Annotated in this window: 61 protein-coding genes and 1 tRNA gene (1 of these 62 only partly in view); 36 read left to right on the top strand and 26 right to left on the bottom strand. The window is 63.1% G+C overall.

Annotated elements, in window-relative coordinates:
- Positions 1 to 293 carry the start of a sarcosine oxidase subunit beta gene (locus ACO07C_RS22495; RefSeq protein ID WP_421916354.1) on the bottom strand. It extends 961 nt beyond the left edge of the window, so the window shows 293 of its 1254 coding nt (coding positions 1–293); its start codon is at positions 291 to 293; its stop codon lies off the left edge, out of view.
- Between the two features lie 327 nt (positions 294 to 620).
- Between ACO07C_RS22495 and ACO07C_RS22490 the strand changes: the two genes are divergently transcribed.
- The 6 genes from ACO07C_RS22490 (at position 621) to ACO07C_RS22465 (ending at position 5337) form a co-directional block, all read left to right on the top strand.
- Complete coding sequence (locus ACO07C_RS22490) at positions 621 to 1007, top strand: SET domain-containing protein (RefSeq protein ID WP_421916353.1); 387 nt, start codon at positions 621 to 623, stop codon at positions 1005 to 1007.
- Between the two features lie 173 nt (positions 1008 to 1180).
- On the top strand, positions 1181 to 1453 hold the full coding sequence (gene rpsU / locus ACO07C_RS22485; RefSeq protein WP_023675331.1) for a 30S ribosomal protein S21: 273 nt from the start codon (positions 1181 to 1183) through the stop codon (positions 1451 to 1453).
- 191 nt (positions 1454 to 1644) lie between these two features.
- Entirely contained in the window at positions 1645 to 2487 is an 843-nt protein-coding gene (locus ACO07C_RS22480) for a tetratricopeptide repeat protein (protein ID WP_421916352.1), read from the top strand.
- Positions 2488 to 2650: 163 nt separating this feature from the next.
- Positions 2651 to 3127, top strand: a complete 477-nt coding sequence (locus tag ACO07C_RS22475; protein WP_421916351.1) for a DUF992 domain-containing protein — start codon at positions 2651 to 2653, stop codon at positions 3125 to 3127.
- Positions 3128 to 3207: 80 nt separating this feature from the next.
- A complete protein-coding gene (locus ACO07C_RS22470; protein ID WP_421916350.1) occupies positions 3208 to 3690 on the top strand; it encodes a DUF992 domain-containing protein in 483 nt (160 codons plus the stop codon).
- Between the two features lie 210 nt (positions 3691 to 3900).
- Positions 3901 to 5337, top strand: a complete 1437-nt coding sequence (locus ACO07C_RS22465; RefSeq protein WP_421916349.1) for an MFS transporter — start codon at positions 3901 to 3903, stop codon at positions 5335 to 5337.
- Between the two features lie 6 nt (positions 5338 to 5343).
- Here ACO07C_RS22465 and coaBC read toward each other — a convergent pair whose 3' ends face one another.
- The 3 genes from coaBC to ubiE form a co-directional block, all read right to left on the bottom strand.
- Positions 5344 to 6813 carry a bifunctional phosphopantothenoylcysteine decarboxylase/phosphopantothenate--cysteine ligase CoaBC gene (gene coaBC / locus ACO07C_RS22460; protein ID WP_421916348.1) on the bottom strand — a complete coding sequence of 490 codons (1470 nt, stop codon included), beginning with the start codon at positions 6811 to 6813 and terminating at the stop codon, positions 5344 to 5346.
- Positions 6814 to 6893: 80 nt separating this feature from the next.
- Complete coding sequence (gene ubiB, locus ACO07C_RS22455; RefSeq protein ID WP_421916347.1) at positions 6894 to 8468, bottom strand: 2-polyprenylphenol 6-hydroxylase; 1575 nt, start codon at positions 8466 to 8468, stop codon at positions 6894 to 6896.
- 67 nt (positions 8469 to 8535) lie between these two features.
- Positions 8536 to 9312, bottom strand: coding sequence for a bifunctional demethylmenaquinone methyltransferase/2-methoxy-6-polyprenyl-1,4-benzoquinol methylase UbiE (ubiE, locus tag ACO07C_RS22450; protein WP_421916346.1), 777 nt, complete (start codon positions 9310 to 9312; stop codon positions 8536 to 8538).
- A gap of 134 nt (positions 9313 to 9446) precedes the next feature.
- Between ubiE and ACO07C_RS22445 the strand changes: the two genes are divergently transcribed.
- From ACO07C_RS22445 to ACO07C_RS22435, 3 genes are all read left to right on the top strand, one after another.
- Positions 9447 to 10421 carry an adenosine deaminase gene (locus tag ACO07C_RS22445; RefSeq protein ID WP_421916345.1) on the top strand — a complete coding sequence of 325 codons (975 nt, stop codon included), beginning with the start codon at positions 9447 to 9449 and terminating at the stop codon, positions 10419 to 10421.
- Positions 10422 to 10505: 84 nt separating this feature from the next.
- Complete coding sequence (upp, locus tag ACO07C_RS22440) at positions 10506 to 11135, top strand: uracil phosphoribosyltransferase (protein WP_015315749.1); 630 nt, start codon at positions 10506 to 10508, stop codon at positions 11133 to 11135.
- 127 nt (positions 11136 to 11262) lie between these two features.
- Positions 11263 to 11820, top strand: coding sequence for a TIGR02281 family clan AA aspartic protease (locus ACO07C_RS22435; protein WP_421916344.1), 558 nt, complete (start codon positions 11263 to 11265; stop codon positions 11818 to 11820).
- Between the two features lie 9 nt (positions 11821 to 11829).
- Here the strand turns inward: ACO07C_RS22435 and deoA are convergent, their stop codons facing one another.
- The 6 genes from deoA to ACO07C_RS22405 form a co-directional block, all read right to left on the bottom strand.
- Positions 11830 to 13146: a thymidine phosphorylase gene (gene deoA, locus ACO07C_RS22430; RefSeq protein WP_421916343.1), complete on the bottom strand. Its 1317-nt coding sequence runs from the start codon at positions 13144 to 13146 to the stop codon at positions 11830 to 11832.
- A complete protein-coding gene (locus ACO07C_RS22425) occupies positions 13146 to 13952 on the bottom strand; it encodes a purine-nucleoside phosphorylase (RefSeq protein WP_421916341.1) in 807 nt (268 codons plus the stop codon). Before ACO07C_RS22425 ends, deoA begins: the two co-directional genes overlap by 1 nt.
- A gap of 13 nt (positions 13953 to 13965) precedes the next feature.
- Positions 13966 to 14358: a cytidine deaminase gene (cdd, locus tag ACO07C_RS22420; RefSeq protein ID WP_354462416.1), complete on the bottom strand. Its 393-nt coding sequence runs from the start codon at positions 14356 to 14358 to the stop codon at positions 13966 to 13968.
- Between the two features lie 62 nt (positions 14359 to 14420).
- A complete protein-coding gene (locus tag ACO07C_RS22415; protein ID WP_421916340.1) occupies positions 14421 to 15392 on the bottom strand; it encodes an ABC transporter permease in 972 nt (323 codons plus the stop codon).
- Position 15393: 1 nt separating this feature from the next.
- On the bottom strand, positions 15394 to 16533 hold the full coding sequence (locus ACO07C_RS22410; protein WP_421916339.1) for an ABC transporter permease: 1140 nt from the start codon (positions 16531 to 16533) through the stop codon (positions 15394 to 15396).
- Positions 16530 to 18062 (bottom strand): ABC transporter ATP-binding protein, encoded by a 1533-nt coding sequence (locus ACO07C_RS22405; RefSeq protein WP_421916338.1) that lies wholly within the window; start codon positions 18060 to 18062, stop codon positions 16530 to 16532. Before ACO07C_RS22405 ends, ACO07C_RS22410 begins: the two co-directional genes overlap by 4 nt.
- 244 nt (positions 18063 to 18306) lie before the next feature.
- Between ACO07C_RS22405 and ACO07C_RS22400 the strand changes: the two genes are divergently transcribed.
- Positions 18307 to 18516, top strand: a complete 210-nt coding sequence (locus ACO07C_RS22400; RefSeq protein WP_421916337.1) for a SlyX family protein — start codon at positions 18307 to 18309, stop codon at positions 18514 to 18516.
- Positions 18517 to 18540: 24 nt separating this feature from the next.
- Entirely contained in the window at positions 18541 to 18933 is a 393-nt protein-coding gene (locus tag ACO07C_RS22395; protein ID WP_421916336.1) for a hypothetical protein, read from the top strand.
- Here ACO07C_RS22395 and ACO07C_RS22390 read toward each other — a convergent pair.
- The 5 genes from ACO07C_RS22390 to ACO07C_RS22370 all read right to left on the bottom strand — a co-directional run bounded on the left by ACO07C_RS22390 (position 18928) and on the right by ACO07C_RS22370 (position 22583).
- Positions 18928 to 19389, bottom strand: coding sequence for a GNAT family N-acetyltransferase (locus ACO07C_RS22390; RefSeq protein WP_421916335.1), 462 nt, complete (start codon positions 19387 to 19389; stop codon positions 18928 to 18930). The genes ACO07C_RS22395 and ACO07C_RS22390 overlap by 6 nt on opposite strands.
- A 117-nt stretch (positions 19390 to 19506) precedes the next feature.
- Complete coding sequence (locus ACO07C_RS22385) at positions 19507 to 20496, bottom strand: BMP family lipoprotein (RefSeq protein ID WP_421916334.1); 990 nt, start codon at positions 20494 to 20496, stop codon at positions 19507 to 19509.
- A 210-nt stretch (positions 20497 to 20706) separates the two neighbouring features.
- Positions 20707 to 21372 (bottom strand): peptide-methionine (S)-S-oxide reductase MsrA, encoded by a 666-nt coding sequence (gene msrA, locus ACO07C_RS22380; protein ID WP_421916333.1) that lies wholly within the window; start codon positions 21370 to 21372, stop codon positions 20707 to 20709.
- A gap of 53 nt (positions 21373 to 21425) precedes the next feature.
- Positions 21426 to 21752: a hypothetical protein gene (locus ACO07C_RS22375; RefSeq protein WP_421916332.1), complete on the bottom strand. Its 327-nt coding sequence runs from the start codon at positions 21750 to 21752 to the stop codon at positions 21426 to 21428.
- Between the two features lie 111 nt (positions 21753 to 21863).
- The gene (locus tag ACO07C_RS22370) at positions 21864 to 22583 is read right to left on the bottom strand and encodes a hypothetical protein (RefSeq protein ID WP_421916331.1); all 720 of its coding nucleotides are present in this window, start codon (positions 22581 to 22583) and stop codon (positions 21864 to 21866) included.
- Between the two features lie 362 nt (positions 22584 to 22945).
- Here ACO07C_RS22370 and ACO07C_RS22365 point away from each other — a divergent pair.
- Positions 22946 to 23035: transfer RNA gene (locus ACO07C_RS22365), tRNA-Ser, on the top strand.
- Between the two features lie 127 nt (positions 23036 to 23162).
- On the opposite strand, the gene ACO07C_RS22360 is transcribed toward ACO07C_RS22365, so the two are convergent.
- From ACO07C_RS22360 to ACO07C_RS22350, 3 genes are all read right to left on the bottom strand, one after another.
- Complete coding sequence (locus tag ACO07C_RS22360) at positions 23163 to 23423, bottom strand: hypothetical protein (protein ID WP_421916330.1); 261 nt, start codon at positions 23421 to 23423, stop codon at positions 23163 to 23165.
- Between the two features lie 188 nt (positions 23424 to 23611).
- Complete coding sequence (locus ACO07C_RS22355) at positions 23612 to 24367, bottom strand: outer membrane protein (protein WP_421916329.1); 756 nt, start codon at positions 24365 to 24367, stop codon at positions 23612 to 23614.
- A gap of 1497 nt (positions 24368 to 25864) precedes the next feature.
- Positions 25865 to 26302 (bottom strand): hypothetical protein, encoded by a 438-nt coding sequence (locus ACO07C_RS22350; protein WP_421916328.1) that lies wholly within the window; start codon positions 26300 to 26302, stop codon positions 25865 to 25867.
- A 200-nt stretch (positions 26303 to 26502) separates the two neighbouring features.
- On the opposite strand from ACO07C_RS22350, the gene ACO07C_RS22345 reads away from it, so the two are divergent.
- The 8 genes from ACO07C_RS22345 (at position 26503) to ACO07C_RS22310 (ending at position 35501) form a co-directional block, all read left to right on the top strand.
- Positions 26503 to 26820, top strand: a complete 318-nt coding sequence (locus tag ACO07C_RS22345) for a DUF6719 family protein (RefSeq protein WP_421916327.1) — start codon at positions 26503 to 26505, stop codon at positions 26818 to 26820.
- Between the two features lie 490 nt (positions 26821 to 27310).
- A complete protein-coding gene (gene kdpF, locus ACO07C_RS22340; protein ID WP_292584858.1) occupies positions 27311 to 27400 on the top strand; it encodes a K(+)-transporting ATPase subunit F in 90 nt (29 codons plus the stop codon).
- A 27-nt stretch (positions 27401 to 27427) separates the two neighbouring features.
- Complete coding sequence (gene kdpA / locus ACO07C_RS22335) at positions 27428 to 29131, top strand: potassium-transporting ATPase subunit KdpA (protein ID WP_421916326.1); 1704 nt, start codon at positions 27428 to 27430, stop codon at positions 29129 to 29131.
- The gene (locus ACO07C_RS22330; protein WP_421916325.1) at positions 29115 to 29354 is read left to right on the top strand and encodes a hypothetical protein; all 240 of its coding nucleotides are present in this window, start codon (positions 29115 to 29117) and stop codon (positions 29352 to 29354) included. Before kdpA ends, ACO07C_RS22330 begins: the two co-directional genes overlap by 17 nt.
- Positions 29351 to 31444, top strand: a complete 2094-nt coding sequence (gene kdpB / locus ACO07C_RS22325; RefSeq protein WP_421916324.1) for a potassium-transporting ATPase subunit KdpB — start codon at positions 29351 to 29353, stop codon at positions 31442 to 31444. The genes ACO07C_RS22330 and kdpB overlap by 4 nt, the downstream gene beginning before the upstream one ends.
- A 12-nt stretch (positions 31445 to 31456) precedes the next feature.
- Positions 31457 to 32023, top strand: coding sequence for a potassium-transporting ATPase subunit KdpC (gene kdpC / locus ACO07C_RS22320; RefSeq protein WP_421916323.1), 567 nt, complete (start codon positions 31457 to 31459; stop codon positions 32021 to 32023).
- 56 nt (positions 32024 to 32079) lie between these two features.
- Positions 32080 to 34800 carry a DUF4118 domain-containing protein gene (locus ACO07C_RS22315; RefSeq protein ID WP_421916322.1) on the top strand — a complete coding sequence of 907 codons (2721 nt, stop codon included), beginning with the start codon at positions 32080 to 32082 and terminating at the stop codon, positions 34798 to 34800.
- Entirely contained in the window at positions 34797 to 35501 is a 705-nt protein-coding gene (locus ACO07C_RS22310; RefSeq protein WP_421916321.1) for a response regulator transcription factor, read from the top strand. The genes ACO07C_RS22315 and ACO07C_RS22310 overlap by 4 nt, the downstream gene beginning before the upstream one ends.
- A gap of 112 nt (positions 35502 to 35613) precedes the next feature.
- Here ACO07C_RS22310 and ACO07C_RS22305 read toward each other — a convergent pair whose 3' ends face one another.
- Entirely contained in the window at positions 35614 to 36204 is a 591-nt protein-coding gene (locus ACO07C_RS22305) for an invasion associated locus B family protein (RefSeq protein ID WP_421916320.1), read from the bottom strand.
- 36 nt (positions 36205 to 36240) lie between these two features.
- On the bottom strand, positions 36241 to 36672 hold the full coding sequence (locus ACO07C_RS22300) for a hypothetical protein (RefSeq protein WP_421916319.1): 432 nt from the start codon (positions 36670 to 36672) through the stop codon (positions 36241 to 36243).
- 156 nt (positions 36673 to 36828) lie between these two features.
- Between ACO07C_RS22300 and ACO07C_RS22295 the strand changes: the two genes are divergently transcribed.
- The 3 genes from ACO07C_RS22295 (at position 36829) to ACO07C_RS22285 (ending at position 40542) form a co-directional block, all read left to right on the top strand.
- The gene (locus tag ACO07C_RS22295; RefSeq protein WP_421916318.1) at positions 36829 to 37131 is read left to right on the top strand and encodes a hypothetical protein; all 303 of its coding nucleotides are present in this window, start codon (positions 36829 to 36831) and stop codon (positions 37129 to 37131) included.
- 125 nt (positions 37132 to 37256) lie between these two features.
- Positions 37257 to 37748, top strand: coding sequence for an NUDIX hydrolase (locus ACO07C_RS22290; RefSeq protein ID WP_421916317.1), 492 nt, complete (start codon positions 37257 to 37259; stop codon positions 37746 to 37748).
- 322 nt (positions 37749 to 38070) lie between these two features.
- Positions 38071 to 40542, top strand: coding sequence for an EAL domain-containing protein (locus ACO07C_RS22285; protein ID WP_421916316.1), 2472 nt, complete (start codon positions 38071 to 38073; stop codon positions 40540 to 40542).
- 32 nt (positions 40543 to 40574) lie between these two features.
- Here the strand turns inward: ACO07C_RS22285 and ACO07C_RS22280 are convergent, their stop codons facing one another.
- The gene (locus ACO07C_RS22280; RefSeq protein ID WP_421916315.1) at positions 40575 to 41114 is read right to left on the bottom strand and encodes a GNAT family N-acetyltransferase; all 540 of its coding nucleotides are present in this window, start codon (positions 41112 to 41114) and stop codon (positions 40575 to 40577) included.
- A gap of 189 nt (positions 41115 to 41303) precedes the next feature.
- On the opposite strand from ACO07C_RS22280, the gene ACO07C_RS22275 reads away from it, so the two are divergent.
- Complete coding sequence (locus tag ACO07C_RS22275) at positions 41304 to 41759, top strand: DUF2214 family protein (RefSeq protein ID WP_421917585.1); 456 nt, start codon at positions 41304 to 41306, stop codon at positions 41757 to 41759.
- On the opposite strand, the gene nth is transcribed toward ACO07C_RS22275, so the two are convergent.
- On the bottom strand, positions 41753 to 42562 hold the full coding sequence (gene nth / locus ACO07C_RS22270; protein ID WP_421916314.1) for an endonuclease III: 810 nt from the start codon (positions 42560 to 42562) through the stop codon (positions 41753 to 41755). The genes ACO07C_RS22275 and nth overlap by 7 nt on opposite strands.
- A 22-nt stretch (positions 42563 to 42584) precedes the next feature.
- Between nth and ACO07C_RS22265 the strand changes: the two genes are divergently transcribed.
- A complete protein-coding gene (locus tag ACO07C_RS22265) occupies positions 42585 to 43079 on the top strand; it encodes a DUF2244 domain-containing protein (RefSeq protein WP_421916313.1) in 495 nt (164 codons plus the stop codon).
- Between the two features lie 29 nt (positions 43080 to 43108).
- Here the strand turns inward: ACO07C_RS22265 and ACO07C_RS22260 are convergent, their stop codons facing one another.
- Complete coding sequence (locus tag ACO07C_RS22260; RefSeq protein ID WP_421916312.1) at positions 43109 to 43924, bottom strand: class I SAM-dependent methyltransferase; 816 nt, start codon at positions 43922 to 43924, stop codon at positions 43109 to 43111.
- A 212-nt stretch (positions 43925 to 44136) separates the two neighbouring features.
- On the opposite strand from ACO07C_RS22260, the gene ACO07C_RS22255 reads away from it, so the two are divergent.
- From ACO07C_RS22255 to ACO07C_RS22215, 9 genes are all read left to right on the top strand, one after another.
- Positions 44137 to 45015, top strand: coding sequence for a methylated-DNA--[protein]-cysteine S-methyltransferase (locus ACO07C_RS22255; protein ID WP_421916311.1), 879 nt, complete (start codon positions 44137 to 44139; stop codon positions 45013 to 45015).
- A 256-nt stretch (positions 45016 to 45271) separates the two neighbouring features.
- Complete coding sequence (locus tag ACO07C_RS22250) at positions 45272 to 45709, top strand: hypothetical protein (RefSeq protein ID WP_421917584.1); 438 nt, start codon at positions 45272 to 45274, stop codon at positions 45707 to 45709.
- Positions 45710 to 45771: 62 nt separating this feature from the next.
- Positions 45772 to 46119 carry a hypothetical protein gene (locus ACO07C_RS22245; RefSeq protein WP_421917583.1) on the top strand — a complete coding sequence of 116 codons (348 nt, stop codon included), beginning with the start codon at positions 45772 to 45774 and terminating at the stop codon, positions 46117 to 46119.
- Positions 46086 to 46580 (top strand): hypothetical protein, encoded by a 495-nt coding sequence (locus tag ACO07C_RS22240; RefSeq protein ID WP_421916310.1) that lies wholly within the window; start codon positions 46086 to 46088, stop codon positions 46578 to 46580. Before ACO07C_RS22245 ends, ACO07C_RS22240 begins: the two co-directional genes overlap by 34 nt.
- Positions 46552 to 47031, top strand: a complete 480-nt coding sequence (locus tag ACO07C_RS22235) for a hypothetical protein (protein ID WP_421916309.1) — start codon at positions 46552 to 46554, stop codon at positions 47029 to 47031. Before ACO07C_RS22240 ends, ACO07C_RS22235 begins: the two co-directional genes overlap by 29 nt.
- A 105-nt stretch (positions 47032 to 47136) precedes the next feature.
- Positions 47137 to 48045, top strand: a complete 909-nt coding sequence (locus ACO07C_RS22230) for a ribokinase (RefSeq protein WP_421916308.1) — start codon at positions 47137 to 47139, stop codon at positions 48043 to 48045.
- 8 nt (positions 48046 to 48053) lie between these two features.
- The gene (locus ACO07C_RS22225; RefSeq protein ID WP_421916307.1) at positions 48054 to 49502 is read left to right on the top strand and encodes an amidase; all 1449 of its coding nucleotides are present in this window, start codon (positions 48054 to 48056) and stop codon (positions 49500 to 49502) included.
- Between the two features lie 115 nt (positions 49503 to 49617).
- A complete protein-coding gene (locus ACO07C_RS22220; RefSeq protein WP_421916306.1) occupies positions 49618 to 50232 on the top strand; it encodes a LysE family translocator in 615 nt (204 codons plus the stop codon).
- A gap of 63 nt (positions 50233 to 50295) precedes the next feature.
- Positions 50296 to 50619 carry a hypothetical protein gene (locus tag ACO07C_RS22215; protein ID WP_421916305.1) on the top strand — a complete coding sequence of 108 codons (324 nt, stop codon included), beginning with the start codon at positions 50296 to 50298 and terminating at the stop codon, positions 50617 to 50619.
- A gap of 164 nt (positions 50620 to 50783) precedes the next feature.
- On the opposite strand, the gene ACO07C_RS22210 is transcribed toward ACO07C_RS22215, so the two are convergent.
- On the bottom strand, positions 50784 to 51725 hold the full coding sequence (locus ACO07C_RS22210) for a nucleoside hydrolase (RefSeq protein WP_421916304.1): 942 nt from the start codon (positions 51723 to 51725) through the stop codon (positions 50784 to 50786).
- Between the two features lie 264 nt (positions 51726 to 51989).
- Here ACO07C_RS22210 and ACO07C_RS22205 point away from each other — a divergent pair, with 264 nt between their 5' ends.
- Positions 51990 to 52415, top strand: a complete 426-nt coding sequence (locus ACO07C_RS22205) for an Hsp20 family protein (protein ID WP_421916303.1) — start codon at positions 51990 to 51992, stop codon at positions 52413 to 52415.
- Positions 52416 to 52532: 117 nt separating this feature from the next.
- Positions 52533 to 52790, top strand: coding sequence for a DUF1150 family protein (locus tag ACO07C_RS22200; RefSeq protein ID WP_421916302.1), 258 nt, complete (start codon positions 52533 to 52535; stop codon positions 52788 to 52790).
- 119 nt (positions 52791 to 52909) lie between these two features.
- On the opposite strand, the gene ptsN is transcribed toward ACO07C_RS22200, so the two are convergent.
- Both ptsN and hpf read right to left on the bottom strand, forming a co-directional pair.
- Positions 52910 to 53374: a PTS IIA-like nitrogen regulatory protein PtsN gene (gene ptsN, locus ACO07C_RS22195; RefSeq protein ID WP_006200387.1), complete on the bottom strand. Its 465-nt coding sequence runs from the start codon at positions 53372 to 53374 to the stop codon at positions 52910 to 52912.
- 60 nt (positions 53375 to 53434) lie between these two features.
- Positions 53435 to 54025 carry a ribosome hibernation-promoting factor, HPF/YfiA family gene (gene hpf / locus ACO07C_RS22190; protein WP_421916301.1) on the bottom strand — a complete coding sequence of 197 codons (591 nt, stop codon included), beginning with the start codon at positions 54023 to 54025 and terminating at the stop codon, positions 53435 to 53437.
- Between the last annotated feature and the right edge of the window lie 262 nt (positions 54026 to 54287).

The raw sequence follows: 54287 nt of genomic DNA, 5'->3' as shown, positions 1-54287 counted from the left end.
TTCAGTGCGTGGTCGTAGATGCCGGCGCTCTCGTCATAGAGATAGTTGGAGCGGATGATGGTGGTGTTGCGGCCGGTGTTACCGCCGCCGAGCCAGCCCTTTTCCAGCACCGCGACATTGGTGATGCCGTGCACGGTGGCGAGATAGTAAGCGGTGGCCAGGCCATGGCCGCCGGCGCCGACGATGATGACGTCGTATTCCTTCCGGGGCTCCGGCGAGGACCACTGTTCCTCCCAGCCCTTGTGGCCGCGCATGGCCTCGCGGGCGATGGCGAATACCGAATATTTTTTCAACGTCCTGGCCTCGCAACTGGGCGGCAGGGCGTTCACTCGGCCCCGGCGCGCGAGGTGTATCACTAGCGAAACCGCGCTTCCACCCTTGCGCTGTTTGCGACGGCGCTTGCCGTTTTGCGCCGCGACAAAAAACGCCTCGACCAGACTGGCCCGCAATCGAGCACCGCGGCGGGCGTCGCAACCGCTTGGCAGAGCACACATCGAGGCGGCGCGATCGGGATGCGATCCGGTGAAACGGCGAACAATATCGTAAACCGCCCTTGATTTTTCGTCGCGATTTGTCGATTCCGTTTTCCAGGCACTTCTGTTCGAGGAGAGCGAGAAGCCATGATGCTGATCAGGACCTATGTCGCCCAGAGCGCAATCGAGGGTGTCGGCGTGTTCGCGGCCGACCCCATCCGCAAGGGCGCGTCGATCTGGCGGCTTGATCCGGACTTCGACCGGCTGATCCCGATGGACAGATACGAGGCGGCGGAGCCGCATCTGCGCGAACTGCTCGACAGATACGCCTACCCCAGCCCCGACCGCCCCGGCTTCATGGTCTACGAGGTCGACAACGGGCGCTTCATGAACCATGCCGTAAACCCGAACACGGACTTCTCGCAATATGGCGGCGCGACCGCGACGCGCGATATCGCCGCCGGCGAGGAGATAACCTGCGACTACGGTGAGTTCTTCGAGGATTTCGAGAGACTGCATCTGGCCACGGCATAGTCGCCCTGCCGCGCAAACCGGCAGGAATTTGGCCGTCCAAGTTCATTTCGGCTGTGGACAGGGCGTCCCGATTCTGCTATCAGCCGCCCCAATTCGTGGTGTAAAGCGCCGCGGAGGCTAGGCGGCTATGGCCGCTTGCCTGATGATATCAAACCCGAAAGACAGGATTGCCCGTGCAGGTACTCGTCCGCGACAACAATGTTGACCAGGCGCTTCGCGCTCTCAAGAAGAAGATGCAGCGCGAAGGCATTTTCCGCGAAATGAAGATGCGTGGTCACTACGAGAAGCCTTCCGAGAAGCGCGCCCGCGAAAAGGCTGAAGCCGTTCGCCGCGCCCGCAAGCTGGCCCGCAAGCGCGCACAGCGCGAAGGCCTGCTGCCGATGACGCCGCGCCCGGTCGCCGCCGGTGCTGCTGGTGCGGGCGCACCGCGTCCGCCGCGGTTCTGACGCCAATTTTTCGTCCTTTTCGAAGGATACCAAGGGTGGCGCGATGCGGAATCGCCGCCACCTTTTTGTTTAGAGCGACGTGGCCCCATTTGGGCGCACACCATGCGCTCTGACATGTTGCGATAAAATCGAACCGGCCCGGAGGGGGCAGCCGGAGCTGAGCGACGCGGCGTAGCGAGGACAGGGCAGACATGAACGCAATCACCGTAGAGCGCAGGGTCGCATTTCGCGGCTTCGCCCTGACGGCAGTCCTGCTTTCAGGGCTGGCCCTTGCAGCCTGCCAGACGAACAGCCCTAACGGCGAGTTCAACAACATCGACAAGGCGCAAGGCTCCAGCGAGAACATCTCGTCGCTGTCGGCGGTGATCCAGCGCAATCCCAAGGATCCTGAAGGCTACAATGTGCGTGGGTCGGCCTATGGCCGTGGCGGCCAGTACCAGGCGGCGCTGAACGACTTCAACACCGCCATCCAGCTCAACCCGAATTTCTACCAGGCCTATTCGAACCGCGCCCTCATCCAGCGCTTCCTCGGCAATCAGTCCGCCGCGCTCGACGACTACAACAAGTCGATCCAGATCAACGGCAACTACGACGCCGCCTATATCGGCCGCGGCAATCTCTATCGCAAGGCTGGCCGCACCCAGGACGCCTTCAACGATTTCCAGAAGGCGATCCAGCTCGATACGACGGACGCGCGCGCCTATCACAATCGCGGCCTGATCTATCAGAGCCAGGGCCAGCATGCCTACGCCATCGAGGATTTCTCGACCGCCATATCGTTGGCGCCCGACGCCGCCGAGCCATACAACGGCCGCGGCCTGTCCTATCTGGCCACGAACGATGTGGACAACGCTTTCGCCGACTTCAACATGGCCATCAAGCTCGATGCCAGCAACGCGGAGGCATGGGCCAATCAGGCCCTCGTCTACGAGAAGCGCGGCGACAAGGCCAAGGCTGCGAAATCCTATCGCGAGTCCATTCGCCTTGACCCCACCTATCAGCCGGCCAAGGACGGCCTGGCCCGCGTCAGCTGAGCAAAGGCTGGTTGCCGGACGGCGGATCCGGCCGCTGGTCGGACGCAGCTCGGGTCCTGCGATAACGGTGTATTAACTGTTGCCTTGATCACGCCAAGTTTTCGGCGGAACGGTCTGGGGCCTTCGGCCGTTATTCGAAGCAATTTGCGAAAGGACCCTCCACATGATCAATAAACTCGCCTGCGCCGCTGCCCTCGCCACGGCGGTGCTCGCCGCAGCCCCGGCCAGCGCCGGCAAGCTGCAGCTCGGCACGCTCGACTGCACGATCGACGGCGGCGTCGGCTATGTCATCACCTCGAACAAGGGGGTGTCCTGCGTCTTCCGTCCGCATCACGGCGGCCCCTCGGAAGTCTACACCGGTGTTATCTCCAAGCTCGGCGTCGATATCGGCCAGACGCACCAGGGCCAGTTGATATGGGCGGTGCTGGCGGCAACCAAGGACCGCGATGGCGGCGATCTCGCCGGCAACTACTACGGTGTGAACGCCGAGGCCACCGTTGTCACCGGTGGTGGCGCCAATCTGTTGGTCGGCGGCCTGAACAGCGCCTTCATGCTGGAGCCGCTCAGCGTCCAGGCGCAAACCGGCGTCAATCTCGCTGTCGCCGTCACCTCGCTCGAGCTCATCCACTCGTTCAAGTAAGTTTCAACGATATCTCTGTCGCACGGCGCGGAACCGGGTAGGATAACCCTGTTCCGCGCCGAACGATTTGGGGTACCGACATGAAAAAGACGACCGTCGCCGCCGTCATCATCGCCACGGCGTTCTCCGTTCATGCGCATGCCAAGGATCAAGGCGTCGAGCTCGGTGTGCTCGATTGCGCCATCGGTGGCGGCACCGGCTTCATCTTCGGCTCGACCAAGGATCTGAGCTGCACCTTCAATCCCACGGACAAGAGCTTCGCGCCGGAGGCCTATTTCGGCGTCGTCAACAAGTACGGGCTGGACATCGGCACCACCAGGCAGACGGTGATGCAATGGCTGGTGCTGACGCCGATGAAGAACATCTATGCGCCGGGCGCGCTGGCCGGAGACTATGTCGGCGCCAGCGCCGAAGTGACGGCGGCGGTCGGCGCCGGCGCCAATCTCCTGGTCGGCGGCTCGTCGCAGGCCTTCACACTGCAGCCGCTCAGCCTGCAGACGCAGACCGGCGTCAACCTCGCAATAGGCGTCAGTCAGTTCCAGCTGCGCAGCACCGAGAACTGAACTCGCACTGCCCTGAAGATAGCCCCAAAAAATAGTGCTTGAGCTCAACCGCGGTTGAGGTCTTACAGACCTGCCCGACTGGAGCGATGCCGCGGAAGCGCGGATGGAACGTTCCGGCGTTTTGGCGCCGCATGGTCCTGCTGGAAACCGAAGCTGGCTTCTGGTGGCGACCGCCGGCGCCGCGATATGGAAAGTCGGGGGAAATTTGAAATGACTGACATCGGCACGAACCGGGCTGACTGGCGCGCCTTGTGGGCAAGCGGCGACCTGGCACGCTTCTGCTTCATCAGCCTGGGCATATTGCTGCACGCCACCAACGAGACCATGGTGGCGACCGTGATGCCCGCCATGATCGGCGAACTGGCCGGCGTGCAACTGGTCGGCTGGTCGCTGGCGATCTACGAACTTGGCGCCATCGTTGCCGGTGCGGCCGCCGGACGGCTGGTGAGCTATGTGGCGCTACGCACCAACATGGTCGTCGCCGCATTGCTTTACGCGGCCGGCGCCATGATCTGCGCCACGGCGCCGTCCATGCAGCTGTTCCTTGCCGGAAGACTCGTCGAGGGCCTGGGGGGCGGCGCGCTGGTGTCGCTGGCCTTTGTCTCGGTCCAAAGGCTGTTCCCGCGCACCATCTGGCCGCAACTCTTCGGCATCATGTCGGCGATCTGGGGCGTTGCCGCTTTCAGCGGACCGATGCTCGGCGCGATCATGACGGAAGTCCTGTCATGGCGCTGGGCCTTCGGCATCTTCACCTTCGGCGGCGGCGCCATGGCGTCGGCAAGCTTCATCGTGCTCAACACGCCGGAGGCAAGGAAGCCTCAAGCCACGGACGGCAAGGCTCCACCCTTCCCGTTCGCGGCACTCGGCTGCCTTGCCATCAGCGTCGTGCTGATCGCCTCGGCCGGTGTCGACATCGAGCTGCTGCGTTCGTCGCTGCTGATGGCTGTCGGCCTGATCGGCCTCGTGCTGTTCTTCCGCATCGACGCGCTGAAGCCGCTGTCGCGGCTGTTCCCGTCGCAGCTGTTCTCATGGCGCTCGCCGGTCGGTGCCGGCATGACCATGGTCGCGGCCTTTTCCGTGGCGACCTGCTCGTTCGGCGTCTACGGGCCGCTGCTTTTGACCAGCCTGCACGGCATCCCGATCCTGACCACCGGCTATATCATCGCCGCGGAATCGATCGCCTGGTCGATCCTGTCGATCCTCGTCGCCAACGCGCCGCCGCAACGCGAACGTGCGATCATCGTCTGCGGTGCTGTGATGATCGCAGCCGGCATCGCCGGCTTCGCCTACACCGTGCCGGCGGGCTCCATCCCGCTAATCCTGCTCTGCGCCTTGCTGCAGGGTGGCGGCTTCGGCATCGCCTGGCCGTTCCTGACGCGCGTTATCGTCGCATCGGCAAGGGATAGCGAACAGACAATCGCCTCCGCCGCCGTGCCGACCATGCAGCGCATCGGCTATGCGGTTGGCGCGGCGCTGACCGGCATCGTCGCCAACGCCAGCGGTTTTTCAGAAGGCCTCAATCGCGAAGCCGCCGCCAGCGTCGCCTCCTGGCTGTTCCTGGCCTTCCTGCCGCTTGGCATTGTCGGATGCCTGGCCGCGTTGAGGATTTCCTCGGCGACGCTTCGGCCGCGAATGGTGGCAGGCTGAAGGCCGCTAGACGATGATCGTCGTCAGCCGCTCGGCGATCAGACTGGCCAGCCGCGCCGCCACCTCGTCCTTGTTCATCTCCGGCCATTCATCGACACCGGACCTCGACACGATCCGCACCTTGTTGCGGTCGCCACCCATCACCCCGGAGGACCCAACGCCGCTGTCGTGCGACACGTCGTTGGCGACGATGAAATCGGCGCCCTTCTTCCTCAGCTTGGCCTCGGCATTGCCGACAAGATCCTGCGTCTCGGCGGCGAAGCCGACGACAAGTGTCGGCCGCTGCTTGTGATGGCCGACGCCAGCGAGAATGTCGGGATTCTCGACCATCCGCAGTGCCGGTGGTCCCTCGCCCGCCACTTTCTTGATCTTCTCGCCGGCCGAATTCTCCGTGCGCCAGTCGGCAACCGCGGCGACAAACACACCGGCGTCCGCCGGCAGAAGCCGTTCGACCACGTCCTTCATCTCGGCGGCGGTTTCGACATGCACCGTGGTGACACCTGCCGGATCGGCAATGCCGACCGGCCCGGACACCAGACGCACATCGGCGCCGAGACGTGCCAGTGCCGACGCGATCGCATGGCCCTGCTTGCCGGACGAGCGGTTGGCGATATAGCGCACCGGGTCGATGGGCTCATGCGTCGGCCCGGACGTGACGATGATCCTGCGTCCAGACAGCAGCTTGGGCCTGGCGTCGAGCAGCGACTCGACCGCGGCAACGATCTCCAGCGGCTCGGCCATGCGGCCCTCGCCCGCCTCGTTGCTCTCCGCCATTTCGCCCTTTGCGGGTCCGACAAAGGCAATGCCGTCCTTCTGCAGCGTCGCGCGGTTGCGCCGCGTCGCCGGATGCGCCCACATCCTCGGATTCATGGCCGGCGCCATCAGGACCGGCTTGTCGGTGGCGATGAGCACCGTCGAAGCCAGATCGTTGGCATGGCCATTGGCGAGTTTCGCCATCAGGTCGGCGGTCGCCGGTGCAACCACCAGAAGGTCCGCCTCGCGCGACAGGCGGATATGGCCGACATCATGCTCGTCATTGCGGTCGAACAGTTCTGTAAAGACATGATCGGCGGAGAGTGCGCCGACCGACAGTGTGGTGACGAATTCCTGTGCCGCTGATGTCATCACCACTCGCACAGCCGCCCCCCGCTCGCGCATCCGCCGGATGAGATCGAGCGCCTTGTAGGCGGCGATGCCGCCGCCAATGATGAGCAGGATACGCTTGCCGGAGAGGCTGCCGCGCGATGCGATCTTGCCAACTGAAGCAGCAATCGGCGCCGCTGCGTGTGAAACAGTCAGTTCGCGAAGCGTTTTCTCGATCTGTTCGATGCGTCCCACCGAACCGGCCTGCCCTTCGACGGCGGCGCGGATCATCACCCTTGCCTGCTCTTCCATGGAACGATCATTTTCGGCCGCCAACCGGCGCAACAGCTCCTTGACCTCATCGTCGAGGTTACGGATGGTGATACTGGCCATATGATTGCACTCTGCTGAACATTGCCGAGTGCAATGATAGCAATGCAATCAGCTAGCGGCAAGTTGCCGAAATGATCGGTCTAGATGATCTTCCAGGCGATGTAGACCAGCGTCAGCGCGATCACCCACAGCGCCCAGCGTCCGGAGCGGCTGTAACGCGCCTCGGCCTTGCCGATGGCGTGCGCCGTGGTTTCGTCGAAGCGCAGGCCGTGCTCGGCCATCAGGTCGATTTCGCGCGACAGCCGCTCGGTGCGGGCGGCAAGCTCGGGCGCCTGGCGGACAAGCGCCAGCATCGCCTTGGCACCATCGCGCGCGTCGACCAGCAGGCCGCGCGGGCCGAGATTGCCCGCGATCCAGTCGCCGACCACCGGCTCGGCCGTCTTCCACATGTTGAAGGCCGGATCGAGCGTGCGCGCCACGCCTTCGACCACAACCATGGTCTTCTGCAGCAGGATCAGTTCCGGCCGCGTCGCCATGTCGAACAGTTCGGTCACCTCGAACAGCAGCGTCAGGAGCTTGGCCATCGAAATGGTTTCGGCCGGCTGGCCATGGATCGGCTCGCCGATCGCGCGGATCGCCTGCGCGAAGGCCGCGACATTGTGCTGGCGCGGCACATAACCGGCTTCGAAATGCACCTCGGCGACACGCAGATAGTCGCGGGTGATGAAGCCGTAGAGGATCTCGGCGAGGAAACGCCGCTCCTTCTTGCCGAGCCGTCCGGCAATGCCGAGGTCGACGGCGACGATGGTGCCGTTGGCCTCGACGAACAGGTTGCCCGGATGCATGTCGGCGTGGAAGAACCCGTCGCGCAACGTATGGCGCAGGAACGACTGGATCAGGTTGGTGGCGATGGTCTTCAGGTCATGGCCGGCGGCTTCGAGGCCGGCAATGTTGTTCATCTTGACGCCATCGACCCATTCCATGGTCAGCACGTCGCGGCCCGTGCGCTCCCAGTCGACAATGGGCACGCGGAATCCCGGATCGTCCCTGGTGTTCTCGCCGAGCTCCGAAAGCGCCGCCGCCTCCAGCCGCAGATCCATCTCGATCTTGGTGGTCTGGGCCAGGGTTTCCGTGACTTCGACCGGCCGCAGCCGCCGCGAGGACGGGATGTATTTTTCCTGCAGGCGCGCGGCCAGGAAGTAGCTTTCGAGATCGTGGAAGAAGCGGCGGCGCACGCCTGGCCGGATGACCTTCACCGCCACCTTGGTGACGACGCCATCGCGGACGACATCGGCGGCGTGAACCTGGGCAATGGAAGCCGCGGCGACCGGATCGCCGAAATCGACATACAGCTCGCCGATCTTGCGTCCGAGCGAAGCCTCGATGGCTGCCACGGCCTCCGCCTTCGGAAACGTGTGCATCTTGTCCTGCAGCATGGCGAGATCGAGCGCCATGTCGTTGCCGACGACGTCGGGCCTTGTTGCCAGGAACTGGCCAAGCTTTACGTAGGAAGGCCCGAGTCGGACAACGGCCTTGCCCAGCCGGTCGCTGCGCTCATAGGAGAGCGCGCGGCGGCGGGTGAAAAGCCGGGCCACACGCCAGCCGAATTTCGGCAGGCCGGACAGTTCCTCGCCCGGCAACGCCGCGACGACGCCTTCGCGGACAAGCACCCAGCCGGCGCGAGCCAGCCGAAATCCAGCGCTGACGGTGCTCATGACTGGGCTCCCGCCGGTTTCCTGAACCGGCCCGCGGCATACCGCTCACGAGGAATGCAGGACGCCCTCAAAGCTTCCAGCCCGAATGAAGTGCCGCGATGCCGCCGGAATAATTGCGGAAAGACACGCGGTCGAAGCCGGCGCGGGAAATCATCGCCGCGAAATTCTTCTGGTTGGGAAACTTGGCGATCGACTCGACGAGATAGGAATAAGGCTCGCTATCGCCGGTGACCATCTTGCCGATCCTGGGAATGGCATTGAACGACCAGGCTTCATAGGCCTTGTCGAGCAGCGGCATCTCGACCTCGGAGAATTCGAGGCACAACAGGCGCCCGCCGGGCTTCAGCACGCGGAAAGCCTCGGCAAGCGCCACGTCGATGCGCGGCACGTTGCGAATGCCGAATGCGATCGTATAGGCATCGAACGTGGCGTCCGGGAATGGCAGCTCCTCGGCATTGGCCTCGACGAAATCGGTATTGCCCGACATGCCTTTCTTTTCAGCCCGGTCGCGGCCGACGGCCAGCATCGAGCCATTGATGTCGAGCACGGTGGCGTGGGCATGGCCCTGGCTTGCCTCGACGATGCGGAAGGCAATATCGCCCGTGCCGCCGGCGACATCGAGCACGCGCCAGCCTGCCCGCTTCGGCGGGTTGAGCCATGCCACCATGGAGTCCTTCCACACACGGTGCAGGCCCGCCGACATCAGGTCGTTCATCAGGTCGTAGCGGTTCGCAACCTTGTGGAAAACATCGTTGACCAGGGTCTGCTTGTCGCCAGCCCCTACACGCTTGAAACCATAGGAGGTTTCCATGCCGCCAGCGGCCGTGGTTCTCTCAACTGACATTTTTCGATCCGTCATAAAATCGGCGGGACCATAGCCGATCACCAGTGCGGGCGCTATTGTTTAAGGCGCGGTGTTCGGCCGCGCTTCCAGGCGGTGGGCTTATGGAACCTGGACCGGACAGACGGGAAGATTGAATGCCTTTGAAAGCGGAACTGCACTGCCACATCGAAGGGGCGGCGGCGCCAGAGCTCGTCATCAGTCAAGCGCTGAAATACGGCAAGGACACCTCGCCCTATATCCAGAACGGCTCGTTCGTCTGGCATGATTTCACCTCCTTCCTTGCTGCTTATGACTTTTCCGCCGACCTGTTCCGCACGGAGGAAGACTATGCGCGGCTGGCCGACCATTACCTGACCAGCCTTGCCCGCGACGGGGCCATCTACTCCGAAGTCTTCACCTCGCCGGACCATGCGAAGAAAGCGGGGCTGTCGCCCAAGGCCTATACGGACGCGCTCGGCGAGGGCATGGCGCGGGCCAAGGCCAAGACCGGCATCGAAGGCCGCATGATCGTCACCGGCGTGCGCCATGTCGGCGTGGAATCGATCGAGCAGGCGGCCCGCTTCGCGGCGCGCTGCGGCCATCCGCTGGTGACCGGCTTCGGCGTCGCCGGCGACGAGCGGATGGGAGATTTCGAGGATTACGTGCGCGCCTTCGAGATCGCGCGCGAGGCCGGCCTGGGCATCACCATCCATGCCGGCGAACTGATGGGCTGGGAGAGCGTCCAGGCGGCGCTCGACCATATCCGTCCCTCGCGCATCGGCCATGGCGTGCGCGCCATCGAGAACCCCGACCTTGTCCGGCGTATCGCCGACGAAGGCGTCGTGCTGGAATGCTGCCCCGGCTCCAACATCGCGCTAAAGGTCTTCGACAGCTTCGCCGACCACCCTTTTCCCGCGCTGCAGGCGGCCGGCTGCAAGGTGACGCTCAATTCCGACGACCCGCCCTATTTCTGGACGTCGCTCAAACGCGAATACGACATCGCCTCGGAGCATTTCTCGATGAACGACAAGGCGCTCACCGCCGTCACCAGGACAGCCATCGAGGCCGCCTTTGTCGACCGCAAGACCAAAGCGGCGCTGCTTGCCCGCCTCAACGGCGCCGCACGCTGAAATCTGTGGTCCGGCGGCCACGGGCGGTTCCTTGGCCGGCGCATAGTCGCTAGGGTCTCTTCAAGGATAGATCAGGAGAGTACCATGAAGGGCGTCACCGTCGTCGACCATCCGCTTGTCCAGCACAAGCTGACCATAATGCGGAAAAAGGAAACCTCCACCGCCGGCTTCCGGCGGCTGCTGCGCGAGATTTCGCTGCTGCTGGGCTACGAGGTCACACGCAACCTCGAACTCACCACGACCACCATCGAGACGCCGATGGAAACGATGGAAGCGCCGACACTGGAGGGCAAGAAGCTGGTCTTCGCTTCCGTGCTGCGCGCCGGCAACGGCTTGCTCGAAGGCCTGCTCGACCTGGTGCCGGCGGCTCGCGTCGCCCATGTCGGCCTCTACCGCGATCACGAAACGTTGGAAGCAGTCGAGTATTTTTTCAAGGCGCCGAGCGATCTCGCCGACCGCCTGGTGATCGTCGTCGATCCGATGCTGGCCACCGCCAATTCGGCGATCGCGGCGATCGACAAGCTCAAGGAACGCGGCGCCACCAACATCCGCTTCCTCTGCCTGCTGGCGGCACCGGAAGGCATCGAACGCTTCACCAAGGCGCATCCGGACGTTCCGGTCTTCACCGCCTCGATCGACCGCCAGCTCAACGAGAAGGGCTATATTATGCCCGGCCTCGGCGATGCCGGCGACCGCATGTACGGGACGAAATAGCTGCAGTCGAAGCCGCTGAACGCCCACCACGTTTACCGGTTGTTTACGCAAAGGCGCGGTTTCGGCGCGCGTTAAAGCGCCAAACACCATGTCCGGATTAAGGATCAGCCTCCGAAAGGTTGACCTCATGCTGCGTACATTTCTCATCTTTGGCGCGTCCGCCGGAATAGCCGCATCGATCCCGATGATCTATCAGTCGAATTCCCAGGCTATCGACGGCCTGCTGAAATCGACGGTCGCCGCAAGGCCAGCCACGGACGCGCAACCGGAACTGGCAGCCATGCCGGACAAGCCGGCGATCGTGCAGCCATTCGGCCGCAAGTTCGTGGTCGAAGCGGATGCGCGCGGGCACTTCACCTCACAGTTCAAGCTCAACGGCCGTCAGGTCGATGGCATGATCGACACCGGCGCGACGCTGGTCGCCATCAACACGTCGACGGCGCGCAGGATCGGCCTGTCGCTGAATCCGTCCGACTTCACGCATGAGGTCAACACTGCCAACGGCACGATCAAGGCCGCCGTCGTGACGGTCGACCGGCTCCAGATCGGCAACATCCAGCTTAATGACGTCCAGACGGTCGTGCTCGATGACAAGGCGCTTCAAACCAATCTCATCGGCATGAGTTTTCTGACACGGCTCCAGAAATACCAGGTCGAAAACGGCGCGTTGCTGCTTGTTCAGTAGTGCAAGAAATCAGCGCGGCAGGATCCGCCGGATGACCGCCTTGTCGGCGCCCGGTTTTGAAGCCCCGACAGTATAGGCTGACCGTACAGCCGAAGCCGCCGCCTCGGCATCCGGGGCCGTGCGGGCATGGATCAGCGCCAGCGCCTCGCCAGCCCGCACCTCCGCGCCGATCGGCAACAGGCGGGTGATGCCGACGCCGTGGTCTATCCTGTCATCCGGCCGCGTGCGCCCACCGCCAAGTCCAACCACGGCAAGCCCGATGTCGCGGGTCGCGATGCCCGTGACGAAGCCGTCCGCGGACGCCTCCACCGCGAATTCCGTGGCTGCCTTCGGCAGATACTTCTCCGGCTTCTCGACGAAGTCGGTGGGACCGCCAAGTGCCGCCACCATACGGGCGAAGACAGCCGCGGCACTGCCGCTGGCCAGCGTCTCGATGGCGCGCCGCATGCCGTCCTGGTTGGAAGACACGATCCCGGCCGATTGCAGCATCTCGGCCGCCAGCGCCAGCGTCACATCCTCCAGCCGGCGGTCGCGGAAACGGCCGGTGAGGAAATCCACGGCGTTACGCACCTCGACGGCGTTGCCGGCCGCCGACGCCAGCGGCTCGTTCATCCCGGTCACCAATGCCGAGGCGCTGAGCCCGGCGCCGTTGGCGACCTCCACCAGGCTATTGGCGAGTGCCGTTGCATCGCGCGACTTTTCCATGAAGGCGCCATTGCCGACCTTCACATCGAGCACCAGCGATTGCAGGCCGGCCGCCAGCTTCTTCGACAGGATCGAGGCCGTGATCAGCGGTATGGATTCGACTGTTCCCGTCACATCGCGGATCGCATAGAGCCTGCGGTCGGCGGGCGCCAGATCCGCGGTCTGGCCGATGATGGCGCAGCCGGTTTCCAGCACCGCCTTGCGGAACAGGGCAATATCCGGCTGGCTGGTGTAGCCGGGGATGGAATCCATCTTGTCCAGCGTGCCGCCAGTATGGCCAAGACCCCTGCCGGAAATCATCGGCACATAGGCACCGCAAGCCGCCACGATCGGCGCCAGCATCAGCGAGACGTTGTCGCCGACACCGCCGGTCGAATGCTTGTCGGTGACGGGACCCGGCAGATCGGACCAGTCGAGCACGTCACCGGAATCGCGCATCGCCAGCGTCAGCGCCACCGCCTCGTCGCGGCTCATGCCGTTGAAGAAGACCGCCATGGCGAAAGCGCCGACCTGGCCATCCGAGACGGTGCCGTCCGTCACCCCTTTGATGAGGGACGTGATGTCCTGCACCGACAGCTTCTGGCCATCGCGCTTGCGGCGGATGATTTCCTGCGGAAGCATCAGCTCTCCGGCAGCCCGTCGCGGAACAGGCGCTGGAGAATGGTCGCCAGTCGCGCGCCGCCGACCGGCGCCATGTCCTTGGTTTCCTGATGCGAAAGCTCCGCCCCGGTCATGCCGGCGGCAAGATTGGTGATGACCGAGCAGGCGGCGACGCGCAGGCCGAGGAAGCGGGCGAGGATGACCTCCGGCACGGTCGACATTCCCACCGCATTGGCGCCCATGGCGCGCGCCATGCGGATTTCGGCCGGGGTCTCGAAGCAAGGCCCGGAGAACCACATGTAGACGCCCCGGTGAAGCGGCGTGCCGGTCGCCTTCGCCGCGCGCTCGATCGCCTTGCGGATGCCGGCATCATAGGCCTCTGTCAGGCCGACGAAACGGCGGTCGCTTGGCTCGCCGATCAGTGGGTTGGTGCCTGAGAAATTGATATGGTCGGTGATCAGCATCACCGAGCCCGGCCCCATGTCGGAATCGACCGAACCGGCGGCATTGGTGAGGATCAGCTTGGTGATGCCGATGCCGGCGAGCACTTCCAGCACCGGCCGCATCGCGGCGGCAACGCCATGTTCGTAATAGTGGGCGCGGCCGGAAAGCATCAGCACCGGCACGCCGGCAAACAGCCCCGCCACCACTTCGCCGGCATGGCCGGTGACGCCACTGCGTGGAAAACCCGGCAGATCGGCATATGAGATGCGGACCGGGTTCTCGATCTGGTCGACCAGCCCGCCCAGGCCGGAGCCCAGCACAAGCGCTGTGGCCGGCGCCAATCCGTCCAGCCTTTCGACGAGATGATCGAGTGCCTCTTTCATTTCAGCCAGATCTTCATTTCAAAATGTCGCCCTGGAAACCGTAGGGCAGCATCTGGCCCATGGTCACGGTTTCGACCACCCCGCCATTGTCGCAGAGATAGAGCTTTGTTTCCGGCCGGCAGAATTCGGCAAGCCGCTGCCGGCAGCCGCCGCAGGGCGAGCATTTTGCCATGCGCTCGGCGACAACGGCGATCTCGGTGATCTTGCCGCCGCCGCCCATGATATAGTGGCCGAGCGCCGTGGTTTCGGCGCACCAGCCTTCCGGATAGGACGCGACCTCGATGTTGGCGCCGGCAAAGACGCGCCCGTCCTCGGTGCGAAGCGCGGCGCCCACGGGGAATTTCGAATAGGGCGCATAGGCCTTGGCCATGGCGGTCCTGGCCGCTTCGAACAGATCATGGGACATTCAGTTGTTCTCCATCATGATCGTGTCGGAAAACCGGCCAATGCCGTGCTTCAGGGCCATGCTCAGCGTTCCTTGACATAGGGCACGCCGCCGGCACGCGGCGGAATGGCCTTGCCGATGAAGCCGGCGAGCAGGATGACGGTGAGGATATAGGGCAGCGCCTGCATGAACTGCGCCGGGACCTTTCCGATGAGGGGCAGCGGCGAGCCCTGGAGGCGGATGGAGGCGGCGTCGAGGAAGCCAAACAGCAGGCAGGCGAACATGGCGTTGACCGGCTTCCACTTGGCGAAGATCAGCGCCGCCAGTGCGATATAGCCCTTGCCGGCGGTCATGTCCTTCACGAAGCCGCCATTCTGCGCCATCGACAGATAAGCGCCGGCCAAGCCGGTGAGAACGCCCGTGCAGATCAATGCGCGGTAGCGCAGCCATGCGACCGAGATGCCGGCCGTATCCACCGCCGCCGGGTTCTCGCCCACGGCGCGCAACCGCAGGCCGAAGCGAGTGCGAAACAGCACCCACCAGGTGAACGGCACCATCAGGAAGGCTAGGTAGACCAGCGCCGAATGGCCCGACAGAAGCTCCGAATAGATCTGCCCGAGGATCGGCACGTCCTTGACGGCGTCGGCTCCGGGCAAGGTGATCGGCGAGAAGCGCTCGCCCGCGCCCAGCGCCGGTGTGCGCCCGCCCTGCTGGAACCAGGCCTGGCCCAGAATGATGGTCGATCCGGCGGCGATGAAGTTGATCGCGACGCCGGAAACGATCTGGTTGCCGCGATGGGTAATCGAGGCGAAGCCGTGCACCATGGCGAAGGCAACGGAGACCAGGATGGCCATGCCGAGGCCGATGAAGGCCGAGTGGAAGACCGCGGCGGCGGCCGCGCCGGCAAAGGCGCCGACCAGCATCTTGCCCTCGAGCCCGATGTCGAAAATGCCGGCCCGTTCCGAATAGAGACCGGCCAGGCACGCGAGCAGCAAGGGCACCGACAGGCGGATGGTCGAATCCAGCGTCTGGATTACGGCGTTGAAGATGTCCATCTCAGGCACCCTTCCCTTTGACGGCTTCCATGCCGACCGCCCTTGGGCTGAACGATGCGAACACCGACTGGATGTAGGGCCGGAACATGTGTTCGAGCGCACCGGCAAACAGGATGACCAGACCCTGGATGATGACGATCATGTCGCGGCTGATGGCCGGCATCTCGAAGGCGAGCTCGGCGCCGCCCTGGTAGAGCATGCCGAACAGGATCGCCGCCAGCACGATGCCGACAGGGTGCAGGCGGCCCATCAGCGCCACCGCGATGCCGACGAAGCCGGCGCCCGAGACAAAGTCGATCGCGACATTGTGCTGGTCGCCCATTGTCGGGTTCAGCGCCATCATGCCGGCCAGCGCGCCGGAGATCATCATGGCTGTGATGATGATGCGGGTTTCCGAAATGCCGGCATAGCGCGCCGCCTTCGGGCTGTGTCCGTAGGTGCGCATCTCGTAGCCGAGCTTGGTGCGCCAGATCAGCACCCAGACCAGGAAGGCCATGACCAGCGCCAGCAGGAAGCAGATGTTGAGCGGCGCCGAGCGGATCTTGGCGCCGAACAGTTCGATGATCCAGTTGAGCTTCGGAAGCTCGGCGCCGCCGAGGAAGTTGCGCGTCTGCGGTGCCTGCGATCCCGCCGGTTTCAACACCCCGACCAGAAGGTAGACCATGATGGAGGCGGCGATGAAATTGAACATGATCGTCGTGATGACGATGTGCGAGCCGCGCTTGGCCTGCAGATAGGCGGGGATGAGCGCCCACAGCGCGCCGACGGCTGCCGAGGCCAGGATGGCCAGCGGAAACAGCAGCCACCACGGCAGTACGCTGTCGAAGCTGAGGCAGACGACCGCGATGCCGAGGCCGGCCAGATAGGCCTGCCCCTCGGTGCCGATGTTGAACAGGCTGCAATGGGCGGCTACCGCCACGGAAAGCCCGGTGAAGATGAAGGTTGTCGCGTAGAAGAGCGTGAAGGCGATGCCCGTGCCCTTGCCGAAGGCGCCTTCGACCAGGATGACGGCGGCACGGAAGGGATTTTCTCCGACCAGAAGCACCACGAAGCCGGCGACGACGAAGGCGACGAACAGGTTGATCAGCGGGATGAGCCCGTAATCGGCCCAGGCCGGCAGCTTGGCGTAGGGTGTGCTCATTGCGCTGCCTCCTGATGTTCGACGCCGGCCATCAGCAGCCCGAGCTCGCCTTCGGTCGCATCGCCGCCGCGCTCGCCGACGATGCGGCCGGCAAACATCACCAGGATGCGGTCCGAGAGCGAACGGATCTCGTCCAGTTCGACCGACACCACCAGCACGGCCTTGCCTTGGTCGCGCATGGCGATGAGGCGCTTGTGGATGAATTCGATGGCGCCGACATCGACGCCGCGTGTCGGCTGGCCGACGATCAGCACGCCGGGGTCCTGCTCGATTTCCCGCGCCAGCACGATCTTCTGCTGGTTGCCGCCGGAGAAATTGGCTGTCTTCAGGCGCGGATTGCCGGGACGGATGTCGTATTTCTCGATCTTGTCCTTGGCATCGGCCATGATGGCGTCGATGTTGAGGAACGGCCCCTTCAGATAGCGCGGGTCGTCATGATAGCCGAGGATCGAATTCTCGTTCTCCTCGAAGGCCAGCACCAGCCCGACATGATGCCGATCCTCCGGCACATGGGCCAGACCCCGGTCGCGCAGTTCCCCGGGGTCGGCGGCACCCGTGAGGTCGATCGGCTTGCCGTCCAGCATGACCGAGCCCGACACCGCGCGCCTGATCCCGGAGATCGCCTCGAGCAGTTCGGATTGCCCGTTGCCGGCGACGCCGGCGATGCCGACGATCTCGCCGGCCCGCACGTCGAAGGAGATGTCGTCGACCATGGTGACGCCGCGAGAATCCTTCACCGTCAGGTTCTTGACCGCGAGCTTGACGCCGCCGGCGGCGGCCTCGCCCTTTTCGACCCTGAGCAGCACGCGCCGCCCGACCATCAGCTCGGCCAGTTCCTCGACGGTCGTCTTCTTCGTTTCGCGCGTCGCCACCATCGTGCCCTGGCGCATCACCGAAACCGTGTCGGTGATGGCCATGATCTCGCGCAGCTTGTGGGTGATCAGCACCACCGTCTTGCCCTGCTCCTTCAGCTGCTTGAGGATGCGGAACAGATGGTCGGCCTCTGCCGGCGTCAGAACGCCTGTCGGCTCATCGAGGATGAGGATTTCGGCGCCTCGATAGAGCGCCTTGAGAATTTCGACGCGCTGCTGCAGGCCGACGGGCAATTCCTCGATGATCGCATCGGGGTCGACTTCCAGCCCGTATTCGCGCTCCAGCCGCTCCAGTTCGGAGCGCGCCTTGGCGATGCTCTTGTTGAGCAGCGCATCGCTCTCGGCGCCGAGGATGATGTTTTCCAGCACCGAGAAATTGTCGACCAGCATGAAATGCTGATGCACCATTCCGATGCCCTGCGCGATCGCGTCATTGGGTGTCTTGATCGAGGCCGGCTTGCCGCCAACGCGGATCTCGCCGCTGTCGGCCTGGTAGAAGCCATAGAGGATCGACATCAGCGTCGACTTGCCGGCGCCGTTCTCGCCGACAATGCCGTGGATGGTGCCACGGGCGATCTCCAGGTTGATGTCGCGGTTGGCGCGCACGGCGCCAAAACTCTTGTTGATGCCGATCAGCTCGATTGCGGCTTGCGCCATGCAGCCTGTCCCACTCTTATTTTTTTATCGCTTGGTCAAAACGCCTAGCATGACGCTCCGCCCGTGCCAATTGGCCGGAGCCGCTGCACTCTCGACAAATCCCTGCGCGCTTGTCAATTTCGAACGTGGCCGAAGCCTTCACATTCGCTAATGTGCGAATTCGAAATTCGCTCGCCGAGCCACGCGGCGGATGGGATTTGGATGGCCGCCCGCGACGGGAATGGCGAAGGATTGGGGTTTGAGAATGACCATGCCCGACGACCGGCTGATGACGCTGGAAATCCGCGCCGCCGAGCAGGAGAAGACCATCGAGGAATTGTCCGGCCAGATCGCCGAGCAGTGGCGGGTGATCGAACGCATGCAGCGCAAGCTCGACGCGCTGGCCGACCGGTTCCTGGCGCTGGAGGAGCAGGCGGCGCCCGACGTGCCGATAACCAAGCCGCCGCATTGGTGAGCACGACCAGGGAGCGCAACGCCAATGGCCAGTGACGCCGATCGCATGGCACGCGCCGGGGACTATGTGCTCGGCCTGATGGACGACAGGGAACGGCAACGCGCCGAGCGCGACCTGGAGGTCGATCCCGCCTTCCGCGACGCGGTCGTGCGGCTTGCGGAACGCATGCATGTCTTCGATCGCTCCAGCCCATCCGACGTCGAGGAACATTGGACGCGGGTCGCACAGCGCATCGCCGAGATGCCGCAGATGCGGGTTATTGGGCTGGATACGGATGGGCTGAAACGGCCGATCCACGGCCGGACCCGATCAACTTACGAAATGAGCCTGCACGTCTTCGGGGGCCGGCGTAAGCTGCTGACGGCGCTCGCCCTCGTCGCGGCCTTTGTGCTCGGCTATATCGCCAGGGGATCATGAGCCCAGCCGACGCGACATCAGCACCATCGTTTCGCCGTCCTGGCTGAAGACCTCGACCGTGTCCCATCCAAGCCGGCCGTAAAAATTACGCGCTTCCCACGTGTAGAGGTGGACTGTCTCCACGCCCATCGATAGCGCATGGGCTTCGATCGCCCTGACCAGCGCGACGCCGATCCCTCGGCCCCGATATCCCTTTTCGACAACAAGCCCGGCAAGCCACGGCGTCACGTCATGCGCTGGCTCCAACTCGTGGCGGACCATAAGGCAGGTGCCAACCAGCACATCGCCGATCCGCGCCACATAGCCCGCCTCGAACCCGTCTCCGGCAAGCAATTGGCGAAGCGCGGCCGCATCGTCTTCAAGGGTTCTTCCGGTTCCTTCGAAAAAGGCGGACAGGCGCAACTTCGCGACCGCGACGACATCAAGCTCGGTCATGGCTTCGATTGTCAGTTGCATTGCGGTCCTTGATGCTTGTGCTTCGGGAATTGGTGAAGGCCTTGCCGAATCCGGTAAAACAAAACCGCCGGGCTTTCGCCCGGCGGTTTGTAAATCATGACTTTCTGTCGGCGCCGATCAATACGGGCAGGCGTTGTCAGCCGTGTAGTCGTGCACCTTGATCGTGCCGGCGATGATGTCGGCCTTGGCCTTCTCGACGGCGGCCTTCATGGCGTCGGTCACCAGCGCCTTGTTGTTGTCGTCCATGGCGTAGTCGACGCCGCCTTCCTTGAGGCCGAGATTCTCGACGCCGCCCTTGAAGGTGCCGTTCTTGCCGTCCATGAAGGCGGTGTAGACGGCAACGTCGACGCGCTTCATCATCGAGGTCAGTACCTTGCCGGGCTGCAGGCCGTTCTGGTTGGAATCGACGCCGATGCCAAGCTTGCCCGCGTCAGCGGCCGCCTGCAGCACGCCCACGCCGGTGCCGCCGGCGGCGGCATAGACCACGTCGGAGCCCTGGTCGATCTGCGTCTTGGCGATCTCGCCGCCCTTGGACGGGTCATTCCACGCGGCCGGCGTGTCGCCGGTCATGTTCTGGATGACTTCGGTCGCGCCTGCCGATTTCGCGCCGCCGACATAGCCGCATTCGAACTTGCGGATCAGCGGGATGTCCATGCCGCCGACGAAGGAGACCTTCTTCGACTTCGATGCCATAGCCGCCATGATGCCGACGAGGTACGAGCCTTCGTTTTCCTTGAACACCAGCGAGCGGACATTGGGCAGGTCGACGGCATCGTCGATGATGGCGAATTTCAGATCGGGATATTCGGTCGCGACCTTCTTCAGCGCATCCTCCCAGGCAAAGCCGGCCATGACGATCGGGTTGTGGCCGTCCTCGGCGAAGCGGCGCAGCGCCTGCTCGCGCTGCGAGGCGTTGGACACCTCGAACTCGACATAGGGCGTGCCGGTTTCGGCCTTGAACTTCTCGGCGCCGTGATAGGCCGCCTCGTTGAAGGATTTGTCGAACTTGCCGCCGAGATCATAGAGGATGGCCGGCTGGACATCCGCGGCAAATGCCGGAAGAACCATTGCGGTTGCGGCCAGGAGGCCGAGAACGATACGTTTCATGTGATCCACACCCTGTCGGTTATTTTTCCGTTACGCGCCGCCGCCCGCCCGGTTCACCGGCAGGCAAGCGACGTCAGGCAGGAGTGTATTTCCCTCCCGCTCACGGCCAATCTGGCACGGCCCGAAACAAAATTCACGCGGAATTTTGACCTTTTGGAAAAGCATGGCACGACAGGCTGGCGCCACGGTTAATTCCTGCCGTCGCAGGCTTCAGGCGGAGATGGCGGAGGGAATGGCGCAGGCGACGCCCGTGCCCCTAAGGTTGCAATAGCCATTGGGGTTCTTCGACAGATATTGCTGGTGGTCCTGCTCGGCGAAGTAGAACACCGGCGCCGGCGCGATCTCGGTGGTGATCTTGCCATGCCCCGCGCCCCGCAGCGACACTTCATAGGCGTCGCGCGATGCGATCGCCGCCTGATATTGCCGGTCGCCGGACGTATAGATCGCCGAGCGATAGGTGGTGCCGACATCGTTGCCCTGGCGCATGCCTTGCGTCGGATCGTGGCTTTCCCAGAACAGCTTCAGCAGTTCCGCATAGGACACCACCTTGGGATCGAAGACGATGAGCACGATCTCGGTATGGCCGGTAAGGCCGGTGCAGGTCTCCTGGTAGGTCGGGTTTGGCGTGGCGCCGCCGGCGAAGCCCACCGCCGTGACCCATACGCCCTCGATCTGCCAGAACAGCCGCTCCGCGCCCCAGAAGCAGCCGAGCCCGAACATCGCCGTTTCCAGCCCTTCGGGATAAGGGCCTTTCAGCGGCCGCTTCGACACATGGTGCCTGGACGCCGTCGCTATCGCCTTGGCGCGGCCCGGCAGCGCCTCGGAAGGCTTCGGCAAATTGAGCTTCTTGTTCAGCATGTCGCTGAGAAAGAACATGCAGGGTCTCCCTTATCTTCGTGCCGGGACGCCGGTGGCGGAGCGACGACGGATCATGAAGTCGGAGCGAACTGCCCCTTGGGCCGCTCGCGCCGGTAGCCGATGGCGTAGAGAAGGAAGGCAAACCCCGCGAACACCGCGAAGCCGGGCTGGTTGAGCACCCAGGCGATGGCGCCGTCCCACACCAGCGGGTTGGTCTTGGCGCGCACGAACGTCTCGAACGCGCTTCGGGTGTCGGGCGAGACGGCGAGCCAGCTCGTATTGAGCGGGGTCATGACCAACGCCGACGCAGCGACGGAGCGCGTCGTGTCGAGCACGGCCATGATCACGGAAACGGCGAGCGCCACCATGGCTGCAAGACGGAAAACGAAGCGGATCATCCAGACCTTTCCCCCCGGGGATCTCACCGGGCTTTCAGGCCCTGTTTCGAAAACCAGACATAGTGCGCGCGTGCTTCGTCCGCAATCACGACACATGAATTTGAGGCAGGGCTAGGTTGCCGGCCTCCTCTTTCGCCGGTTGACGCGCCAGACGGCGAAAACCCCGCCGACAATCGCGCCCAGAACCAGCCCGCCAAGCCCGATGAACAAGGCAAAATAGCCACAGGAACCCTCGAAGCAGCTCATGCTGGTGGCGTCGGCGATCAGCGAGCCGGCGGCAAACCCGGCAACGGCTCCGATCGCCGCGCCAAGGATGATCCCGAGGATGGCGGCGACCACCGACAGCAGCACCGGCGGTCTTTCGGTTTCCGCACCGGAATAGACCAGCTCGGCGCCCGAGCCGCGGCGCAGAAGGTAGATGCAGAGCAACCCGACGGCGATCTCGATGGCGGTGATGACCAGCCCCCTCCCCGAGAAGACGAAATGCGGCATGGTCAGCACATAGGCCTGCCGCGCCAGCAGCCACACGATGGTGACGGCCTGCCAGATGGTGAAATGGCGGGGGAAACGCGCGGAACGGCCAAAGGCGAGCCCCAACAGGTACAGCCCCCACAGGATGGTGACGATGTTGGCGATGAGGCCGCTGTAGATCAGGTAGAAGACGTTGTCCGGCAGATCATAGGCGCCGAACATCGGCCAGAAGGAAACCAGGCCGTAGACCGCCCACGCCATGACGAAGACGAGCCAACCCGGCGGCACATAGGAAAGGCCGCTGTCCTGGGAAAGCCCGCCGCCTGGCGGCCTTGCCGGCTTTTGGTTGGTCGTTGTCATCCCAGGTCAAGTCCGCTTCGCGGTGCAGTCGACAGCCGGCCCGGCATGAAGTCAAGAACGGCGGCCCCGGGGGGCTCCGCCTGTGCACATCATTCGCCATCCACGGCAAAGGAAGCGCGGTAAAAACGGCATTGCAAAACCATCCGCGGCGAACAAAGCAGAACGAGTGCCATTATGGCTTGGCATTCGGCGCGGGATCGACTAGATGAGCCCCGCACCTGTTGCTTTGACGGCTCAGATGCTGGGGAAGAGATGCTCGTTGGTTGACGGCATCTTCGCTGCGGATTTCCGCAACGCCTGCCCGAGGGAGATGCATCTCCCCAACCCGCGCGGCGAAACCGGCCGGCGCGAAATGCAAGGACGGAGAGGTGGCCGAGTGGTTGAAGGCGCACGCCTGGAAAGTGTGTTTACGGGAGACCGTAACGCGGGTTCGAATCCCGCTCTCTCCGCCAAAGTCTCTCCCTAGCTAGCTGAAAATCCTTTATGATTTTCCGCCGGCACTAGCCTTCCCCACTTCCTTGCTCATTTGACGTTTTGGAAGGAGCGCCTGCTGCCCCTCCAATCCGATCGCGGTCTATATCACGGCACTATTTCGAATTGCGTCGCCCAGTCGTCGATCAGATCGAAGATCGGGCTGAAGTCGAAATACCGCTCGTCCAGCTTACGGGCGAGCTCGGCATCGCCGGCATCGCTGATAGCGGCGAGGATACTTTCAAGGCTGACGACACCGAACGGTAGCGCATTGCCGCCGGCCGACCCCAAATGTCGTCGGTAGGCTTCAATGGTCGCCGCCATTTCACCGTCATTCCTGACTACGAAGGCCTGGCAGAGGGAGCGCAATCGCGGCTGGAAACCGACGCTCGAGCGGAAGACCGGAACCGGCTTGACGGAACATTAGCTGTCTCTAAAAGTTTGTGCTTGCGGCGGGTGCCCTCTATCGCCTGCTGAGGATCGGCTGACAGCCTGATCGGCCCGCGTTCTCCGCCAGAGGCGCGGGCTTTTCTATAGGCAATTACGCTTCTGCGCGGTTAGAACTTATAGTTCAAGCCAACGCGAACAATATCGGAAACGATGTCGTGCTTGTATTGAAGGGCGGCGGCCCCGACGGAGGTTGCCACAGTCTGCTCGACGTTTCCGAAATCCGCATGCAAATACTCGGCTTTTGCAGTCCAGTGGTCCGCAAACGCGTACTCGGCTCCTAGACCAACTACCCAGCCGGCTTTGGTCTCGCTGAGGCTGCCGCTCCTCACCTGAGTCCCGTTGAAGAAACCGTTGGAGTCGGCAATATCGAAGCCGCCAATTGCCAAGCCGCCCGTGCCGAATACCAGCAAACGGTCAAAGGCATAGCCGAGCCTAGGGCGCACGGTTGCCACGAAGCGTGGCTTGATCTGGTCAGCGACAAAATCACCAGTAAGAAAGCCTGGAGGCTGCAACAGGATCGTGCGCGATGCATCACCGGTCGTCGCGCTGATGTCAGCTTCTAGACCAATAACAAGATTGCTAACCTGCCAATTGTAGCCGGCCTGAATTCCGCCGATGAAGCCGCTGGGGGAAAGTTTACCTGCGCTACGCGTTGAAGGGTCGACACTGAACGCACCCGCATTGGCAGTGCTAGTCGAGATACTGTCGCGCACCCAATAGCCTCCGGCGGTTGCCCCGAAATAGGCGCCGGACCAGTTGTAGGTCGAAGCTACTGGCAGCGGCTCTACGTTTACGGCATCGGCGGCAAAGGCGCCCCCAGACAACGCCAACAGTGCGGCGGTCGCAAGCAGAATAGATTTCATGACAAGCACCTTGAACTGGAGGGAGAGTATTAGTTTCCTCTAACGCAGAAACCTACCGTCCGCCTTTTGCGCTAGGCAATTAATTGCTTGTGTTGCGGTATAGCAACACAAGACGCGTGGCAGCCACCCCTGCCTCAGCAGCTCGATTATTTCGCCCGGCGCGGATTGCTCGTCCGCAACCGGCCGCCAGGACGCGCGAGGCGCTTCCCCGGTGAGGCAGTGGGTCAGGGGAACGCTCGCTGGCGGGGCTATGCTCGGGGCCAGGCAGGAAGCCCGCCACCATGAGGCAGCGGGTCAATGTCGCCAACCTTGGCAAGTTCAATGGAGACTGCCTCATCCTCGTCGTGCGCGAGCTGCGTTAGCACGCGGTGCGCTAAGGTTGGAGATCCACAAGATCCCTCGCGATTGAGAGACCCCGCTTGTCTTGCGCGCGCAGAAGCTGGGCGTCATTTCCGGGCCAATCTCTCGGGCATTCCGATATCAGTCTCTATGCCTAGAACTTGGACTGCCCAATCTCTCATTTCAGGCGAAGCATCGCCGGATTTTAGAATCGAAACAGCCAGAGCACCCATATCGGCAGGCGGTTTTTGGCTGGTGACCAAGTAGGTGAAGTACCCAACGACGACGGCACAACAGATTGATATGATCGGCGGTAGGAACTGTATTGCTTTAGAGGCTACCGGCCACGGTCGCCAAGTTGCACTGATTTCCGAGGATGCCTCGTCAATAAGGTCAGCCATTGCACTGTCCTCAATTTGAATATCATGCCGTCTGGTAACTTCCGCTTTATTAGTTAAAATGCGGATAAACCAGTCTTGGCCCTGCATCCCGGCGGGGATTGGCAGGTGCGAGAAGGCCGCGCCGGAGGTAAGGCGCAGCGGTCCGCGCTGGCCGTGGCCGGGACTGGCGGTCGCCGCCAACTGCTGGAAAATACCGCGATCGCGGGCTGGGCCTTCGCTTCCGTCTGGCTGGAGCCTTCTTGACTGGATGTACCATTCTGGGACGCGGGGCTTGGCATTTGAATTGCCTACCTCATCTATTGCCAAGAGGGTTGTTGCGGGAGGGTGTCATGAGTTTGGAAGAAGTATTTGCTTTCGGTAAACCGAACCGGGTCCCTGGAAGCGCCAGCGTCAGCAGGCTGACAGGCGGGTCGGGGCCTTTCAACGTTACGGTCTGTGCCGCGGCTCTTCTTTACGTCCTCATCGTGGTGTTGACGATTTTCTGACATCGGCCGCAGCCGGCGTGATCGCATGAGCGGCTTTCGATCCTGGCTTGCTCGCGCGACGTCATCCACGGACTGGGATTCAATGTGAGGCTTTGCGCTTGAGCGCATCAAGCTCTCCCAGAAGATGCCAGTCGAGCACGATCGTCATTGCCCTTTGCTGTCCCCTGGGGTGCCCACAGCACCAACAGCCCGCTGCCTCGCCCCCTATCAAGGCAGCGGACTGGCTTGGCAATGCGAGTCCACCGGTCATTCGCAAAGCGCCGCCGCCAGCTCTAAGCCGCTGACGCCCCTTTTGCCGTCACCGCGCGGTGGATCTCTTCGGTCAGGTCATTGTTGACCTTGATGAGCCGGTGCAGCTCGTCCTGGATCTTCAGGAGCGCCTCGGCGTCCCTGTAGGTCTGCAGCGCCTGCTTGTCCGAGGCCGCGGCCGAAACCTTCTGGCCCACCATGATCACCGACAGCAGCACCAGTTGCAGGAATGTCTGGGCGATCCAGGCAATCAGCGTCGCCACCCCGCCCTGGACGGCGGCGGGCAAGCTGACAAGGGCGATAGCCGCGAAGGCATAGGCACACCACATCGTGCCGACGGTGTTGGTGATGACGAGAGCTATCCGCCCGTTCAGGCCCACCTGTTCATGCTTGGTCAGGTGCGGCCCCATCTTCTCGCGTTCCTTGAGCCGCGGATTGGGAATGTGTTCGATTGTCTTCATTGTTGAGCCCTCATTGCAGGAGTGAGCAGTCCGCGGTTGGACAATGGCGTGACGCACAGTGGTGGCAGGTGCGAACCAACGCCAGCGGATTCTAATTATAACTGTCGCTAATATTTTCTCGGCACCATCCGGAGAAGTTGCCCGGCCCCGGCTCACCCATGTGATCCGCACCGGTCGAGATAACGTGTCCCACCGGACGCATGGCCTCTGTTGTGCCTCGCTCGGGGTCGGTGCTAGCGTGGCGCCTGCAACCAGCGGGTGAGGGTTCGATGCGAAGAATAGTTGGAACGTTTTTGATTGGCATGATTGGCGTCGCACAGGCCTATGCCGGCGCACAGATACTGCGCCATGAGCCGGCCAGCGGCAAGATTCGCGCCGGCCAGACAGTGCTTGTCGACGACGGCAGCTGCCCCAAGGGACAGGTCATGGAGGTCAAGGCGGGCAGCAATCGAAGCGTAAGCACCGGCGCGAGACTGAGCGGGTCGAAACGCACCCATCGCTGCATCCCGCATCCCTGAGCGGCCCGCCGCGCAAAGAAAGCGCGCCTGACGGCTCATCGTCTTCGCAGCCCGACAAACAGCTGCATTCCGAGGCAGGCCGCCATCGGCGGATTGGCGAACGCAGCTGGTGAATCTTTATTGCCGTCATCGCGCGGCTCTGTCGGCCACGCGAAGCCGGCAACATGACCATCCTGCCCCCCGATCAGCCCCAAGGGCTGGGTCAAAATCTATATAAAATTCCTATTTCTTTCCGCGCCGCCCCGTCTCGAACCTTTATGGCGATCGGGTCCATATACCTCTTGAGAAATTTTTCGGGTGCCGCGCCATTTGGAAATGGAACGGTCCGTCTTCACGGTATTGCGCGCTTCACGACCAAGGGCGCAAAGTACAAGCGGAAATAAGGAACAGCGTGATGGACATCATTCTTGTCGGGCTGGGGCTTTTGTTTTTTGCCCTGTCCCTCGTCTACGTCAAAGTCTGCGACAGAATCTAGGCAAAGGATCAAACCATGCTTATCGACTATATTCTCGGTGGCGGCGTGACGTTGTTCCTGCTTGCCTACCTGACATATGCCCTCGTTCGCCCAGAACGTTTCTGATCGCCGCAGGCACGGAAAGCCAAACCCATGACACTCTTCGGATGGATACAGATCCTCGTCTATTGCGGGATCATCATTTTGCTCGTGAAGCCGCTCGGCGGCTACATGTACCGCGTCTTCAACGGCGAGCGCACGCTTCTGTCGCCGGTTTTCGGTCCCCTCGAGCGCGGGCTTTACCGCATCTGCGGAACCAGCGACCGCGAGGAACAGCATTGGACCACCTATGCCGTGGCCATGCTGCTGTTCAACCTGGCCGGCTTCCTGCTGCTCTACGTCCTGCCGCGTGTCCAAGGGCTGTTGCCCTACAATCCGGCGGGCATGACCGCCATCACGCCCGACCTCGCCTTCAACACCGCCGTCAGCTTCGTCACCAACACCAACTGGCAGAACTATGGCGGCGAGAGCACGATGTCCTACTTCGTGCAGATGGTCGGCCTCACCGTGCAGAACTTCCTGTCGGCGGCCACCGGCATCGCCATCGCCATGGCGCTGATCCGCGGCTTCGCCCGCGCCTCGGGCAAGTCGATCGGCAATTTCTGGGTCGATATGACCCGCGCCACGCTCTATTTGCTCCTGCCGCTCTGCATCGTGCTGACGCTGGTCTATGTATGGCTCGGCATGCCCCAGACCTTCGGTCCGTATGTCAGCGCCACGACGCTTGAGGGCGCGCAGCAGACGATCGCGGTTGGTCCCGTCGCCACGCAGATCGCCATCAAGATGCTGGGCACCAATGGCGGCGGTTTCTTCAACGCCAACGCCGCGCACCCCTTCGAGAACCCCGACGCGATCTCCAACCTTATCCAGATGGTGACGATCTTCGCCATCGGCGCGGCGCTGACCAATGTCTTCGGCCGCATGATCGGCAACCAGCGCCAGGGCTGGGCGATCCTGTCGGCCATGGGCGTCCTGTTCATCGCCGGCGTCGTCGTCTGCTACTGGGCGGAAGCCGCTGGCAACCCGCTGGTCCACGCTCTGGGCATCGACGGCGGCAACATGGAGGGCAAGGAAAGCCGCTTCGGCATCGCGCTCTCGGCCCTCTTTGCGGTTATCACCACGGCCGCGTCCTGCGGCGCCGTCAACGCCATGCATGGCTCCTTCACCGCGCTCGGCGGCATGATCCCGCTGATCAACATGCAGCTTGGCGAGGTCATCGTCGGCGGCGTCGGCGCCGGTCTCTACGGCATCCTGATGTTCATCGTCGTCGCCGTCTTCGTCGCCGGGCTGATGGTCGGTCGCACGCCCGAATATCTCGGCAAGAAGATCGAGGCCAAGGAGGTTAAGATGGCCATGCTCGCCATCCTGTGCCTGCCGCTGGCGATGCTGATCTTCACGGCCATCGCCGTGGTGTTGCCAAGCGGCGTCGCCGCCATGGGCAATGGCGGTCCGCACGGCTTCTCCGAGGTCCTCTATGCCTACACCTCGGCCGCCGCGAACAACGGCTCGGCCTTTGGCGGCCTCAGCGGCAACACCCCTTGGTACAACATCACGCTGGGCATCGGCATGCTGATGGGCCGCTTCCTGGTCATCATCCCGGCGCTCGCCATCGCGGGCTCGCTGGCGGCGAAGAAGACTGTCCCGGCGTCGGCCGGCACCTTCCCGACGGACGGCCCGCTTTTCGTCGGACTGCTGGTGGGCGTCATCGTGATCGTCGGTGGCCTGACCTTCTTCCCGGCATTGGCCGTCGGACCGATCGTCGAACATCTGGCGATGATCCATGGACAGACGTTCTGAGACAGTCATGGCCTGGTTCAACCGCACGCGTCGCAAGGACCGGCCCCGGGCCGGCAATGAGGGGGAGGCAACTCCCCCTCCCTTCCCGACCGTGTCCACATTCCTCGGCATCGCGGCAGTCATGATCGTGATCTGGCTGCTGGCCTACGGGCCGCCGCACTTCCTTTCGGCATCCGATCGATCGGCGCCGTCCAACACCATCGGCACTGGAGCCAACAAATGAGCCAGTCTAAATCCGCGAGCATCATGGATGCCCGCATCCTGTGGCCCGCCATCGGCGGCGCATTCAGGAAACTCGATCCGCGCACCCTGATCAGGAACCCGGTGATGTTCGTCGTCGCCGTCGTGTCGGCGCTGACCACCGTGCTGTTCATCAGGGATCTCATCACCGGCGGCGGCGATTTCAAATTCACGCTGCAGATCATCATCTGGCTGTGGTTCACGGTGCTGTTCGCGAATTTCGCCGAAGCGGTCGCCGAAGGCCGCGGCAAGGCGCAGGCCGATTCGCTCCGCAAGGCGCGCACCGAGACCCAGGCCAAGCTGCTGACCGGCGAGGACCGCACCAAGTTCAAGCTGGTGCCGGGCACCAGCCTGAAGGTCGGCGACGCCGTGCTGGTCGAAGCTGGCGACATCATCCCGTCGGACGGCGAAGTGGTCGAGGGCGTCGCTTCGGTCAACGAAGCCGCCATCACCGGCGAGTCCGCCCCCGTGATCCGTGAATCCGGCGGCGACCGTTCGGCGGTCACCGGCGGCACGCAGGTGCTCTCCGACTGGATCCGCGTGCGCATCACCGCCGCTTCCGGCCACACCTTCCTCGACCGCATGATCTCGCTGGTCGAGGGCGCCGAGCGCCAGAAGACACCCAATGAGATCGCGCTCAACATCCTGCTCGTCGGCATGACGCTGATCTTCGTGCTGGCCACGGCAACGATCCCGAGCTTCGCCTCCTATTCGGGCGGCTATATTTCGGTGACCGTGCTTGTCGCCCTCTTCGTCACCCTGATCCCGACCACGATCGGCGCCCTGCTGTCGGCCATCGGAATCGCCGGCATGGACCGCCTGGTGCGCTTCAACGTGCTGGCCATGTCGGGCCGCGCCGTCGAGGCCGCTGGCGACGTCGACACGCTGCTGCTCGACAAGACGGGCACGATCACGCTTGGCAACCGCCAGGCGACCGAGTTCCGCCCGGTCAAGGGCGTCACCGAGCAGGAACTGGCCGATGCGGCCCAGCTCGCCTCGCTGGCCGACGAGACGCCGGAGGGCCGCTCGATCGTCGTGCTGGCGAAAGAGAAATACGCCATCCGTGCCCGCGACATGGCAACGCTGCATGCCACCTTCGTTCCCTTCACCGCGCAGACCCGCATGAGCGGCGTCGACATCGATGGCTCGTCGGTGCGCAAGGGCGCGGTCGATTCGGTGCTCGCCCATGTCAACCAGTCGGCCGCCGCCTCTCATGGCGCACGTCCGAGCAGCGATGCCGTCCGCGACCTCCAGGCAATCGCCGACGAGATCGCCAAGTCCGGCGGCACGCCGCTGGCGGTCGAGCGCGACGGGCGCCTGCTCGGCGTCATCCACCTCAAGGACATCGTCAAGGGCGGCATCAAGGAACGCTTCACCGAACTGCGCCGCATGGGCATCCGCACGGTGATGATCACTGGCGACAATCCGATGACGGCGGCGGCGATCGCCGCGGAAGCCGGCGTCGACGACTTCCTCGCCCAGGCGACGCCGGAGGACAAGCTTAAACTGATCCGCGACGAACAGGCCAAGGGCAAGCTGGTCGCCATGTGCGGCGACGGCACCAATGACGCGCCCGCCCTTGCCCAGGCCGATGTCGGCGTCGCCATGAACACCGGTACGGTCGCCGCGCGCGAGGCTGGCAACATGATCGACCTCGACAGCGATCCGACCAAGCTCATCGAGATCGTGGAAATCGGCAAGGCGCTGCTGATGACGCGCGGTTCGCTGACGACATTCTCCATCGCCAACGACGTGGCCAAGTATTTCGCCATCATCCCCGCGATGTTCGCCGTCTTCTACATCGCGCCGGGCCAGACCACCGGCCCGTTGCAGGCGCTGAATATCATGCATCTGGCAACGCCGCAGAGCGCCATCCTGTCGGCCATCATCTTCAACGCGCTGATCATCATCGCGCTGATCCCGCTGTCGCTGAAAGGCGTCAAGTACCGCGCGATCGGCGCCGGCGCGCTGCTCAGCCGCAACCTCCTGGTCTACGGCCTCGGTGGCATCATCGTTCCGTTCGTCGGCATCAAGCTGATCGACATGATCGTCACCGCTGTCGGTCTCGCATAAGGAACCACGTCCATGCTCAAGCAGATACGACCCGCGATCATCATGATCCTCTTCTTCACCGCCCTCACCGGCCTGGCCTATCCCGTGGGTATGACCGGCATCGCCCAGGCCCTGTTTCCCAACCGGGCCAATGGCAGCCTGATCGAGAAGGACGGCAAGGTCATCGGCTCCGAACTGATCGGCCAGGCCTTCGCCAGCGACAAGTACTTCCACGGCCGGCCTTCGGCGGCGGGCAACAACGGCTACGATGCCGCCAACTCCGGCGGTACGAATCTCGGGCCCACCAACCCGAAGCTGATCGATCGCATCAAGGGCGACGCCGAGAAGCTGAAGGCGGAAAATCCGAACCAGCCGGTGCCGATGGAGCTTGTCACCACATCCGGCAGCGGCCTTGACCCGGATGTAAGCCCCGAGGCCGCCTACTTCCAGGTCCCTCGGGTCGCCAAGGCCAGGGGCCTCGATGAAGCCAAGGTCAAGGCGCTGGTCGACAGCCATGTCGAGGGCCGCGAACTCGGCTTCATGGGCGAGCCGGTCGTCAATGTGCTGGCGCTCAACCTCGCGCTGGACGCGGCGAAATGATGAATGGTGCTGCCGGGGATCGACAGTGTCCCCGGCGCCATTCATGATCGATTCTGATGCCGGACGACAGAAGCAACGAAACCAGGCCCTCCCCAGACGCGCTGCTTGATCATGCGGAGCGCGAGGGGCGCGGCCGCCTGAGGATATTCCTGGGCGCGGCGCCTGGCGTCGGCAAGACCTATGAGATGCTGATGTCGGGCCGCGCCAGGCTGGCCGACGGCGTGGACGTCGTGATCGGCATTGTCGAGACACACGGCCGCAAGGAAACGCTGGCGCTGGTCGAGGGCTATGAGGTCATCCCGCGCCGCCACATCGACTACAAGGGGCGCGCCCTCGACGAGATGGACATCGACGCCATCATCGCCCGCCGCCCGGCGCTGGTTCTCGTCGACGAACTTGCCCATACCAACGCTCCCGGCAGCCGCCACCCCAAGCGCTATCTCGATGTCCAGGAAATCCTGACACAGGGCATCGACGTCTACACGACGCTGAACATCCAGCATGTCGAAAGCCTGAACGATGTCGTCGCGCAGATCACGCGCGTCAGGGTTCGCGAGACGGTTCCCGATTCGATCATCGACCAGGCCGACGACGTCGAGATCATCGATCTTACGCCCGACGACCTGATCAAGCGGCTGGAAGAGGGAAAAGTCTATTTTCCCAACACAGCCCAGCGCGCCATCGAAAACTATTTCTCGCCCGGCAATCTGACAGCACTCCGCGAACTGGCGCTGCGCCGCACGGCCCAGCGCGTCGACGACCAGTTGCTGATCCATATGCAGGCCCACGCCATTCCCGGACCGTGGGCGGCCGGCGAAAGGGTCCTGGTCTGCGTCGACGCGCGTCCTGGCGGCGCGGCGCGCATACGTTATGCGCGCAGGCTGGCCGACCGGCTCCGCGCCCCCTGGACGGCGCTTCACGTCGATAGCCCCCGTTCGGCCGGCATGTCCGAGGAGGACAAGGACCAGCTGGCGACGCTCCTGCGCCTTGCCGAGCAGCTCGGCGCCGAGGTGACGACCATTCCCGGTCAGAACGTGGCGCAGGACATCGTTCGCCATGCGACGGCGAACAACTTCACCCATATCGTGGTCGGCCGGCCGACCCGGTCGCGCTGGAGGGAATTGATCGAGGGCTCGCTCACCTATGATCTCATCCGCAATGCCGGCGACATCAGCGTCCATGTCATTTCGGGAAACGAGCCGAACAGCGAGGCGACGTCGAGGAGCGTCAGGACGGCGCACGAGCAGAAGCAGTTCCAGATCTGGCCCTATCTGCTGGCCACCGGCTATGTCACCGGTTCGCTCGCCTTCGCGGCTGTCCTCGACCAGTTCCTCGACGTGCGCAATCTCGCGATCATCTTTCTCATCGCGGTGCTGGCATCGGCGGTCACCGGCGGACTCTGGCCGGCGCTCTACGCCTGTCTCGTCAGCGCCCTTGCCTTCAACTATTTCTTCCTGGAGCCGCGCTACACGCTGACGATCAGGGATCCGGAGAGCATCGTTGCGCTTGGCGTGTTCCTGGTTGTCGCCGTCATCGCCAGCAATTTGACAGCGCGTGTGCAGCGTCAGGCGGTCGCCGCCCGCGCCAGGGCGCGGGCCACGGAGGATATCTACCTCTTTTCAAAGAAGCTTGCCGGCGCCGGCACGCTGGACGACGTTCTCTGGGCCACCGCCTTCCAGATCGCCTCCATGCTGAAGCTTCGGGTCGTGCTGCTGCTGCCGGAAGACGGGACGATCACAGTCAAGGCCGGCTATCCGCCGGACGACACGCTGGCCGAGGCCGATATCGCGGCCGCCCGCTGGGCCTGGGAGCACAACCGTGCCGCGGGGCGCGGCGCCGACACGCTTCCCGGCGCCAAGCGCCTCTATCTCCCCTTGCGCACGGGGCGAACGGCGATCGGTGTCGTCGGTCTCGACAATGACAAGCAGGGCCCGCTGCTGACGCCCGAGCAACAGCGCCTGCTCGATGCGCTCGCCGATCAGGCGGCGGTCGCCATCGAGCGCATCCAGCTGGTGGCCGATGTCGACCGTGCCAAGCTCGCGGCCGAGGCCGACCGGCTGCGTTCGGCGCTGCTCACCTCCATCTCCCACGACCTGAAGACACCGCTCGCAGCCATCATGGGCGCGGCCGGGACACTCAGGGAATTCGCACCGGCGCTTCCCGAACAGGACCGGGCGGAGCTGCTGTCGACCGTGCTCGACGAGTCCGAACGGCTGAACCGCTTCATCGCCAATCTGCTCGACATGACCAAGATCGAATCCGGCGCCATGGAGCCCAACTATGCCCTCCACTATGTCGGCGACATCGTTGGCTCGGCCTTGCGACGGGCGAGGAAAATCATCGGCGAGCACAAGATCGAAGTGGACATCCCCCAGGATCTGCCGATGTTGCGGCTGGACCCTGTGCTGTTTGAACAGGTGCTGTTCAATCTCCTCGACAATGCGGCAAAATACGCGCCGCCGGCCTCGACGATCCGGCTGCAGGGGTGGAGCGACAATGGTTCGATCCTGCTGCAGATCATGGATGAAGGGCCAGGCATCCCGCCCGGCGATCTGGAGCGCATCTTCGACTCGTTCTACCGGGTGCGCAAACGCGACCAGGTCCGCGCCGGCACGGGCCTCGGCCTGTCGATCTGCCGCGGCTTCATCGAGGCAATGGGGGGGACGATCGCGGCGGCAAACCGGACCGACCGTCCCGGCGCGGTCTTCACCATACGAATGCCCAAACCGACGGGACTGCCCGATATCGTTGAACCCAACGCGGACGACCTGGCATGACAAATTCGAACGTCAAGATATTGGTGGTCGATGACGAACCGCCGATCCGCAAGCTGCTTCGCGTCGGCCTCGGCAGCCAGGGCTATGCCATCAGCGAGGCCCCCAACGCCAAGACCGCGATCGAACTCGTCGATGCGGAAAAGCCGGACCTGATCCTGCTCGATCTCGGCCTGCCCGGCATGGGCGGCCACGACCTGTTGCGCAAATGGCGCGACGACGGTCTCGACGTTCCCGTGGTGATCCTGTCCAGCCGCACCGACGAAGCCGGCATCGTCAAGGCACTTGAACTCGGCGCGGACGACTACGTCACAAAACCATTCGGGATGAACGAGCTTGTCGCCCGCATCCGCGTGGCGCTCCGTCACCGGCTGCAGCAGCAGGGCGAGAAACCTGTCTTCCAGACCGGCGACCTGTCGGTCGACCTGGTGAAGCGTATCGTCAGGGTCGAGGGCAAGGAGGTAAAACTCTCGCCGAAGGAATACGACATCCTGCGCATCCTCGTGCAGCATGCGGGCAAGGTTCTCACCCATCATTTCCTGCTGAAGCAGGTCTGGGGCGATACGACCGACGTGCAGTATCTGCGGGTCTATGTGCGGCAGCTGCGCCAGAAGATCGAGAAGACGCCGGACCAACCGCGCTACATCACCACCGAGACCGGGGTTGGCTATCGCCTGCGCGAGGTGGACGGGAACGGAGCATGATCCCGATAGGCGGGTTGGGTCCGATCCTAAGGGCGCGACCGGTATTCTGAAAGGTCACGCCAAGAGTATGAGCGGCATCCGCCGCTCACCATGCACCGTCACGATGTGATACTCAGTTGGCCGAGAGTTCCGCGGTCCGGGCAAGGGCGCCGCCGAAGCCGGCGAGCGAGATCGAAAAGCTGATCGGCTGCCCGGTGTCGGCCGCGGTGGCATCGACCTTCAGCGTCGTGCCGCTCGAAAGCATCGGCGTGATGTCGGCATCGAACGCCACCGGCACCAGGCAACCGACCGCCTGGCAGGTGTTGAAGGCAAGCGTGCCGTCGAGCTTCTTGTCGTCGATCTCGAGGGCGACGCCCTTGGCCAGCGCCAGGCCGAATGGCAGCGCAAGCGTTCCGCTCGCATCCTCGCCGGTCTTCGTCGTCAGCTCGATCGCCAGCAGACGCTGGTTGGTCTGCTTGTTGAACTGCTGGTGAGACAGGCTGCACACCTTGTTCGTCCCGGCGATCTGGCAATTGACCGTCCAGTCGCCATGGGTTTCGGACAGCGCGGAAGCGCCGCCGGGCAGTTGCGGCGCCTTGGCCGCGTCGGTGGCCGCAGCCGCTGCCCTGTCCGTCTTGGTTTGCGCCGCCTCGGATACGGACGGCAAAGAGAGAGCGCACAACGCCCCCAGTGCAGCTGCGAAATAGACTTGCTTGCGACCCATGAAAACCCCTTTTTGCCAACGTTCGCCTCAAGTCAGCTAGAAGCTGACCTTGAAGGATGCGCTGACCGCATTCTGTTTTACAGTTTCCCCGAAGGCGCCATTATACCGGACGGACATGCCGACGCCAGTCACGCCATTGAGCTCAAGCCCGGCGCCGACCCGATAGAGGGGCGAATCGACGGCTTCCGTCAAGTGCAGAGCGGGATTGCCAGGCAGATTCTGCGCCGCCGCGAAGCGTCCTTCGATCTCCCACTCCTTGTTGGAGAACTCCACACCCGCCTTGCCATAGATGCGAATGCTGGCGATGTTGCTAAGTGCAATGTCAGTACCGATCTCGAACCCGGGGTCGCCGAATAGTACATGTTGGCACTGCCATCGAAATTGAATGCGGCGACCGAGCCCGTCTCCTTGCCGGAAACCCGAAGCCTGGGAACACTGACCAAAACATCGGGGGTTGGTAGTCGTCATATGACGACGGTCTTGCGATCCCTGGCGCATATTTCGGAGAATGAGACATTAGACTCCGGCGAGCCGAAATCCTTGACTCTGTTGCTTTCACCCATGGCGCCGCCGGACAAACACCCTATATCAGGGGGGAGGCCTGTTTTGTGCGGGAGTGAATCAATGTCACCGCTTCGCCCATCCACCATCCTGATGTCGGCAATGCTCGCGGCAGCCTTGCTGCCGATCGGGGGGTCGCAAGCCCTTGCCCAGTTGAACTCGGCCAGCAGCAACGCGCTGATCCAGCAAAACCAGCTGCAGACGCTGCAAAACAGCCTGCAGAGGCAGCAGTTCCAGCAACAGCAGCAGCAGTACCGTGCCCAGGACCGCGTGATCGTTCAGCAGCCGACGCCGGTGGTGCCTCAAGCCAGGCCGAGCTGCCAGACGTCGATCATTGGTACGACCGCCGTCAACAATTGCCGCTGACAAGCCGGCGCTTTCCGTTTATTTAGCCGACTTACGTGCATGCACTGCTGTGCACGTCGACGGCAGTTTTGGTTTTGCAACGGTGCCACTTCGCGCTATGGGCACCGCTGGACTGGATTCTTGACATGGCAGCCACAAAAAAGAAGGCCGTACGCAAGGCGTTGAAGGGCGAGAGGATTCGTCAGGTCGCGGCTATTCCCTTCCGGCTGAACGCAAAGGGCGAGATCGAGGTAATGCTTGTGACGTCGCGCACGACCAAGCGCTTCATCGTGCCCAAGGGCTGGCCGATGAAGGGCAAAAGCGGGCGCAAGGCGGCCATGATCGAGGCGCGGGAAGAAGCCGGCGTGCTCGGCAAGACGCTGAAGGATCCGGCCGGGACCTACACCTACTGGAAGCGGCTGGCGACCCGCTTTGTCCGGGTTGATGTCATCGTCTACATGCTGGCCGTGACGGAGGAGATGGCAAATTGGCAGGAAGGCAAGAGGCGGCAACGGGCCTGGCTGGCGCCTGCCGACGCCGCGCTTCTTATCGACGAGCCGGATCTGTCGACACTGGTGCGCACGCTGCGTGTTCCCGCGACCACTCCCGCCGGTGAGAGCCAGGACCAGCCGGCCTGATCAGCCATGGCGCTTCATAAGGGCGTAACGCCGCGGAAGCGCCAGAAATCAAGCGCTTGACTATCCCAATGCGACCGTTTCCTTGCTGGAACCGTGGTTGTTCCCTTACGTAAACTTGAGCTGTTGATGTCGCCAAGTTTTCCTGAACGGCTCCTGGCGAATTTATTAGCTGTTAAGGCCGATTTGCTAATCGCATTGCTGTCGTCGAGGAAAAGGCGACACTATAAAAAGGGGCAATTGCCTGGCCACGCCGTATCAGCGGGCAGGCAAGATTTTACGGGGTCGTCGCAATTTTCATGGCCGTTCGATGAAACTGTCATCGATGAACGCCAGCCCTCGTCTTCTCGGGCTCGTCTGGCCGTTCATTGTGGTTGTTCTCGTTCAGGCCCTGGTTGCCAGTCTCAGCCTCTATACCCTGTCGGCGGTGCGCGCCTATGTTGGCGGCGAGAGCCACTGGTCGAAGGGGCAGAAGCACGCCATCTATTTTCTGAGCCTCTATGCAGATACCGGCAACCAGAACTTCTTCGATGAATTCCGCGCAGCCATCGCCGTACCGCTGGCCGATCGTGCGGCGCGGCTTGCCCTGGAGCAGCCCGAACCCGACACGGACGCCGCGCGCGCCGGCTTCCTCCAAGGCGGAAACCATCCAGATGATGTGACAGGCATGATCTGGCTGTTCCAGAATTTCCGGAGCGTCAGCTACCTCGACACCGCCATCCGCCGATGGACTGCCGCCGACGCCATGATCCTGGTCATCGACCGGCTGGGCGAGACGATGCATCGCAGATACCGTGAAGGACCCGCATCAGCCGAACAGATCGCCAGCTGGAAAGCGGAAATCCATCGGCTCGATTACCAGATCGGACCGCTCTCGAAGGCATTCTCAGACAGCCTCGGCGAGGGATCGCGCTTCATCACGTTCGCGCTCACATTCGCCAATCTCCTCACCGCCGCGTTGCTCATCCTGCTTGCCGTATGGCGGACGCGGAAGCTTCTGGGGCAGAGGCAGGCTTTTCAGAACGCACTCAACGCCGAACGCGAGCGCGCTCAGATCACGCTGGCCTCCATCGGCCAGGCGGTTATCAGCACCGGACCGGATGGGCGGCTGGACTACATGAATGCCGTCGCCGAAAGGTTGCTGGCATGTCCGCTTGGCGCGGCCAGGGGCAAGCCGATCGCGTCGCTCTTCCGGCTGATCGACAAGGAGACGGGCGTCGAGGAGCCCCGGATCATAGAACGCCTGCTGGCCGCTGAACCACGTCGGTCCAATGTCCGTCCCCAATTGCTGCGGCGTCTGGACGGGTCCTTCGTTTCCGTCGCGCTGACCGGCGCGCCGCTTCTGGTTTCCGGCCAGGTCGTCGGCGCCGTGCTGGCATTCCACGACATGACACGCGAGCAGGACTATATCGAAAGGCTGTCGTGGCAGGCATCGCATGACGCGCTGACCGGACTTTCCAATCGCCGCGACTTCGAAAGCCGGCTGGAAAGGACAATCGCGGAACTGCCCGAAAAGGCTGTCCAGCATGCGCTGATGTATCTCGATCTCGACCAGTTCAAGCTCGTCAACGATACATGCGGCCATGCCGCGGGCGACCAGTTGCTGCGCCAGATTTCCCTGATGCTGGCCGCTGAATTGCGGCCAGGCGATATTTTCGCCCGGCTGGGCGGCGATGAGTTTGGCGTGCTCCTCGTCGATTGTGACGCCGAGCGTGCCGCCAGCACCGCCGAGCGGCTCCGCGTCATCGTCCAGGACCTGCACTTCACCTGGCAAGGCAGGCCCTTCAGCACCAGCGTCAGCATCGGCATGGTTCAGATCACCAGCACCGAAGTCACGATGGAGGAGGTCCTGCGGGCCGCCGACGTCGCCTGCTACATGGCCAAGGAAAAAGGGCGCAACCGCGTTCAGCTCCACAGCGACGGCGACATGGCCTTGCAGGAACGCTTCGGCGAGATGGCCTGGGTTCAGCGCCTGCACGTGGCGCTTGAGGAAAACCGCTTCCGCCTCTACGCCCAGGAGATCAGGCCACTCGACGACGAAGCCGCGGAAGCGGGCGCGCATGTGGAAGTCTTGCTGCGGCTGACCGATGAGGACGGAGGTGTCGTCAGCCCCGGCAATTTCATCCCCGCGGCCGAGCGTTATGGCCTCATGCCGTCCATCGACCGCTGGGTGATCAGCAACACGTTCCGGGTTCTTTCCGCGCGGCTCGCCGATCCGCAAAAGGCCCCCATCGCCACCTGTGCGATCAATCTTTCCGGCGCCACCTTCGGCGACGAGACGTTTCTCGGCTTCCTGCGCGAACAGTTCCTCGCCTACGCCATTCCGCCGCGCATGATCTGCCTGGAAATCACCGAAACCAGCGCCATCGCCAACCTTGCCGATGCCATGCGCTTCATAGCCGACCTTCGTGGGCTGGGCTGTCGGTTCGCGCTTGACGATTTCGGCTCCGGCATGTCGTCCTTCGCCTATCTGAAGCACCTGCCTGTGGACTACCTCAAGATCGACGGCAGCTTCGTCAAGGACATGCTGGAAGACCGCATCGACCGCGCCATGGTCGAGATGATCCATCACATCGGCAAGGTGATGGGCAAGCGCACCATCGCCGAATTCGTCGAAAACGACGGCATCATCGCGGCCCTGAAGTCGATCGGCGTCGACTACGCCCAAGGCTATGGCATTGCCAGGCCGCAGTCCTTCGATGCTTCGACGTCGTTCCTCGGCAATCACGCGGTATCGGTGTCAGACGACGCCGACCCATGGGCCGATCTGGCGCGCAAGCTGCGCAAGGCCAGCTGAAAAGGTCTTCTCCTCGTCAACTCGGCGCCCTGTCAGGGCTGCCGCTCCAGAAGGACCGTTGCATTGTCGTGGTAGGTGGTCCGCAACGCTTTCTTGTAGCCGCACTTCGCCGCGACATTCAGTGAGCCGGTGTTTTCCGGATCGATGATGCAGACGGTTTTTGCCCTGTCGAATTCAACATCGCCCCAGGCAAGAACCCTTGTCACGACTTCACTGGCCAACCCTTGGCCATGCATGCCGGGAGCGAGTGCCCAGCCCGCTTCCGGAATGCCCTCGATCGACGGCACGATGTCGCGCTTCAGGTCATGGAAGCCGGCTTCGCCGATAAAGCGGCCAGTCGCCTTTTCCTCGATCGCCCAGAAGCCGTAGCCCAAAAAGGACCACAGGCCTGAATGCCGCAGGAAGCGCATCCAGCTCTCTTCGCGCGTGCGCGGCTTGCCGCCGATGAAGCGGGTGACGATGGGATCGGCCCACATCGCGGCGTAGGCGTCGAAATCCGACAGCCTGTGCGCACGAAGGATGGTGCGCTCCGTCTCTATGACTGGAGCCGACCTTGTCTGAACAGGGATCATGAAATGCCTCTCTTGCGATACCGCGCGGATAACAAAGCTGTGCGGCGACGCAAGGTCCAACAAGGCGGATATCGCCTGCCCAGAACCGCCACTGGCCTGTGGTATTTTTCTCGACGGTGCTGGTTTTTGGCGAGAGGCTGAGGCACCGTGCCCCACGGCGACACGCGCCGCTCGACCGAGGGGAAGACCATGGAAACCACCGATCTCGTGCTGGCCATCCTGCATCACCTGCTGGTGTTTTCCCTGGCGGGCATCATCGGCGCCGAGTTTGTCCTGATCCGGGGCGAATTGCCCGCGGCGACCATCCGGCGCCTTGTCGGCATCGATCGCCACTACGGCATCCTTGCCGGGCTGATCATCATCGTCGGCATCGGCCGGGTCATCCATGGGCTGAAGGGCTGGGAATTCTACGTGCACAACTGGGTGTTCTGGGCGAAAATGGCAGCCTTCGCCGTCGTTGGCTTGCTGTCGATCCTGCCGACCATCCGCTTCATCTCATGGAACAAGCAGGCAGGCGCCAATCCCTCGTTCCTGGTGCCGCCAGCCGAACTCGCGTCGGTCAAGACCCACATCCGCGCCGAGGCTGTCGTCTTCCTGCTGATTCCAGTGTTCGCGGCGGCAATGGCGCGCGGCTACGGTTATTGAGCCGCGCTTTCGATCGCGGTCTCCGGAGGGCTGATAGGCACCAATGGAGCTGGAATGCTGGTTGTTTTTTCCTTGGCCTTGCAGATATCGGCGATGACGCAGGCCGGGCAATCCGGCTTGCGCGCCTTGCACACATAGCGGCCATGCAGGATCAGCCAATGATGCGCATGGCGCATGTATTCGTCAGGGATGATCCGAAGCAGTTCCTGCTCGACCTGCTCTGGCGTCTTGCCGGGCGCCAGCCCGATCCGGTTGCCGATGCGCAGGATGTGCGTGTCGACAGCCATCGTGTGCTGGCCGAAGGCCATGTTGAGCACGACATTGGCGGTCTTGCGCCCGACCCCCGGCAGCTTGACCAGTTCATCGCGATCATCGGGGACCTCGCCATCGTGATCGCGGATCAGCGCTTCCGACAGCGCGATGACGTTCTTGGCCTTGTTGCGCCAGAGCCCGATGGTGCGGATGTGCTCACCCACCTTGGCCTCGCCCAGCGCCAGCATCTTGCGCGGCGTGTCGGCAATGCTGAACAGCGCCCGCGTCGCCTTGTTGACGCCCGCGTCGGTCGCCTGCGCCGACAGCACGACGGCCACCAGCAGCGTGAAGGCGTTGACATGTTCGAGTTCGCCCTTGGGCTCGGGCCGCTGGACGGAAAAGCGCCTGAATATCTCATGCACTTCGGCCGGGCTGTAGAGCGAGCGGCGCCTGGCGGAACGGATGCTCGATCCGGCCTTGGATCCGCTGCGGCGGCCGGTCGAAAGTTCATTTTTGGCTGTGGAGGATTTTTTGGACTTGGGGCTGGCCATTTCCTTCCTATAATATCCAGCCATGAGCGATACAAACGCTTCGTTCGAGGCCGACGAGCCATTTTTCCACGCCTTGCTGACACCGCATCGGTCGCTGGGCCGGACAGGCTTTGCGGTGCTGATGGGCACTTTGCTCTTCGGCTGGGTGGTCACCGGCGCCTTCTTCCTGTCGCGCGGTGCCTGGCCGGTGTTCGGCTTCTTCGGCCTCGACGTGATCGCCGTCTACATCGCCTTTCGCGCCAACTACCGCGCCGCGCGCGCCCGCGAGGAAGTTTCGGTATCGCGCACCAGCCTCGACATCCGCAAGACGGCTCCGTCCGGCAAGTCGGAAGCCCACCACTTCAACCCGTTCTGGACGCGCTTTTCCGTCGCCCGCCACGCCGAGATCGGCATCACCCGGATGACCGTCGAAGCGCAGGGGCAGAACGTTCCCATCGGCGGCTTCCTCAATCCCGAAGACCGCGAGAGTTTTGCCAAGGCCTTTTCACGGGCGCTGGCGACCGCCAAGACGCGCTAGAATCAATTCCAGTACAGGGATAGAGCACTTCAGAACCGGTAGCGCAGAAGCCTGCCGACCTTGCGCAGCGCTGGAATGTGCCTCCAAAGACGGATGAACAGCCTTGCGGACCAGCGCATGCGGATGGCGTGCTCAGGCTTGTAGGCCGGTATCTCCTCGACGAACAGCAGCTTCGGAATGGCTCGCTCCAGTTCGTGCGGATCCTCGATGGCCCAATGGACCTCGGCGCCCGTCGCCTTCACGGACGGATTGAGGCGAAGCAGTTTCAGGCCGAAGCCGCTGTAGGCGTCGAACATAAGCTCGCCGCTGGCGAGATGCGAGACAAGCCGCGCAAACAGGCGAGGCCCCTGGTCGGCGGGGAGATAGGGCGTCAGCCCTTCGGCGACCACCACTGTCGGACGATTGCGGGGCACATCGGCCAGCCAGGCCGGTTCGGTCACCGAGGAAGCGACCAGATGGTATCGGTCGCGAGACGGGTAGAGCTTGCGTCTGAGCTCGATGACTTCCGGATAATCGACGTCGAACCAATCCACGCCTGGTGGCGGGTCGATACGGAAGATGCGCGTGTCGAGCCCGCAACCGAGATGCAGCACCATGGCGTCGGGATTTCTGGCGAGAAAGTCCTCAACGCGGAGGTCCAGCGTCTTTGCCCGGATCGCCAGGCCAACGCCGAGATTGTCGTCGACCTTCAGCCTCGCGAAGTCATAGGCGATCTTGCGCACCGCCTCGTCGGCAAAATGATCGCCGAGCAGCGAATCCGGCAACCGGCTCTCCAGCGCCTTGCCGTAGAGCGTCATCAGCATGGTCTCCTTTGCCCCGGTGAGATCTACTTTCTCGCCAGCCATTAGCGACACCTCGCAAAAGCACGATCCCGAAAAATGGCGCCGGCTTCGGAAAAGATCGCGCTCGAACACGGAGATAAAGCCCATCCCTGTTCCATTGGCACGGAACAGGGATGGGAATTCCGTGACTATCTGGGCTTCCGCACCGGCAAGGCAAGTTTCGGGTGGCGATCGCCGCCCCAGGAGGCGATATTCCAGCTCAAGGAGACAGTTCGATGAGCATCCAGACCGCAGTCCTCAAGAAGGACATCACGCCGCAAGGCAGCGACTACGAAATCGTACGCCGCGCCATCGAGAAGATCAGCCTCGACTATCGCGACCAGCCGTCGCTGGAAGAACTGGCCGAGGAGGTTGGCGAAACTCCCACCGGCCTGCAGAAGCTGTTTACCCGCTGGGCCGGCCTGTCGCCAAAAGCCTTTCTTCAGGCCGTGACGCTCGACCACGCGCGCAAGCTGCTTGATTCGGGCATGCCGCTGCTCGAAACATCCTTCGAACTGGGGATGTCGGGTCCAGGCCGGCTGCACGACCTGTTCGTCACCCATGAAGCAATGTCGCCCGGCGACTACAAGACGCGCGGCGCCGGGCTCACCATCCGCTACGGCTACCACCCCTCGCCCTTCGGCACCGCCCTGATCATGGCTACCGATCGCGGGCTTGCCGGCCTCGCCTTCAGCGACCCTGGCGAGGAACGTTCGTCGTTCGCCGACATGTCCAGCCGCTGGCCGAACGCCGTCTATCTCGAGGACATGGCCGCGACCGGACCCTATGCCGCCCGCATTTTCGACTCCACGCTCTGGCGCCCCGACCAGCCGTTGCACGTCGTCATGATCGGCACCGACTTCCAGGTCCGCGTCTGGGAGGCATTGCTCAAGATCCCGATGGGCAAGGCGCGCACCTATTCGTCGATCGCCGCCAGTATCGGCGCGCCGTCCGCCAGCCGTGCCGTGGGCGCGGCGAACGGCGCCAATCCGATCTCCTTCGTGGTTCCCTGCCATCGTGCCATCGGCAAGTCCGGAGATCTCACCGGCTATCACTGGGGCCTGACCCGCAAGCGCGCCATCCTTGGCTGGGAGGCAGGACAGGTTTCGTCTTGAAATATCAGTAGCTGGAGCTGATCTTGCGAAGTGCCATATGTTTTATGAATTGCAAGTATTAGATCTATCATGATCCAGTTTTATCAATCGATACAACCGAAGACAACCTGCGGTTTCTGAAGTACTATTTGCGGGAATTATTTTAGTTAACTCTAAATTAACCATGATAAAGCGATGATGACCCCACATTAATTCAGGCATTCCTGGTTGGTAGGAGGTCATGGTGAGATTCATTCGCGCTGCGCTCGGTGCGGTTATGCTGGTCGCCTGTCTCGACCAGTCCGCACTGGCCACGACGCAAAATGTCATTTTCAACGGCACGATCACCGCCACCTGTACGCTCCTGATCGGGACGAACGGCACGATGACGGTCAGTCCCGACCTCCAGACATTGAGCTCGCACAACAGCGGTGGCTCGGCTGGAACCGTCACCCTCACCACGACCGGGGGCGTGGCGCTCAGCGTCGATCCGGTCACCACCACCACCGTGCCGACGGCCGACACCACCTCGACAACCTGGACACCGACTTTTTCGTCCAGCGGCGCGCACACCATCGCGGAAACAGGCACGGCCACCAACCTGACCGTTCCCGGTGCCTCGCTGGTCTCGGTCAATCTCGCTGGCACCAAGACCGGCAGCAACCGTTTCGCCTCGGGTACCTATCAGGCAACCGTCACATTGCGCTGCGAATAGCCCCTCGGGAGGATATTTTGAGACAAGCTCTGAACCTGGCGACCGCCCTTGCCGTCGGCCTGATGCCTGCCGCCGCCCTGGCCCAATCGATGTCGCCGATGCGGGGCGAGGTCAACAGCTTCACCGAAGCCTTCGCGGTCCGGGTCTTCCCCGCCAACCCCTACAACCAGAAGATAAAGATCGAGGTCCACGTCTACGATCAGGATTTTCAGCCAGTGGACGCCAGGATATCCCCTTCTGTCTTCCAGCTCGGCGCCCAGGCTTCCCGCCCGGTCCTTGTGGTCGTGCCGTTCGACGGCGCGGCGGAGCGTAAAGTGCGTATCTGTACCGAAAGCATCCCTTTTCCCAATGAGCACACGCAGATAAGGGCCCAGATATGCGGAAAATTCTTTGGACATCGCAAGTCCTGACGCTCGCGCTCACGATTGCCGCGGCAGGCACGGCTCCCACCCAGGCCCAGGAACAGATCTACAACCTCAACCAGAACGAAAACGGCTTCAATTTGCCCGGTGTCACCTTGCCCCAGGGCCAGGATGAGGTCCACGCGGCCGACGGCACCACCTGCCGCTCGGCGGTGTCCGGCAGCGGCGCCTATCTCGACCTCGGTGTTATCAGAGGCAACAACCAGACGGACAATGGCGTCGCCACCTATGGCCGCGTGGTGATCCCGATCGGCCGGCAACCGAAGCGCCTCGACTGCAGCCGGCTTTACGAACTCGAAGTGCAGCGTCTCGAAATGGAACTCAAGCTGATGAAGATGGGCGTCAGTGTCGATGGCGCGACGGCGGTTGCCGCCGCCCCCACGGCGCAATCAGCCAATTGGGCGGACCAAGGTTGGAACAATGGCAAGAAAAAGAAGAAGAAGAAATGACCTCGTCCTTCTCGCCGCCGTCGTGCTGGCCTCCAGCCAACCGGCGCCGGCGGCGATAGTCGGCACCTGCACCATCATGGTCGGCGCATCGGGAACGATGACCGCGAACCCTACTATAGGCATATTGGGATCGACGCAGGCAGGCGGCCAGAGTGCTGGCGCCACCATCACGGCAAGCTCGCTGCTGTGCTCCCTGCTCAACCTGCTGGACTGCTATTCGGTCTCGGCTCAGGCGCCTGCAGCATTCACCTCATCGCCGAGCGGCGGTGGCACCAATGTTAGCTTCGCCACGGCCTATCGCCTCGACGCTGGTGCCAGCACGGCAGGCAGCGTGCCGCAAAAGCTCACCAACGGAACTCATACGGTTCAGGTCGACCTCACCGCCACCAAATCGAGCGGCATTTTCCCGGCCGGCAGCTATCAGGGCATGGTCACCGTTTTGTGCGAATGAATGAAATCCTGCCATGACGCGGCAAATCGTACTGGACCATTCGCGTGGTCTGGCAAGCCGCCGCCTTCCAGAGTAGCTTCCCGCGCATTCAGCAGGAGGCCTTACTTGATTATCGTTGTCGGCTCGATCAACCTCGACCTCATCGCCAATGTCGACCGGCTCCCCGGCCCCGGGGAAACGGTTGGCGGCTCCGGCTTCACAACCGCGCCCGGCGGCAAGGGCGCCAACCAGGCGCTGGCCGCCGCACGGGCCGGCGCCGAGGTGCGCATGGTCGGCGCGGTCGGCAAGGACAGTTTCGCCAACGAGGCGCTGGCGCTGCTGCGCGACGGAAAGATCGATCTGTCCGGCGTCGGCGAATCGTTTGCCTCGACCGGAACGGCGCTGATCATGGTCGGCGGCGATGGCGAGAACATGATCGCCGTGGTGCCGGGGGCCAATGACTCCGTTGTTGCGGGTGACCTTTCCAAGGCTTTCCTGAAAAAAGGCGATGTCGTGCTGCTTCAGCACGAAATCCCCTTGCAGACCGTTGATGCGGCGCTCGACGCCGCAAGGGCGGCAGGTGCGATCACCGTGCTCAATACAGCGCCTTTTCGCGGCGAGGCGGCCGCCTTCCTCGGCAAGGCCGACTATGTGGTCGCCAACGAGACCGAGTTCGATCTCTACGTGGAAGCGCTGTCGTTGAGCGGCCGCGACCGCACCGCGCGAATGCGCGACTTTGCCGGCAAAACCGGCCGCACCATCGTCGTCACGCTCGGCGGCGACGGCGTGATGGCCGCGACACCGGCTGATGTCCTTGCGGTGCCTGCCATGAAGATCACTCCGGTCGACACGGTCGGCGCTGGCGATACGTTCTGCGGCTACTTCGCCGCTGGCCTGTCCTCCGGCCTGCCGCTGGAGCAAGCACTGGCACGCGCCGGAGCCGCCGGCTCGCTCGCCTGCCTCAAGCCGGGCGCCCAACCGGCGATCCCCTTGGCCAGGGACGTCGACGCGGCGTTGCTGAAGTCCAACGGCTGAGACAAGCGATGCGTCCCCAGACAAAACATGATCTTCCCGCTGCCGGCCACATCTGCCGCCTGTCCGCCGTGGAGTTGGCCGACAGGATCAGGCGAAAGGACCTTTCCGTTCGCGAGGTGGTGACGGCATTCCTCGACCGGATCGAGACGGTGAACCCACGGGTCAACGCCATCGTCTCGCTGCGCGACCGCGCCGATATCCTGCATGAGGCCGAGAAGGCCGATGCCCATCTGGCGCGGGCAGGCGATACCGGCCCCCTGTTCGGCCTGCCGATCGCCATCAAGGATCTTGCCTCGACCGCGGGCCTCAGGACATCCTTCGGCTCGCCGATCTTCGCCGATTTCGTGCCGCAAGAGGATGATTTCTTCGTCGAGCGTATTCGTGAGGCCGGCGCCATCATCATTGGCAAGACCAACGTTCCCGAGTTCGGCCTTGGGTCCAACACCTACAACAACGTATTCGGCCCGACGCTCAACGCCTTCGATCCGGCCCTGACCGCCGGCGGCTCCAGCGGCGGCGCCGCCGTGGCGCTGGCGCTCGACATGGTGCCCCTGGCCGATGGCAGCGATTTCGGCGGCTCGCTGCGCAATCCGGCGGCCTGGAACAATGTCTACGGCTTCCGCCCGTCGCAGGGGCTTGTGCCGGGCGGACCGGACGTCGAGGTCTTCCATGCCCAGATGGGCGTCGAAGGGCCAATGGGCCGCAACGTCGCCGACATGGCGCTGCTGCTCGATGTACAGGCCGGTTATCATCCGCACGCACCCTTGTCCTATGAGAAGCCGGCTTCGTTCCTCGAAGGCCTGGGAACCACGGCGACCGGCGGTCGCATCGCCTGGCTCGGCGACCTCGGCGGCCATCTGCCGGTCGAACCCGGCATCCTCGACCTGTGCGAGGCGGCGCTCGGACGGTTCGGCGATGCATCTTTCGTGACGGAGCCCTTGCTGCCGGATTTCGATTTCGAAGCGCTGTGGCAGGCCTTCGTGACGCTGCGCCAGGCCAGCAGCGGCTGTGCTCTCAAGACCCACTATGACGATCCCGCCAAGCGCGTCCTGCTGAAGCCGGAAGCGATATGGGAAGTGGAGAACGCGATGCGGCTGACCGCGCCGCAAATCCGTGCCGCCTCGGTTGTGCGCACCTCCTGGCACCGCACGCTGCTGTCGATCTTCGACCGCTATGATCTGGTCGCGCTGCCGACCGCGCAGGTCTTTCCTTTCAATGTCGACATGCCCTGGCCGCGCGAGGTCGCCGGACGCGCCATGGACAGCTATCATCGCTGGATGCAGGTTTCCGCATTCGCCACGCTGGGCGGCTGCCCGGCGGCCAACGTTCCCGTTGGGTTCGACGACAGGGGCCGGCCAATGGGCATGCAGCTGATCGGACGGCCGCGCGGCGACCTCGCGGTGCTGAAGGCGGCGGCAGCCTATGAGGCGACGCTGCCTTGGCAGGCAGGTGCCTGAATGGCGTGATTCGAGGTCTCCCGGTGCGTGACGCCGCGGCTTGCACCGGAATCGCGGCCATGCATTGATTGAGGTTGGCCGCATCGCCCCTGGCGGCATTGTGTGAGGAAAACCCATGTCGCTGGAACTCTACGCCGCCTATGTTCTCGCTTGCATCGTCATCATCCTGGTGCCCGGCCCAACGGTCACGCTGATCATCGCCAACAGCATCCGTCATGGAGCCCGCGCCGGCCTCGCCAATGTCGCCGGCACGCAGGCCGGGCTTGCCGTCATGATCGCCATTGTCGGCATCGGCCTCAACACGCTGATCGCCGGCATGGGCCATTGGTTCGAATGGGTCAGGCTGATCGGCGCCGCCTACCTGATCTGGATGGGCGTGCAGATGTTCCGTTCCAAGGGCACGCTGAACGCGGACGGCACGGCCAGGAAACCTCGTGGAGGCTTCTTCCTCCAAGGCCTGCTGGTGGCGCTGAGCAATCCCAAGACGCTGGTGTTCTTCGGCGCCTTCTTCCCGCAGTTCATCGCGCCGCGGGGCAACTACACGCTGCAGATCGTGGTGATGGGCCTGACCGCCATGATCTTCGCCGCCATGTCGGATTCGACCTACGCGCTGGCCGCCAGCCGTGCTGGGCGCCTGCTCTCGGCCAGCCGAATCAAGCTCATGACCAGGATCAGCGGCAGCTTCCTGGTCGGCGGCGGCCTGTGGCTGGCGTTTTCGAAGGCCAAGTAATGCCACCAATGGCTGATTGAAAGTCTGTTTTCCCGCAGCTACATGAATCGGTATTGAGGATTCATGTCTGTATCGTCCACTTTTGAAGGTTTGAAGAGGAACGCGCCTGGCGTGGTCCTCTTTGGCGGCTTATTTGCGATTATGGTCTTGTTGGCCCAGAACAAGTGGACCCGTGACGCAATCCCGATCCGGTCGATTGACGCGGTCGACGCCACGATCGAAGGTGTTTACTGGGACAAGACCAGTATGTCCCACTACGGAGTGTTCCTGGAGAACAAGGTTCTTGTTTTCGTGGACGATGACAAACCGCGCCTGATCGGCTCCCGTGTCAGACTTGAGCGCGTCACGCGCGACAACGGCTTCGTCTTCTACCGGTTTGCGGAATGAATGGCAGCTGGCGCATCTTCCCTCGCCCCGTTTACGGGGAGAGGGTGGTCGCGAAGCGACCGGGTGAGGGGCAGCGCCGAGGGCGCAAGCAGAATCTCAACGTTTGTGCCGCCCCTCATCCGCCTGCCGGTAGCTTCTCCCCGTAAACGGGGAGAAGGGAGCTTTCAAAGCCGCCCCAGCCTCTCCACCAGCAGGGCGAAGAAACCGTCATGGTCAATGTCGCGCATCACCATGGCGTTCTTTTGCCGCTTGGTTACGCCCCACCAGTCGATCACGGTCATGCCCATGGTGAGCTCCGACGCGGTCTCGATGCTGACGTTGCAGTGGCGGCCCTTGAACAGGTCCGGCTTCAGCAGATAGGCGATCACGCAGGGGTCATGCAGCGGTCCGCCATCGGTGCCGTATTTGCCCTCGTCGTAACGCTCGAAGAATTCCAGCATGTCGGCGGTGGCGATGCCGACCTTTGTGCCCAGCGCACGGAAGGCCTGCGTGCGCTTGGTCGTGGTCAGCGCCTTGTGGGTGACGTCGAGCGGCATCATGACGATCGGAACGCCGGACCGGAAGACGACATCGGCGGCATGCGGATCGACATAGATGTTGAACTCCGCCGCCGGCGTGACATTGCCGCCTTCGAAGTAGCCGCCGCCCATCAGCACGATTTCCTTGATGCGCGGCGCGATCCTCGGCTCGCGGATCAGCGCCAGCGCGATGTTTGTCAGCGGCCCGAGCGGGCACAGCGTGATGGTGCCGCTCTCCTCCTTCATCAGCGTCTCGACGATGAAATCGACGGCATACTGGTCCTGAAGCTTCATCACCGGTTCGGGCAATTGCGGCCCGTTGAGGCCGGTCTGGCCGTGCACTTCTTCCGCGGTGACGAGTTGGCGCATCAGCGGGCGAATGGCGCCGGCATAGACCTTGATGTCAGGCCGTCCGGCCAGTTCGCAGATCTTGCGGGCGTTCTTTTCGGTAAGCTTCAGCGGCACGTTGCCGGCAACGGCGGTGATGCCGAGGATCTCCAGTTCATTGCTGCCGAGCGCCAGCAATATGGCGACGGCATCGTCCTGGCCGGGATCCGTGTCGATGATGATCTTGCGAGTCTGGGGCATTTCAATTCCTTGTTTGGCGGAGTCGCGGACGCGGGCTGACTGCCGGATCGAACCGCTCGGACGGGAGAGTGCTCCCGACCTGCGCGCTTCTCCCTGGATCTTCAAGCGCCATGTCGATCATAATTGTGAGTCCACGACGTGGTCTTTTTGGGCGGGCTTTTTGATGGCTTGAACTTGACCGCGAGGCGGACCATATCAAGACCATCGGGAAAAATGCCATCCGGGTTTTTCCACTTTATGTCGCTCTTGAGAGGACAGTGTAACATGAGCCGAATGACGCCCTTTTCCAGCCCGCTTCTCCTTGGTTTCGATGCCATGGAAAAGACGCTGGAACGCCTGGCGAAGTCCGGCGACAGCTATCCTCCCTATAACATCGAGCGCCTCAATGGCGCCGACGGCAAGACAGAACGGTTGCGCATCACGCTCGCCGTTGCCGGTTTCGCCGAAAGCGATCTCGATGTGACCACGGAGGAAAACCAGTTGGTCGTGCGCGGCCGTCAAAGTGACGATACCGAGCGCGAATTCCTTCACCGCGGCATTGCCGCGCGCCAGTTCCAGCGCTGTTTCGTGCTGGCCGACGGCATGCGGGTGATCGCGGCGGAGCTGAAGAACGGCCTGTTGTCGATCGATCTCGATCGGCCGGAGTCCGAACGGCTGGTACGGAAAATAAACATATCGGTGAAAGACTGACCACTACTGCATCGGCCGGAAGGTCGGTAACGATTGTCCGAAAGCACGGTGCAGCAAACTGAATGGCTCTTATGCAGGATGGCCTTGAGCGGCATCCTCGCGCCAAGGAGGCTTGAAATGACCAGAACTGACGAAACCATCACCATGACCAGTGGCGAATTCGCCCATCTCGGCGAGGGCTCGGTCGCTTATTTGCGCAAGGTCTCGAGTGACGAATTGCTGGGCCGCTTCCCCGGCCTCGGCGAGATCGCACCCGGCATGCAACTGTGGGCGCTGTTTGCCGCCAATGGCCAGCCGATCCTGCTCGCCGACGCCCGCGACCGGGCATTGGCCGGAGCCATGGAAAACGACCTCACCACCGTCGCGATTCACTAAAAGCATGATCCCGAAAAGTGGAATCCGGTTTTCGGATAAGATCATGCTATAGCCGACGGACACGGTGAAACGGCAAGGGCCGCCCGAGGCGGCCCTGCGGGGATGTCCAAGGAAGAATTTCAGGCTGCGTGCGAAGCCTGGGTATCCGACAACAGCGCGTGGATGGCCACGGCGTCGCGCGTGCCCCTGATCTTGGCCACTGTGTCGGCATCGCGCAGCACGCGCGCGATACGCGACAACGCCTTGAGATGATCGGCGCCCGCGCCTTCAGGCGCCAGCAGCAGAAACACCAGATCGACCGGCTGGTCGTCCAGCGCCTCGAAATCGACAGGCGTCTCCAGCCGGGCGAACACGCCGGCAATGCGCTTTACGCCGGCCAGCTTGCCATGCGGAATGGCGATGCCGTTCCCCACTCCGGTCGAACCCAGCCGCTCGCGCTGCAGGATGGTGTCGAACACCTCGCGCTCCGGAATGCCGGAAATCGCGGCGGCCCTTTCGGACAACAGTTGCAGCAGTTGCTTCTTGGAGTTCGCCTTCAACGCCGGCATGATTGCCGGAACGTTGATAAGATCGCTCAGATCCATGCTTGAAAATCCCTTGTTCGCCTGCCGTCACCAGTCCCCACCCCTCGTGCGGCCGGCTTCTTATCCCTGTGCGACCTTGGTCGTGGACGGGTCGATCCAGCCGATATTTCCATCGGGCCGGCGATAGACGATGTTGAGATGTTCGTTTCCGGCGTTGCGGAAAACGAAGACCGGGCTCTCCTTGGTGTCGAGCTCGATGACCGCCGACGCCACCGACATGGTCTGCAGCGTCATGGTTGATTCGGCGACGATGGCCGGCGCGTAATTCTCCGGAATGTCCTCGTCGTCATCGGCAAGCGGCGCCATCACGGCGTAAGCGATATCCGTGGGTTCGCCATTGCCATTGCCATTGCCAGAATTGTGAGACTTCAGGCGGCGCTTGTAGCGCCTAAGCCGGGTTTCCAGCCGGTCCGCCGCGGCCTCGAAGGCCAGCGTCGGATCCTGGGCATCTCCGGTGGCCTGCAGCGAGGCGCCGGAATCCAGCCGGATCATGCAATCCGCCGAATAGCGCGACCCCGATTTGATCACCGTGACGTGCCCGGCAAAGCCGCGATCGAAATACTTGCCGATCGCTTCGCCGATACGATCGTTGATGCGCGTACGAAACGCATCGCCGATATCCATGTGTTTTCCCGATATGCGCAGTTTCATCTGAAAACTGACCTTCCTTGCTCAGGCTTCAAACTGGCCAGAGTTTATACTCGTGGTCCGTGCGCACAAGCTTTGCGGCGTCACTCGCGCCGATTTTAAATCCGAACTTTCCAGTTGATCACAAGCCGCCTTCTGGCCGTCCCGAGGCCACCGTCGTGACGGACCATCCGCATGCGGGCAACCAGCCCGTCTCATGCGGGCGGGCTTCTAGCCACTTCACCGCGGCTTGTCAATGAAGCTGGCGCCCTGTGGAAATCGGGCC

It is taken from the genome of Mesorhizobium sp., from assembly GCF_965229135.1.
Classification (GTDB): Bacteria; Pseudomonadota; Alphaproteobacteria; order Rhizobiales; family Rhizobiaceae; genus Mesorhizobium.
The sequence above is the reverse complement of the archived record's forward strand: the minus strand, read 5'-3'. Positions and strand labels throughout refer to the sequence as shown.

Bases quoted from the DNA above. Each gene is read 5' to 3' on its own strand.
- ACO07C_RS22305 (WP_421916320.1), bottom strand. From the start codon at position 36,204: ATGGGTCGCAAGCAAGTCTATTTCGCAGCTGCACTGGGGGCGTTGTGC.
- ACO07C_RS22405 (WP_421916338.1), bottom strand. From the start codon at position 18,062: ATGGCGCAAGCCGCAATCGAGCTGATCGGCATCAACAAGAGTTTTGGC.
- ACO07C_RS22265 (WP_421916313.1), top strand. From the start codon at position 42,585: ATGAGCGATACAAACGCTTCGTTCGAGGCCGACGAGCCATTTTTCCAC.
- ACO07C_RS22215 (WP_421916305.1), top strand. From the start codon at position 50,296: ATGTCTGTATCGTCCACTTTTGAAGGTTTGAAGAGGAACGCGCCTGGC.
- ACO07C_RS22375 (WP_421916332.1), bottom strand. From the start codon at position 21,752: ATGATCCGCTTCGTTTTCCGTCTTGCAGCCATGGTGGCGCTCGCCGTT.
- coaBC (WP_421916348.1), bottom strand. From the start codon at position 6,813: ATGGCCAGTATCACCATCCGTAACCTCGACGATGAGGTCAAGGAGCTG.
- ACO07C_RS22355 (WP_421916329.1), bottom strand. From the start codon at position 24,367: ATGAAATCTATTCTGCTTGCGACCGCCGCACTGTTGGCGTTGTCTGGG.
- ACO07C_RS22275 (WP_421917585.1), top strand. From the start codon at position 41,304: ATGGAAACCACCGATCTCGTGCTGGCCATCCTGCATCACCTGCTGGTG.
- ACO07C_RS22280 (WP_421916315.1), bottom strand. From the start codon at position 41,114: ATGATCCCTGTTCAGACAAGGTCGGCTCCAGTCATAGAGACGGAGCGC.
- ACO07C_RS22385 (WP_421916334.1), bottom strand. From the start codon at position 20,496: ATGAAACGTATCGTTCTCGGCCTCCTGGCCGCAACCGCAATGGTTCTT.
- ACO07C_RS22445 (WP_421916345.1), top strand. From the start codon at position 9,447: ATGCCTTTGAAAGCGGAACTGCACTGCCACATCGAAGGGGCGGCGGCG.
- ACO07C_RS22480 (WP_421916352.1), top strand. From the start codon at position 1,645: ATGAACGCAATCACCGTAGAGCGCAGGGTCGCATTTCGCGGCTTCGCC.
- deoA (WP_421916343.1), bottom strand. From the start codon at position 13,146: ATGCTTCCGCAGGAAATCATCCGCCGCAAGCGCGATGGCCAGAAGCTG.
- ACO07C_RS22475 (WP_421916351.1), top strand. From the start codon at position 2,651: ATGATCAATAAACTCGCCTGCGCCGCTGCCCTCGCCACGGCGGTGCTC.
- ACO07C_RS22285 (WP_421916316.1), top strand. From the start codon at position 38,071: ATGAACGCCAGCCCTCGTCTTCTCGGGCTCGTCTGGCCGTTCATTGTG.
- ACO07C_RS22235 (WP_421916309.1), top strand. From the start codon at position 46,552: ATGGCAAGAAAAAGAAGAAGAAGAAATGACCTCGTCCTTCTCGCCGCC.
- ubiB (WP_421916347.1), bottom strand. From the start codon at position 8,468: ATGAGCACCGTCAGCGCTGGATTTCGGCTGGCTCGCGCCGGCTGGGTG.
- ACO07C_RS22465 (WP_421916349.1), top strand. From the start codon at position 3,901: ATGACTGACATCGGCACGAACCGGGCTGACTGGCGCGCCTTGTGGGCA.
- upp (WP_015315749.1), top strand. From the start codon at position 10,506: ATGAAGGGCGTCACCGTCGTCGACCATCCGCTTGTCCAGCACAAGCTG.
- ACO07C_RS22225 (WP_421916307.1), top strand. From the start codon at position 48,054: ATGCGTCCCCAGACAAAACATGATCTTCCCGCTGCCGGCCACATCTGC.
- kdpA (WP_421916326.1), top strand. From the start codon at position 27,428: ATGACACTCTTCGGATGGATACAGATCCTCGTCTATTGCGGGATCATC.
- nth (WP_421916314.1), bottom strand. From the start codon at position 42,562: ATGGCCAGCCCCAAGTCCAAAAAATCCTCCACAGCCAAAAATGAACTT.
- ACO07C_RS22255 (WP_421916311.1), top strand. From the start codon at position 44,137: ATGAGCATCCAGACCGCAGTCCTCAAGAAGGACATCACGCCGCAAGGC.
- ACO07C_RS22390 (WP_421916335.1), bottom strand. From the start codon at position 19,389: ATGCAACTGACAATCGAAGCCATGACCGAGCTTGATGTCGTCGCGGTC.
- ACO07C_RS22220 (WP_421916306.1), top strand. From the start codon at position 49,618: ATGTCGCTGGAACTCTACGCCGCCTATGTTCTCGCTTGCATCGTCATC.
- ACO07C_RS22260 (WP_421916312.1), bottom strand. From the start codon at position 43,924: ATGGCTGGCGAGAAAGTAGATCTCACCGGGGCAAAGGAGACCATGCTG.
- ACO07C_RS22425 (WP_421916341.1), bottom strand. From the start codon at position 13,952: ATGAAAGAGGCACTCGATCATCTCGTCGAAAGGCTGGACGGATTGGCG.
- ACO07C_RS22295 (WP_421916318.1), top strand. From the start codon at position 36,829: ATGTCACCGCTTCGCCCATCCACCATCCTGATGTCGGCAATGCTCGCG.
- ACO07C_RS22200 (WP_421916302.1), top strand. From the start codon at position 52,533: ATGACCAGAACTGACGAAACCATCACCATGACCAGTGGCGAATTCGCC.
- ACO07C_RS22395 (WP_421916336.1), top strand. From the start codon at position 18,541: ATGGCCAGTGACGCCGATCGCATGGCACGCGCCGGGGACTATGTGCTC.
- msrA (WP_421916333.1), bottom strand. From the start codon at position 21,372: ATGTTCTTTCTCAGCGACATGCTGAACAAGAAGCTCAATTTGCCGAAG.
- ACO07C_RS22310 (WP_421916321.1), top strand. From the start codon at position 34,797: ATGACAAATTCGAACGTCAAGATATTGGTGGTCGATGACGAACCGCCG.
- ubiE (WP_421916346.1), bottom strand. From the start codon at position 9,312: ATGTCAGTTGAGAGAACCACGGCCGCTGGCGGCATGGAAACCTCCTAT.
- ACO07C_RS22415 (WP_421916340.1), bottom strand. From the start codon at position 15,392: ATGGACATCTTCAACGCCGTAATCCAGACGCTGGATTCGACCATCCGC.
- kdpC (WP_421916323.1), top strand. From the start codon at position 31,457: ATGCTCAAGCAGATACGACCCGCGATCATCATGATCCTCTTCTTCACC.
- ACO07C_RS22370 (WP_421916331.1), bottom strand. From the start codon at position 22,583: ATGACAACGACCAACCAAAAGCCGGCAAGGCCGCCAGGCGGCGGGCTT.
- ACO07C_RS22240 (WP_421916310.1), top strand. From the start codon at position 46,086: ATGCGGAAAATTCTTTGGACATCGCAAGTCCTGACGCTCGCGCTCACG.
- ACO07C_RS22205 (WP_421916303.1), top strand. From the start codon at position 51,990: ATGAGCCGAATGACGCCCTTTTCCAGCCCGCTTCTCCTTGGTTTCGAT.
- ACO07C_RS22470 (WP_421916350.1), top strand. From the start codon at position 3,208: ATGAAAAAGACGACCGTCGCCGCCGTCATCATCGCCACGGCGTTCTCC.
- ACO07C_RS22315 (WP_421916322.1), top strand. From the start codon at position 32,080: ATGCCGGACGACAGAAGCAACGAAACCAGGCCCTCCCCAGACGCGCTG.
- ACO07C_RS22300 (WP_421916319.1), bottom strand. From the start codon at position 36,672: ATGACGACTACCAACCCCCGATGTTTTGGTCAGTGTTCCCAGGCTTCG.
- ACO07C_RS22490 (WP_421916353.1), top strand. From the start codon at position 621: ATGATGCTGATCAGGACCTATGTCGCCCAGAGCGCAATCGAGGGTGTC.
- ACO07C_RS22435 (WP_421916344.1), top strand. From the start codon at position 11,263: ATGCTGCGTACATTTCTCATCTTTGGCGCGTCCGCCGGAATAGCCGCA.
- hpf (WP_421916301.1), bottom strand. From the start codon at position 54,025: ATGAAACTGCGCATATCGGGAAAACACATGGATATCGGCGATGCGTTT.
- ACO07C_RS22250 (WP_421917584.1), top strand. From the start codon at position 45,272: ATGCTGGTCGCCTGTCTCGACCAGTCCGCACTGGCCACGACGCAAAAT.
- kdpB (WP_421916324.1), top strand. From the start codon at position 29,351: ATGAGCCAGTCTAAATCCGCGAGCATCATGGATGCCCGCATCCTGTGG.
- ACO07C_RS22350 (WP_421916328.1), bottom strand. From the start codon at position 26,302: ATGAAGACAATCGAACACATTCCCAATCCGCGGCTCAAGGAACGCGAG.
- cdd (WP_354462416.1), bottom strand. From the start codon at position 14,358: ATGTCCCATGATCTGTTCGAAGCGGCCAGGACCGCCATGGCCAAGGCC.
- ACO07C_RS22290 (WP_421916317.1), top strand. From the start codon at position 37,257: ATGGCAGCCACAAAAAAGAAGGCCGTACGCAAGGCGTTGAAGGGCGAG.
- ACO07C_RS22400 (WP_421916337.1), top strand. From the start codon at position 18,307: ATGACCATGCCCGACGACCGGCTGATGACGCTGGAAATCCGCGCCGCC.
- ptsN (WP_006200387.1), bottom strand. From the start codon at position 53,374: ATGGATCTGAGCGATCTTATCAACGTTCCGGCAATCATGCCGGCGTTG.
- ACO07C_RS22245 (WP_421917583.1), top strand. From the start codon at position 45,772: ATGCCTGCCGCCGCCCTGGCCCAATCGATGTCGCCGATGCGGGGCGAG.
- ACO07C_RS22330 (WP_421916325.1), top strand. From the start codon at position 29,115: ATGGACAGACGTTCTGAGACAGTCATGGCCTGGTTCAACCGCACGCGT.
- ACO07C_RS22345 (WP_421916327.1), top strand. From the start codon at position 26,503: ATGGCCTCTGTTGTGCCTCGCTCGGGGTCGGTGCTAGCGTGGCGCCTG.
- ACO07C_RS22410 (WP_421916339.1), bottom strand. From the start codon at position 16,533: ATGAGCACACCCTACGCCAAGCTGCCGGCCTGGGCCGATTACGGGCTC.
- ACO07C_RS22210 (WP_421916304.1), bottom strand. From the start codon at position 51,725: ATGCCCCAGACTCGCAAGATCATCATCGACACGGATCCCGGCCAGGAC.
- kdpF (WP_292584858.1), top strand. From the start codon at position 27,311: ATGCTTATCGACTATATTCTCGGTGGCGGCGTGACGTTGTTCCTGCTT.